At 70.1% G+C, this 57,010-nt stretch carries 51 protein-coding genes, 5 tRNA genes and 1 pseudogene (2 of these 57 cut by a window edge); 40 read left to right on the top strand and 17 right to left on the bottom strand.

Annotated elements, in window-relative coordinates; all coding sequences use genetic code 11:
* From ACIQD6_RS30485 to ACIQD6_RS30505, 5 genes are all read right to left on the bottom strand, one after another.
* A protein-coding gene (locus ACIQD6_RS30485) for a nitrate- and nitrite sensing domain-containing protein (RefSeq protein ID WP_401888633.1) crosses the window boundary here: on the bottom strand, positions 1 to 696 show its beginning. 2,730 nt of this gene lie to the left of the window's left edge; the window shows 696 of its 3,426 coding nt (coding positions 1-696); the start codon lies at positions 694 to 696; its stop codon lies off the left edge, out of view.
* Positions 697 to 1,037: 341 nt separating this feature from the next.
* Positions 1,038 to 1,619 carry an ATP/GTP-binding protein gene (locus tag ACIQD6_RS30490; protein WP_189282429.1) on the bottom strand — a complete coding sequence of 194 codons (582 nt, stop codon included), beginning with the start codon at positions 1,617 to 1,619 and terminating at the stop codon, positions 1,038 to 1,040.
* Positions 1,600 to 2,007, bottom strand: coding sequence for a DUF742 domain-containing protein (locus ACIQD6_RS30495; RefSeq protein WP_401888636.1), 408 nt, complete (start codon positions 2,005 to 2,007; stop codon positions 1,600 to 1,602). The genes ACIQD6_RS30490 and ACIQD6_RS30495 overlap by 20 nt, the downstream gene beginning before the upstream one ends.
* Before the next feature lie 109 nt (positions 2,008 to 2,116).
* Positions 2,117 to 2,530, bottom strand: coding sequence for a roadblock/LC7 domain-containing protein (locus tag ACIQD6_RS30500; RefSeq protein WP_030351794.1), 414 nt, complete (start codon positions 2,528 to 2,530; stop codon positions 2,117 to 2,119).
* Between the two features lie 9 nt (positions 2,531 to 2,539).
* Complete coding sequence (locus ACIQD6_RS30505) at positions 2,540 to 6,613, bottom strand: nitrate- and nitrite sensing domain-containing protein (protein WP_401888639.1); 4,074 nt, start codon at positions 6,611 to 6,613, stop codon at positions 2,540 to 2,542.
* Positions 6,614 to 7,192: 579 nt separating this feature from the next.
* On the opposite strand from ACIQD6_RS30505, the gene ACIQD6_RS30510 reads away from it, so the two are divergent.
* The 11 genes from ACIQD6_RS30510 (at position 7,193) to ACIQD6_RS30560 (ending at position 12,170) form a co-directional block, all read left to right on the top strand.
* Positions 7,193 to 7,369, top strand: a complete 177-nt coding sequence (locus ACIQD6_RS30510) for a hypothetical protein (RefSeq protein WP_401888642.1) — start codon at positions 7,193 to 7,195, stop codon at positions 7,367 to 7,369.
* Positions 7,370 to 7,717: 348 nt separating this feature from the next.
* Positions 7,718 to 8,503, top strand: coding sequence for a fumarylacetoacetate hydrolase family protein (locus ACIQD6_RS30515; RefSeq protein ID WP_401888644.1), 786 nt, complete (start codon positions 7,718 to 7,720; stop codon positions 8,501 to 8,503).
* A complete protein-coding gene (gene gltX / locus ACIQD6_RS30520; protein ID WP_401888647.1) occupies positions 8,496 to 9,968 on the top strand; it encodes a glutamate--tRNA ligase in 1,473 nt (490 codons plus the stop codon). Before ACIQD6_RS30515 ends, gltX begins: the two co-directional genes overlap by 8 nt.
* A 221-nt stretch (positions 9,969 to 10,189) precedes the next feature.
* On the top strand, positions 10,190 to 10,453 hold the full coding sequence (locus ACIQD6_RS30525) for a hypothetical protein (RefSeq protein ID WP_401888649.1): 264 nt from the start codon (positions 10,190 to 10,192) through the stop codon (positions 10,451 to 10,453).
* Positions 10,450 to 10,821 carry a hypothetical protein gene (locus ACIQD6_RS30530; protein WP_401888652.1) on the top strand — a complete coding sequence of 124 codons (372 nt, stop codon included), beginning with the start codon at positions 10,450 to 10,452 and terminating at the stop codon, positions 10,819 to 10,821. Before ACIQD6_RS30525 ends, ACIQD6_RS30530 begins: the two co-directional genes overlap by 4 nt.
* A gap of 70 nt (positions 10,822 to 10,891) precedes the next feature.
* Complete coding sequence (locus ACIQD6_RS30535) at positions 10,892 to 11,611, top strand: HAD family hydrolase (protein ID WP_401888654.1); 720 nt, start codon at positions 10,892 to 10,894, stop codon at positions 11,609 to 11,611.
* 87 nt (positions 11,612 to 11,698) lie between these two features.
* Positions 11,699 to 11,770, top strand: a tRNA-Gln gene (locus ACIQD6_RS30540).
* An 18-nt stretch (positions 11,771 to 11,788) separates the two neighbouring features.
* Positions 11,789 to 11,861 (top strand) — tRNA-Glu (locus tag ACIQD6_RS30545).
* 61 nt (positions 11,862 to 11,922) lie between these two features.
* Positions 11,923 to 11,995: transfer RNA gene (locus ACIQD6_RS30550), tRNA-Glu, on the top strand.
* A 13-nt stretch (positions 11,996 to 12,008) separates the two neighbouring features.
* A tRNA-Gln gene (locus tag ACIQD6_RS30555) sits at positions 12,009 to 12,080 on the top strand.
* A gap of 17 nt (positions 12,081 to 12,097) precedes the next feature.
* A tRNA-Glu gene (locus ACIQD6_RS30560) sits at positions 12,098 to 12,170 on the top strand.
* Positions 12,171 to 12,271: 101 nt separating this feature from the next.
* On the opposite strand, the gene ACIQD6_RS30565 is transcribed toward ACIQD6_RS30560, so the two are convergent.
* Positions 12,272 to 12,925 (bottom strand): MerR family transcriptional regulator, encoded by a 654-nt coding sequence (locus tag ACIQD6_RS30565; protein WP_401888657.1) that lies wholly within the window; start codon positions 12,923 to 12,925, stop codon positions 12,272 to 12,274.
* A gap of 96 nt (positions 12,926 to 13,021) precedes the next feature.
* Between ACIQD6_RS30565 and ACIQD6_RS30570 the strand changes: the two genes are divergently transcribed.
* Entirely contained in the window at positions 13,022 to 13,504 is a 483-nt protein-coding gene (locus ACIQD6_RS30570) for a DUF4188 domain-containing protein (RefSeq protein ID WP_401888660.1), read from the top strand.
* 156 nt (positions 13,505 to 13,660) lie between these two features.
* Here the strand turns inward: ACIQD6_RS30570 and ndgR are convergent, their stop codons facing one another.
* On the bottom strand, positions 13,661 to 14,377 hold the full coding sequence (gene ndgR / locus ACIQD6_RS30575) for an IclR family transcriptional regulator NdgR (RefSeq protein ID WP_006383662.1): 717 nt from the start codon (positions 14,375 to 14,377) through the stop codon (positions 13,661 to 13,663).
* 182 nt (positions 14,378 to 14,559) lie between these two features.
* Between ndgR and leuC the strand changes: the two genes are divergently transcribed.
* The 4 genes from leuC to ACIQD6_RS30595 all read left to right on the top strand — a co-directional run bounded on the left by leuC (position 14,560) and on the right by ACIQD6_RS30595 (position 17,739).
* Complete coding sequence (gene leuC, locus ACIQD6_RS30580; RefSeq protein WP_401888663.1) at positions 14,560 to 15,999, top strand: 3-isopropylmalate dehydratase large subunit; 1,440 nt, start codon at positions 14,560 to 14,562, stop codon at positions 15,997 to 15,999.
* 2 nt (positions 16,000 to 16,001) lie between these two features.
* Complete coding sequence (leuD, locus tag ACIQD6_RS30585; RefSeq protein WP_401888665.1) at positions 16,002 to 16,610, top strand: 3-isopropylmalate dehydratase small subunit; 609 nt, start codon at positions 16,002 to 16,004, stop codon at positions 16,608 to 16,610.
* A 104-nt stretch (positions 16,611 to 16,714) separates the two neighbouring features.
* Complete coding sequence (locus ACIQD6_RS30590; RefSeq protein ID WP_401888668.1) at positions 16,715 to 16,942, top strand: hypothetical protein; 228 nt, start codon at positions 16,715 to 16,717, stop codon at positions 16,940 to 16,942.
* A gap of 143 nt (positions 16,943 to 17,085) precedes the next feature.
* Positions 17,086 to 17,739 carry an HU family DNA-binding protein gene (locus ACIQD6_RS30595; protein WP_401888671.1) on the top strand — a complete coding sequence of 218 codons (654 nt, stop codon included), beginning with the start codon at positions 17,086 to 17,088 and terminating at the stop codon, positions 17,737 to 17,739.
* A gap of 136 nt (positions 17,740 to 17,875) precedes the next feature.
* On the opposite strand, the gene ACIQD6_RS30600 is transcribed toward ACIQD6_RS30595, so the two are convergent.
* A complete protein-coding gene (locus ACIQD6_RS30600) occupies positions 17,876 to 18,079 on the bottom strand; it encodes a hypothetical protein (RefSeq protein WP_401888673.1) in 204 nt (67 codons plus the stop codon).
* A gap of 226 nt (positions 18,080 to 18,305) precedes the next feature.
* Positions 18,306 to 19,031, bottom strand: coding sequence for a 2-phospho-L-lactate guanylyltransferase (gene cofC / locus ACIQD6_RS30605; RefSeq protein ID WP_401888675.1), 726 nt, complete (start codon positions 19,029 to 19,031; stop codon positions 18,306 to 18,308).
* Between the two features lie 159 nt (positions 19,032 to 19,190).
* Between cofC and ACIQD6_RS30610 the strand changes: the two genes are divergently transcribed.
* Genes ACIQD6_RS30610 through ACIQD6_RS30620 form a run of 3 tightly spaced genes read left to right on the top strand, consistent with a single transcriptional unit; the run spans position 19,191 to position 22,151 of the window.
* Positions 19,191 to 19,937 (top strand): lysophospholipid acyltransferase family protein, encoded by a 747-nt coding sequence (locus tag ACIQD6_RS30610; RefSeq protein WP_401888676.1) that lies wholly within the window; start codon positions 19,191 to 19,193, stop codon positions 19,935 to 19,937.
* Entirely contained in the window at positions 19,934 to 20,935 is a 1,002-nt protein-coding gene (locus ACIQD6_RS30615) for an NAD(P)H-dependent glycerol-3-phosphate dehydrogenase (protein WP_401888679.1), read from the top strand. The genes ACIQD6_RS30610 and ACIQD6_RS30615 overlap by 4 nt, the downstream gene beginning before the upstream one ends.
* Positions 20,936 to 20,969: 34 nt before the next feature.
* Positions 20,970 to 22,151, top strand: coding sequence for a D-alanine--D-alanine ligase family protein (locus ACIQD6_RS30620; RefSeq protein WP_401888681.1), 1,182 nt, complete (start codon positions 20,970 to 20,972; stop codon positions 22,149 to 22,151).
* 45 nt (positions 22,152 to 22,196) lie between these two features.
* On the opposite strand, the gene ACIQD6_RS30625 is transcribed toward ACIQD6_RS30620, so the two are convergent.
* The gene (locus ACIQD6_RS30625; protein WP_401888862.1) at positions 22,197 to 22,679 is read right to left on the bottom strand and encodes a DUF3515 domain-containing protein; all 483 of its coding nucleotides are present in this window, start codon (positions 22,677 to 22,679) and stop codon (positions 22,197 to 22,199) included.
* A 225-nt stretch (positions 22,680 to 22,904) separates the two neighbouring features.
* A complete protein-coding gene (locus ACIQD6_RS30630; RefSeq protein ID WP_401888682.1) occupies positions 22,905 to 23,138 on the bottom strand; it encodes an Lrp/AsnC family transcriptional regulator in 234 nt (77 codons plus the stop codon).
* Between the two features lie 206 nt (positions 23,139 to 23,344).
* Here ACIQD6_RS30630 and ACIQD6_RS30635 point away from each other — a divergent pair, with 206 nt between their 5' ends.
* Together ACIQD6_RS30635 and thiD are read left to right on the top strand one after the other, a co-directional pair.
* The gene (locus tag ACIQD6_RS30635) at positions 23,345 to 24,316 is read left to right on the top strand and encodes a thiamine-phosphate kinase (protein ID WP_401888685.1); all 972 of its coding nucleotides are present in this window, start codon (positions 23,345 to 23,347) and stop codon (positions 24,314 to 24,316) included.
* Between the two features lie 120 nt (positions 24,317 to 24,436).
* Positions 24,437 to 25,255, top strand: a complete 819-nt coding sequence (gene thiD, locus ACIQD6_RS30640; RefSeq protein ID WP_401888688.1) for a bifunctional hydroxymethylpyrimidine kinase/phosphomethylpyrimidine kinase — start codon at positions 24,437 to 24,439, stop codon at positions 25,253 to 25,255.
* Positions 25,256 to 25,377: 122 nt separating this feature from the next.
* On the opposite strand, the gene rpmB is transcribed toward thiD, so the two are convergent.
* Positions 25,378 to 25,563, bottom strand: a complete 186-nt coding sequence (gene rpmB / locus ACIQD6_RS30645) for a 50S ribosomal protein L28 (protein ID WP_003957616.1) — start codon at positions 25,561 to 25,563, stop codon at positions 25,378 to 25,380.
* A gap of 189 nt (positions 25,564 to 25,752) precedes the next feature.
* Between rpmB and ACIQD6_RS30650 the strand changes: the two genes are divergently transcribed.
* The 9 genes from ACIQD6_RS30650 to mutM all read left to right on the top strand — a co-directional run bounded on the left by ACIQD6_RS30650 (position 25,753) and on the right by mutM (position 35,251).
* Positions 25,753 to 27,390: a DAK2 domain-containing protein gene (locus ACIQD6_RS30650; protein ID WP_401888690.1), complete on the top strand. Its 1,638-nt coding sequence runs from the start codon at positions 25,753 to 25,755 to the stop codon at positions 27,388 to 27,390.
* 82 nt (positions 27,391 to 27,472) lie between these two features.
* Positions 27,473 to 29,692 (top strand): ATP-dependent DNA helicase RecG, encoded by a 2,220-nt coding sequence (recG, locus tag ACIQD6_RS30655; protein ID WP_401888864.1) that lies wholly within the window; start codon positions 27,473 to 27,475, stop codon positions 29,690 to 29,692.
* 112 nt (positions 29,693 to 29,804) lie between these two features.
* Positions 29,805 to 30,386 carry a 16S rRNA (guanine(966)-N(2))-methyltransferase RsmD gene (rsmD, locus tag ACIQD6_RS30660; RefSeq protein WP_401888693.1) on the top strand — a complete coding sequence of 194 codons (582 nt, stop codon included), beginning with the start codon at positions 29,805 to 29,807 and terminating at the stop codon, positions 30,384 to 30,386.
* A 29-nt stretch (positions 30,387 to 30,415) separates the two neighbouring features.
* Complete coding sequence (coaD, locus tag ACIQD6_RS30665; RefSeq protein ID WP_401888867.1) at positions 30,416 to 30,895, top strand: pantetheine-phosphate adenylyltransferase; 480 nt, start codon at positions 30,416 to 30,418, stop codon at positions 30,893 to 30,895.
* Positions 30,896 to 30,993: 98 nt separating this feature from the next.
* Positions 30,994 to 32,250, top strand: coding sequence for an ATP synthase F0 subunit B (locus ACIQD6_RS30670; RefSeq protein WP_401888696.1), 1,257 nt, complete (start codon positions 30,994 to 30,996; stop codon positions 32,248 to 32,250).
* Positions 32,251 to 32,429: 179 nt separating this feature from the next.
* Complete coding sequence (locus tag ACIQD6_RS30675) at positions 32,430 to 33,068, top strand: YceD family protein (protein WP_401888870.1); 639 nt, start codon at positions 32,430 to 32,432, stop codon at positions 33,066 to 33,068.
* A gap of 2 nt (positions 33,069 to 33,070) precedes the next feature.
* Positions 33,071 to 33,244 (top strand): 50S ribosomal protein L32, encoded by a 174-nt coding sequence (rpmF, locus tag ACIQD6_RS30680; protein ID WP_003965982.1) that lies wholly within the window; start codon positions 33,071 to 33,073, stop codon positions 33,242 to 33,244.
* A 19-nt stretch (positions 33,245 to 33,263) separates the two neighbouring features.
* Positions 33,264 to 34,127, top strand: coding sequence for a ribonuclease III (gene rnc / locus ACIQD6_RS30685; RefSeq protein WP_401888698.1), 864 nt, complete (start codon positions 33,264 to 33,266; stop codon positions 34,125 to 34,127).
* A 155-nt stretch (positions 34,128 to 34,282) separates the two neighbouring features.
* A complete protein-coding gene (gene mutM / locus ACIQD6_RS30690) occupies positions 34,283 to 35,251 on the top strand; it encodes a bifunctional DNA-formamidopyrimidine glycosylase/DNA-(apurinic or apyrimidinic site) lyase (RefSeq protein ID WP_401888701.1) in 969 nt (322 codons plus the stop codon).
* Here the strand turns inward: mutM and ACIQD6_RS30695 are convergent.
* Together ACIQD6_RS30695 and ACIQD6_RS30700 are read right to left on the bottom strand one after the other, a co-directional pair.
* Positions 35,230 to 35,649: pseudogene (locus ACIQD6_RS30695) on the bottom strand (winged helix-turn-helix transcriptional regulator); the annotation flags it as partial. The gene mutM and the pseudogene ACIQD6_RS30695 overlap by 22 nt on opposite strands.
* A gap of 64 nt (positions 35,650 to 35,713) precedes the next feature.
* Entirely contained in the window at positions 35,714 to 36,649 is a 936-nt protein-coding gene (locus tag ACIQD6_RS30700) for a CAP domain-containing protein (RefSeq protein ID WP_401888702.1), read from the bottom strand.
* 135 nt (positions 36,650 to 36,784) lie between these two features.
* On the opposite strand from ACIQD6_RS30700, the gene ACIQD6_RS30705 reads away from it, so the two are divergent.
* The 4 genes from ACIQD6_RS30705 to ACIQD6_RS30720 all read left to right on the top strand — a co-directional run bounded on the left by ACIQD6_RS30705 (position 36,785) and on the right by ACIQD6_RS30720 (position 43,348).
* Positions 36,785 to 37,066, top strand: coding sequence for an acylphosphatase (locus ACIQD6_RS30705; protein ID WP_401888704.1), 282 nt, complete (start codon positions 36,785 to 36,787; stop codon positions 37,064 to 37,066).
* Between the two features lie 392 nt (positions 37,067 to 37,458).
* Complete coding sequence (locus ACIQD6_RS30710; protein ID WP_401888707.1) at positions 37,459 to 37,677, top strand: hypothetical protein; 219 nt, start codon at positions 37,459 to 37,461, stop codon at positions 37,675 to 37,677.
* A 215-nt stretch (positions 37,678 to 37,892) separates the two neighbouring features.
* Positions 37,893 to 41,699, top strand: coding sequence for an AAA family ATPase (locus ACIQD6_RS30715; RefSeq protein ID WP_401888709.1), 3,807 nt, complete (start codon positions 37,893 to 37,895; stop codon positions 41,697 to 41,699).
* 233 nt (positions 41,700 to 41,932) lie between these two features.
* Positions 41,933 to 43,348 carry a sugar porter family MFS transporter gene (locus ACIQD6_RS30720; RefSeq protein ID WP_401888712.1) on the top strand — a complete coding sequence of 472 codons (1,416 nt, stop codon included), beginning with the start codon at positions 41,933 to 41,935 and terminating at the stop codon, positions 43,346 to 43,348.
* 70 nt (positions 43,349 to 43,418) lie between these two features.
* Here the strand turns inward: ACIQD6_RS30720 and ACIQD6_RS30725 are convergent, their stop codons facing one another.
* Entirely contained in the window at positions 43,419 to 44,897 is a 1,479-nt protein-coding gene (locus tag ACIQD6_RS30725) for a cytosine permease (protein ID WP_401888714.1), read from the bottom strand.
* Positions 44,898 to 45,069: 172 nt separating this feature from the next.
* Between ACIQD6_RS30725 and ftsY the strand changes: the two genes are divergently transcribed.
* On the top strand, positions 45,070 to 46,293 hold the full coding sequence (gene ftsY, locus ACIQD6_RS30730; protein ID WP_401888717.1) for a signal recognition particle-docking protein FtsY: 1,224 nt from the start codon (positions 45,070 to 45,072) through the stop codon (positions 46,291 to 46,293).
* 484 nt (positions 46,294 to 46,777) lie between these two features.
* On the opposite strand, the gene ACIQD6_RS30735 is transcribed toward ftsY, so the two are convergent.
* Positions 46,778 to 47,425 carry a bifunctional DNA primase/polymerase gene (locus ACIQD6_RS30735; protein WP_401888719.1) on the bottom strand — a complete coding sequence of 216 codons (648 nt, stop codon included), beginning with the start codon at positions 47,423 to 47,425 and terminating at the stop codon, positions 46,778 to 46,780.
* 425 nt (positions 47,426 to 47,850) lie between these two features.
* Between ACIQD6_RS30735 and ACIQD6_RS30740 the strand changes: the two genes are divergently transcribed.
* The 5 genes from ACIQD6_RS30740 (at position 47,851) to ffh (ending at position 55,802) form a co-directional block, all read left to right on the top strand.
* Positions 47,851 to 49,329 carry a hypothetical protein gene (locus ACIQD6_RS30740; RefSeq protein WP_401888722.1) on the top strand — a complete coding sequence of 493 codons (1,479 nt, stop codon included), beginning with the start codon at positions 47,851 to 47,853 and terminating at the stop codon, positions 49,327 to 49,329.
* A 349-nt stretch (positions 49,330 to 49,678) separates the two neighbouring features.
* Positions 49,679 to 50,965 carry an ammonium transporter gene (locus ACIQD6_RS30745; RefSeq protein ID WP_401888725.1) on the top strand — a complete coding sequence of 429 codons (1,287 nt, stop codon included), beginning with the start codon at positions 49,679 to 49,681 and terminating at the stop codon, positions 50,963 to 50,965.
* Positions 50,962 to 51,300 (top strand): P-II family nitrogen regulator, encoded by a 339-nt coding sequence (locus ACIQD6_RS30750; RefSeq protein WP_401888728.1) that lies wholly within the window; start codon positions 50,962 to 50,964, stop codon positions 51,298 to 51,300. Before ACIQD6_RS30745 ends, ACIQD6_RS30750 begins: the two co-directional genes overlap by 4 nt.
* Before the next feature lie 236 nt (positions 51,301 to 51,536).
* Positions 51,537 to 54,068 carry a [protein-PII] uridylyltransferase gene (locus ACIQD6_RS30755; protein ID WP_401888730.1) on the top strand — a complete coding sequence of 844 codons (2,532 nt, stop codon included), beginning with the start codon at positions 51,537 to 51,539 and terminating at the stop codon, positions 54,066 to 54,068.
* A 177-nt stretch (positions 54,069 to 54,245) separates the two neighbouring features.
* Positions 54,246 to 55,802, top strand: coding sequence for a signal recognition particle protein (gene ffh / locus ACIQD6_RS30760; protein ID WP_401888732.1), 1,557 nt, complete (start codon positions 54,246 to 54,248; stop codon positions 55,800 to 55,802).
* Between the two features lie 512 nt (positions 55,803 to 56,314).
* Here the strand turns inward: ffh and ACIQD6_RS30765 are convergent.
* Positions 56,315 to 57,010, bottom strand: the 3' portion of a protein-coding gene (locus tag ACIQD6_RS30765; protein ID WP_401888735.1) for an alanine racemase. Its footprint extends 498 nt past the window's final position; 696 of the gene's 1,194 nt are visible here — the last part of the coding sequence; its start codon lies off the right edge, out of view; the stop codon is at positions 56,315 to 56,317.

A 57,010-nucleotide genomic window follows, 5' to 3' on the forward strand; every position in this document is an offset into this window, starting at 1 on the left:
GGCCTTGGCCAGCTGGATCGCGTAGACCGTACGGCCGTAGCTGGTGATGTTGCCGACGCCCAGGCTCAGTTCGTTGGCGAATTCCATGAGGGAGTGCTGGATCAGCACATAGCCCTCCTCGGTCGCCACCGGACCGCCGTTGCCGTTCGTCTTGTCGGGGGTCTCGACGCCCGCGGTGTACGCGGTCTTCCGGATGTCCGCCAGCTTGGGCTCTTCGCTCCGGAACAGGCTGAGGCGCCGCTCCAGGCCCTGCTTCGGCGGCATGCCCTGAACGGCGACGTCGAACTTCTTCTTCGCCTCGTCGGTGGTCGCGCGGGCCTGGGCGACGACCGGTGCGTCGCGCTTGTTGGTCAGCAGCGACTGAGCGGTGAGGTCACGCTCGTTCAGTACGGCCTGGGCGTACTCCGAGGCGGCTCGTACGACGAGCGCCGTTCCCTCGGCGTCCTGGGCCTCCTGCCAGGTGTCGAGGGATGCCTTGACCTGAAAGCCGCCCATCACCAGGCCGACGATCGCGGGTATCAGAAGAATGGCGTTGAGCCTGGTGGGTACCCGCCAGTTGCGCGGCGAGAACCGGCTGGCGCTACCGGTCTTCGCGGGTGAGCCCGCCTCGGGCGCATGAGGCACCGCCGCGCGCTGGGGCGGGGTGAAGTTGCCCCGCGCCTGTTGCTCCGCGGAGCTGTTCTTGCTTCGCCTCACTCGACCAACAACCTCTCGGCGTCGGCACCTACGCTGTGCCGTGTTTTTTTCTCTCAGGGCCGTGCTACTCGGGGTTGTCGAATTCCAGCACGGGGAAGCGTCCCGGTCCAAACAGCTGGAACAAGCCATTCCGAGTGGTACAGGCCTCGCGTAAAACGGGCATAAAGAGCGAGCCCCGCCAAAAGGCGGGGCCGGTATGAGCGCAGCGGCACCGAACGAGTGCGTCGTGTGTCCGGAGACGGTGAATTCTCTGTCGAAATGTTATGAACACGGAGGCGGGCTGTGTCAAAGGACATAGCCCACCTCCAGCCTCGGCTACGGCAACTTCCGTAGGCGTACGACTACTTGAGTCGTGCCATGAGTGCGTGTTCGACGAGGGTGATGAGTCCGCTTTTGGCGTCGGCGCGGTGGCGGGCGTCGGTGGTGATGATGGGGGTGTCGGGGCCGATCTGGAGTGCTTCGCGTACTTCGTCGGGGGTGTAGGGCTGGTGTCCGTCGAAGCCGTTGAGGGCGATGACGAAGGGGAGTCCTGAGTTTTCGAAGTAGTCGACGGCGGGGAAGCAGTCGGCGAGGCGGCGGGTGTCGACGAGGACGACGGCGCCGATGGCGCCGCGGACGAGGTCGTCCCACATGAACCAGAAGCGGTCCTGTCCGGGGGTGCCGAACAGGTAGAGGATGAGGTCTTGGTCGAGGGTGATGCGGCCGAAGTCCATGGCCACGGTGGTGGTGGTCTTGTCTCCGGTGTGGGTGAGGTCGTCGATGCCGGCGGATGCGCTGGTCATGACGGCTTCGGTACGCAGCGGGTTGATCTCCGAGACGGCGCCGACGAACGTGGTCTTGCCCACGCCGAAGCCGCCCGCCACCACGATCTTCGCGCTGGTGGTTGAGCGGGCCGCACCGCCGCTAGAGCTTGCGAAGTCCACTGAGCACCCTTTCGAGCAGTGTCACATCCGGCGTGCCGCCGGCATCTCCGTTGCCGGGCTGGTGAATGGCCACCATGCCGGCCTCCGCCAGGTCCGCCACCAGAATGCGCGCGACGCCGAGCGGCATGGTCAGCAGTGCCGACACCTCTGCCACCGATTTCACTTCACGGCACAGGTGGCAGATGCGCTGGTGCTCGGGGAGCAGGGTGGCGAGATGGGCCGGATCCGCTGTCGTACTGACCAGCGCCTCGATGGCGAGCTGGTACCGCGGCCGGGTCCGGCCGCCGGTCATGGCGTACGGGCGTACCAGCGGCTGATCGCCTTCAGGGCCGTAGGACGCGTCTATTGAGGCGCCGTACGGATCGTGAGAGGCGGGTGGCGGGGTCATGAATCCTCCGGGCGTGACAGCAAGATGTCTGCGTGCCGTCTGACTTGGCCGGTGGGGGGCCGGTTGGGCGGCCTGACGGTTGTTGAGCTGGGATTGATCCTGGGAATCCTCAGTGCAGCAGACTTCCCTGGAGCTCGGCGCGCAGGTCCGGAGTGAGGACCGTGCCCGCGCGGTCGACCAGAAGGGCCATTTCGTACCCCACCAGGCCGATGTCGCACTCGGGGTGGGCGAGTACGGCCAGGGACGAACCGTCGGAGACGGACATCAGGAAGAGGAAGCCACGCTCCATCTCCACCACGGTCTGGTTGACCGGGCCGCCTTCGAAAATCCGGGATGCCCCTGCGGTCAGCGAGGTCAGCCCGGACGCCACGGCCGCGAGCTGATCGGCGCGGTCGCGGGGGAAGCCCTCGGACATGGCCAGCAGAAGTCCGTCTGCGGAGACCACCACCGTGTGGGACACCCCAGGGGTGTTGTCCACGAAGTTGGTGATCAACCAGTTCAGATTCTGCGCAGCCTGACTCATCGGACTCAACTAACGCTCCTGCTGGTGAGAGTTGCCGAGGTTGAATCCACTGTTCGCCGGGCCGGTGTTGCCCGCCTGACGACCCTGCTGGATACCCCGACGGAGATTGGTCAGCCGCCCGCGTACGTCCGCGGGCGCACGCGAGACCTGCGGACCGGTCTGGTTGCTCTGCTCCTGCGCGGTACCGGGCACCAGATTGGCACGCGGTACTCGGCGGGGCAGACCGGAGGTGGTGATACCGCCCGCCTGGGGCTTCTTCGCCCGCTCGGCCTGGCGCACCAGCTCGTCGTTGGGCGAGGTGCGCCAAGAGGACGAGACGCCGATGCCGTTCGTGTCCGGAGTGCTGTCGAAGACGCCGAAACCCGAACCGCCCGAACCGCCCGAGCCGTTGGCACCGGAGCCACGGGCGCCGGAACCGTTGGTGGGCTCGCGCCGCGGCATCGGAGGACGCTGGGGCGGCTGGGACAGACCCTGCCGCCCCGACGAGTCCGACATGCCCAGCGGGTCCGGCGAACCCAGGGGGTCCGAGGAACCGAAGGGGGTCTGTGAGCCCAACGGGTCCGGCTCCTGCGGCCGCCGGCCGTTGTCCAGCGCGCTGTCCTGCGGCGCGCCGCCCTGCTGCGGGCCGTCCTGCTGCGGGCCGTGGAACCAGTTGGTCTCCAGGTTGTCGTACAGCGGGGTACGGCCGTCACCGGGACCCGAGGCCGGAGGCAGCGCCTCGGGCTGCGGCTGCGGCGGCAGGCTCGGCGGCTGGTAGCCGCCCTCGGAGCCGGGCACCGGAGCCGGCGCCGGCGGCCGGGGGGCGTTGAAGTTCTGCTGGGCGCTGTAGTTCTGCTGGGAGTCGTAGTCCGACGGCGGGCGGAAGTCGGACTGACCCGGACGGGCGTCGGACTGCCCCGGACTGAAGTCGGACTGGCCGCCGCGGTCCTGCCCGCTGTCCCGTTCCTGCCGGCCGTCGCGGTCCGGTGAGTAACCTCCGGGAGCCGCCGGGGCGCTGAAGTCCGGCCGGGGGAACTGCGCCGTGGCCGCGGGGTCCTGAGCGCCGCTGCCCTGCGGGGGCCCCGCGGCGGGCCGGGGCATGCTGAAGTCCGGGCGCTGGAACTCCGCCGTGGAACCGGGCCCCTGCCGCTCGCCCGTCTGCCGGGGGAACTGGCCGGTGGACTCGTGCTCCTCGTGGCCGCGCGGGGCGTCCAACGAGGGGCGCGGCGGCGGGGACTGCTGGCCGCTGCCCCAGGTGGTGTTCTGGGGGCGCCGCGGCTGCGGGTTGCCGCCGGGCAGTTCGGCGCGCGGTCCGCCGGGCGGCGGGAGCTGCCGGCCGCGGTCGGGGGCGCCACCCTGCTGGAAGGCGTTCTGGGCCTGGCCGCTGAAGCCGTTCTGGCCGCCGCCCTGGTCGGACCTGGCGCCCTGTCGGCCACCGGCCATGCCGTCCGGCGCCGCGGGGGTGCCGGGACGGTCCGTACGGCCTTGGCCCTGACCCGGAGCGCCCTGACCCGGAGCGCCCTGGCCGGGACCGCCCTGACCCGGAGCGCCCTGGCCCTGGCCGCCGCGGCCCTTGTTCTGGGAGGAGGAGCCGAAGGCGTTCTGGCTGAAGATGCTGGGCTGCCCGGAACTCTGGCCCTGGCCCTGGCGTTGCGCGTCGGCCGAGCCGCCCTGGGACCCGTCACGGGAGGGCAGCGCGGCACGCGGCCCCGCACCCGCACCGACCTGGCCGCGCGGCGCACCCGCGCCGAGCAGACCGCCGGGAGCCGGCGAGCCGCCGGGGCCGCCACCGGGACGGCCGCCTCCGGCCGCACCGGGACCACCGGTCAGCTGACCGCCCGTACCGCCAGGACCCTGACCGGGACCGCCCTGGCCGCCGGGCCTGCCCGGCGGAACCTTCTTGCCGCCGTGGGCGACATCGACCGGCAGCATGACCAGCGCGGTCGTACCACCGGAGTCGGAGGGGCGCAGCTGGATCCGGATGCCGTGACGCAGGGACAGCCGGCCGACCACGAACAGACCCATGCGGCGCGACACCGAGACATCCACGGTGGGCGGCGAGGCGAGCCGCTCGTTGATCGCCGCGAGGTCCTCGGGGGAGAGGCCGATACCGGTGTCGTGGATCTCGACGAGCACCCGCCCGTCGGGCAGCGCGTGACCGGTGACCCGGACCTTGGTCTGCGGCGAGGAGAACGACGTCGCGTTCTCCAGCAGCTCGGCGAGGAGGTGCACGAGGTCGTTGACGACGCGGCCGGCGACCTCGGTCGTGGGCACCGAGGACAGTTCGATGCGCTCGTACTGCTCCACCTCGGAGGCGGCGGCACGGAGCACGTCGACCAGCGGTACGGGCCGGGTCCAGCGGCGGCCCGGCTCCTCGCCCGCGAGGACGAGGAGGTTCTCGCCGTTACGGCGCATACGGGTCGCGAGGTGGTCGAGCTTGAAGAGGGAGGACAGCTGGTCCGGGTCGGCCTCGCGCGACTCCAGTTCGGAGATGAGCGACAGCTGGCGCTGGATGAGGCCCTGGCTGCGGCGCGAGAGGTTGGTGAACATCGCGTTGACGTTGCCTCGCAGCAGTGCCTGCTCGGCGGCGAGGCGGACGGCCTCGCGGTGCACGTCGTCGAAGGCCGTGGCGACCTGTCCGATCTCGTCCCGGGAGTGCACACCGACCGACTCGACGGACGTGTCGACATCCTGCGGGTCCGACTCGGAGAGCTGCTTGACCAGTTCGGGCAGCCGGTCCTGGGCCACCTTGGTCGCCGTGTCCTGGAGCCGGCGCAGCGAGCGGATCATGGAGCGGGCGACCACGAAGGCGCCGACGAGCGAGACACCGAGGACGACGACGATCAGCGCGGCGTTGATGAGCGCGTCCTGCTCCGACTCGTCGCGCAGCTCGCGGGCCTTGGCCTCCATCTCGCCCAGCAGCGTGAACTCGATGGTCTTCATCGCGTTGATCCGCGTAGATGCCTGGTCGGTCCAGTCCAGATACGAGCGTTCGGGCTGGCTCTGCAGGCCGTCGGTCCGGTCGAGCACCCGGTCCGCGTACTTCTCGGACGCCTGGATCTCCGGGTTGCCCTGGCCGTTGAGCGGGGCCATCAGCTCTTCGGCGTCGCCGCCCATCGACTCGTACAGCGAGGTGAAGGAGGCGAGGGCGTTCTTCTCCTTGTTCGCCGCGGCCAGACCGTAGAGGCGGTCGTTCTCGCTGAGCCGGCCCGCGGTCCTCGCGTCGGCGGGCAGCGCGGCGGCGATGATCGCCCGCTGGATGGAGGCGTACTCCTTGGCGGACGAGAAGGCGGCCAGCGCACGGGTCCGCTTGATCATGTCCGGGTTGCTGGTGGCCTGGGCCATGTCCTGCGAGAGGCTCAGCAGCGAGTCGATCAGTCCGCTGTACGCGTCGACCGTGAGCGAGTTCGCTTCCTCGCTCGACTCCGAGCGGGACGTGTAGGCGTCCTTGCGGATCTCGTTGATCTTGTTGACCTGGGTGGCGATCTGCTTGACGTTGGAGCGGATGCTCTCCAGCGCGTCGTCGTTCTCGGCGTTCCCGATGTCCACGGTGGCATCGATGAACGTCTTCTTCGCCCGGTCGGTCTTCGTACGGCGGTCCTGGACCTTGAAGTCCCTGGGGTTCGCGCCGTTGGTGAGGGGACCGGCCGACTCGTCACGCTCGGCCTGGAGCGCGGCGGCGAGGTTGGTCGCCTCTTTGGTCATCTTGGTGAGCAGCTGCATGTGCTCCAGCTGCTGCTGGTCGTTGAGCGACTCGTTGATACGCAGTCCGCCCAGCGAGGTGGCCGCGACCACCGGCAGGGTCAGCAGCGCCACCAGACGGGTGCTGATGCGCCAGTTGCGCAGAGCCATGCGCGAGCCCGAGTCGCCCGCCCCGGTGACCTGAGGCACCGGCGCCGGAGTGGACTTGGGCGCGGCCGACGGTTTCCCCGACGGCTTGGCTCCACCCGGAGCCGTACCGAGATTCCCACCACGGCCGCCGCTCTCGCCCGAGGGTGCTGAACCCTGGTTCTGGGTGTGCTGGGCCGAGGAGCCGCGGTCGGTTCCGCCGCGGTGCTCCTGCTCCGCCGCAGCACTGCTATCCCTCTTGAAACGTCCCTGCACTAGCGTCGCAACCTCTGGACCAGGCGTCCCTCCGCGCAACGGCGGGACGGTGTCGGCTTCGTGGGGCGCGGAAAAGCTCCCCATGGTGGTCGTGAGTGACCGGCGCTGCTTCCCTTCCCCGCCGTCAACTCGGCGCTGCGTTGCGCCTCTGCGCGCCGGCAATTCAAACCCGCGGCGGTGGGGGGAATTCCAGCACAGTGCAGGATCTCCAACAAGGGCCACCGGGTGACCTGTGACCCGTATGACACGGCGTGAGCACCACGTCACAAGCCGTAGAAAGGCTTGGCGGAGGAAATGGGACTTTTATTGACGAGCCACTTACGGGCGGGGGGTGTCCCAGTCCTGATGATCAACAGCGGAATGTAACGTTCAGTAATGCAATGTCCGTTTCGATGGGTGTGCACACCTGTCCGGTATGAGCGAAATGACCATCGATTCGTGAGCAAACTCACAGGGTGATCGTCGATCTGTCCCCGCCGTGCCGGGGAATTGGATGTTTAGCCTGACGCTTTACAGGGACGGCCCATCCGACAAGCGGCGCCCCGGCGCCCGTTCACCTGACAAGGTCTGAAAACACAGATGAAGACGACGACGATGTTCCGCAACACCGCCAACCCCCGGCGCACCACGCTGGCGCACCTCAAGGACGCCGAGGAGCTGGCCCCCACGGAACAGCCGGAGCACCCCGTCACCCTGCCGAACCGGACCGCCAATCCCCGCCGTACGACACTGATGGACGCGCCTGTGGCGCAGTAAGTTCCCGGACCCGCCGGGTCCGCCGACGCGCCGCTTCCCCGGCCCGCGCCCCGCTCCACTCCGGTCCGTGTCCCGCTCCACCCGGCTCCGCCTCCGCCCCGCTCCGCCGGATCCGTCTCCGTGATCCGCTCGCGACCGCCCGCGCTTCTATACGTGAGGCGGTCGCTTCGCGTTCACGCGGGGTGCGCCGGCAGCCTTCCTCGCGGTCGCCCGGCGGCTCCCCGTGGCGCCCGGCGGCGCTCAGCGGTGTTCACGGCCGGCAAACCACGCGCCGGGCTGTCCTCACCGCGCGTTAGCCTGGAGCGTCAGTCTCCAGACCAGCCAGCAAGTGAGGGGCGACAGCATCCCGTGCGCATCGCCAGATTCTCCATCGACGGCAATGTCGCCTTCGGCGCGGTCGAGGGCGAAGGCACCGGCGACCCCGCCGGCCTCGTCCTCGACATCATCAAGGGCATTCCGTACTCCGACTTCGAGCTCTCCGGCACCAAGGTCCCGCTGAGCAAGGTCCGGCTGCTCCCGCCCGTGCTCCCCAACAAGGTCGTGGGCATCGGCCGCAACTACGCGGAACACGCGGCGGAACTGGGCAACGCGGTCCCCGAGGTCCCGGTGGCCTTCTTCAAGCCCACCACCTCGGTGATCGGCTCCGGCGACGCGATCGAGTACCCCTCCTTCTCGGACGAGGTCCATTACGAGGCCGAACTGGCCGTCGTCATCGGCCGGATGTGCCGCGAGGTCCCGCGCGAGCGCGTCAAGGACGTCATCTTCGGCTACACCTGTGCCAACGACGTCACCGCCCGCGACGTCCAGAAGCGCGAGAAGCAGTGGGCCCGCGCCAAGGGCTTCGACACCTCGTGTCCGCTGGGCCCCTGGGTGGAGACCGAACTCGACCCCTCCGACGTCACCATCCAGTGCACGGTCAACGGCCAACAGCGCCAACTCGGCCGTACGAGCGAGATGGTCCGCTCCATCGAGGATCTGGTCGTCCACATCACCGAGGCCATGACGCTGCTCCCGGGCGACGTCATCCTCACGGGCACCCCCGCCGGGGTCGGCCCCCTCAGTGCCGGCGACGAGGTCGCCGTCACCATCGAAGGCATCGGCACTCTCACCAACAAGGTGATCAAGCGTGGCTAACGCACCTGTGCGTGTACGTTTCTGTCCCTCGCCGACCGGCAACCCCCATGTGGGACTGGTCCGCACCGCCCTGTTCAACTGGGCGTTCGCCCGCCACACCGGCGGCTCCCTGGTCCTGCGGATCGAGGACACCGACGCGGCGCGTGACTCCGAGGAGTCGTACGAGCAGCTGCTCGACTCGCTGCGCTGGCTGGGGCTCGACTGGGACGAGGGCCCCGAAGTGGGCGGCCCGCACGCGCCGTACCGTCAGTCGCAGCGGATGGACCTCTACCGCGACATCGCCGAGAAGCTGCTCGCCGCCTCGTACGCGTACCACTGCTACTGCACCACCGAGGAGCTGGACGCCCGCCGCGAGGCGGCCCGCGCGGCGGGCAGGCCCTCCGGGTACGACGGCCACTGCCGCGACCTGACGGCGGACGAGAAGGCGGCGTACGAGGCCGAGGGCCGCAGCGCCATCGTCCGCTTCCGGATGCCCGACGGGCCGATCACCTTCACGGACCTGGTCCGCGGCGAGCTGACCTTCACCCCGGAGAACGTCCCGGACTACGGCATCGTCCGCGCCAACGGGGCCCCGCTCTACACGCTCGTCAACCCGGTCGACGACGCGCTGATGGGGATCACGCATGTCCTGCGCGGTGAGGACCTGCTCTCCTCCACTCCCCGCCAGGTCGCCCTCTACAAGGCGCTGATCGAGCTGGGCATCGCGAAGGACGTCCCGTCGTTCGGGCACCTTCCGTACGTCATGGGCGAGGGCAACAAGAAGCTCTCCAAGCGCGACCCGCAGGCGTCCCTCAACCTCTACCGCGAGCGCGGCTTCCTGCCCGAGGGGCTGCTCAACTACCTCTCGCTGCTGGGCTGGTCCCTCTCCGCCGACCGCGACATCTTCTCCATGGCGGAGATGGTCGAGGCGTTCGACATCGCGGACGTCAACGCCAACCCGGCCCGCTTCGACCTGAAGAAGGCCGAGGCGATCAACGCCGACCACATCCGCCTGCTGGACGTGAAGACGTTCATCGAGGCCTGCGGCCCCTGGCTGAAGGCCCCGCACGCCCCCTGGGCGCCGGAGTCCTTCGACGCCGCCGCCTTCGAGGCGCTGGCCCCGCTGGCCCAGACCCGGGTCACGGTGCTCTCCGACATCACCGCCAATGTCGACTTCCTCTTCCTCGACGAGCCGGTGGCGGACGAGGCGTCCTGGTCGAAGGCGATGAAGCCGGGCGCGGACGCCCTGCTGGCCACCGCCCGTACGAAGATCGCCGAGGCGGACTGGGACGCGGAGTCCCTGAAGAACGCGGTCCTCGCGGCGGGCGAGGAGCACGGCCTCAAACTCGGCAAGGCCCAGGCCCCGGTCCGCGTGGCGGTCACGGGCCGCACGGTGGGCCTGCCGCTCTTCGAGTCCCTGGAACTCCTGGGCCGCGAGCGCACGCTGTCCCGGATCGACGCGACGCTGGCCAAGCTGACGGCCTGAGCGGGGCTTACGCGTAGGGGAAGGGGCCCGGAGACCGTCACGGTCTCCGGGCCCTTTCGCCTGCCCGCCTCGGGCTGTTCCCGTACCGAAAACTGCGTAAGGCGGGAATTTCGGTACAGGAGGCCGCCCAGGGGTGCCACCCCACGCCGGCCAACGCGGAGTTCCGGCCGGGCCTCTCAGTCGCACCCGCACCCCCCGGTATTCAGAAGTATTCTGTCGCCATGGCGGATACGACGATAAAGATCACCGATGAAGCGCGGGACCGGCTGCGGCAGCTTGCCGAGGAGCGGGGCGTCAGCACCCGCGCCTACGTCGAGCGGCTGATCGCCGCGACGCCTACCGAGGCCGAGCGGGCCGAGCACACCGCCCGTGCGGTGTCCTATGTGCGGAGCAATCTGCGGCCGGACCTCAGTGACGACGATGTGCGTGAGGCCGCGCTGTGGCGAGCCGCCATCACCACGGGCCAGGTCGGGGGCCGCAGGTGATCATCCTCGATCACACGGCGGTGCTCGCCCTGTGCCGTGGCCACCGGCTGTTGTCCGGCATCGCCGTCGTCGAGGTCGACGATCCGGCGCAGCGAGCGCATGTCCCCGCGCTCTGCCTGGTCGCGGCGAGTCTTGAGCTCCCGGGAGTCGCCGTCCACGTCGGCGCGTTGCCCGGCCTGGAGTTCCTGCCACTCGATTTCACCGCGTCGGCGGTGGTTGAGGAGATCACGGCGGCAGGCGCCGACTGGCGTTCCGCGCATGCGGTGTTCGCCGCGGTTTCGGGTGCGTTCGAGGGGCAGGTGCTGACGGCGGCCCCGGACGCCTATGACGGCACGGGAGTGTGGGCGGTCGATATCGGCAAACCGTGAACGTATCGGCAAGCCGTGAGCGTCGCCGGACTCGAGCGATGTCGCCGGAGCCGCGCGATACCGTCGGCGTATGCCGATCCGCGCCGTGCTCTGGGACATCGACGACACCCTCTTCGATCACACCGGCGCGGACCGCGCCGGCATGCGGAGGCATCTCGCCGGTGTGGGACTGCCCGGCGCGTTCAGCTCGGTCGATCAAGCCCTCGGCCGCTGGCGCGAGCTCGCCGATCTGCACTGGGCGCGGTTCGTCGCCGGGGAGACGGACTTTCCGGGGCAGCGGCGCGACCGGGTCCGGGACTTTCTCGGGCTGGCGCTCGGTGATGCCGAGGCGGAGGCCTGGTTCGAGCAGCACGTTGTTCACTACGAGGCCGCCTGGAAGCTGTTTCCCGACAGTCTTGCCGTGCTGGACTTGCTGGCCACCGACTACCGGCAGGCCGTTCTGTCGAATGCGAGCATCCTGAACCAGGACCGCAAGCTGCGCGTCCTGGGCGTACGCGATCATTTCGAAGCCGTCCTGTGCTCCGCCGAGCTGGGGGTGGCCAAGCCTGACGCCGCCGCCTTCCGGGCCGCCTGTGACGCGCTGGCCCTGGCCCCGGGGGAGGTGGCGTACGTGGGCAATGAACCGGACATCGACGCAGGTGGCGCCGTGGCCGCCGGGCTCGCCGGGATCTGGCTGGACCGGGGCGGGCTCGGTGGCCGTCCGGAGCTGGTGCGGATCACCGGTCTCGGGCAGCTTCCCGGCCTGCTGCGTGGGGATACTCGTTTTGGAGCGCTGTCCGCGATCGGGTAATGTTCTTCCTGCGCCGCCCAAACAGGCCCGAAAGGTCCGGCGGGAAGCGCAAGCCAAGCAAACCCCCTTACGGGGGTTGAGTTTTGGTGGGCTATGGTGTAATTGGCAGCACGACGGTTTCTGGTTCCGTTAGTCTAGGTTCGAGTCCTGGTAGCCCAGCGCAGATTTTTCTGCAACGCCCCCGTTGTGTAGCGGCCTAGCACGCTGCCCTCTCACGGCAGTAGCGCCGGTTCGAATCCGGTCGGGGGTACAGATCCTTCTCTCCGACGTCTTCGGGTCGCACCTGGACGCGTCGATGCAGGATCGCTAGGGCCCCCGTTGTGTAGCGGCCTAGCACGCCGCCCTCTCAAGGCGGTAGCGCCGGTTCGAATCCGGTCGGGGGTACTGATCAATACCATGGGCTATGGTGTAATTGGCAACACGGCGGTTTCTGGTTCCGTTGTTCTAGGTTCGAGTCCTGGTAGCCCAGCGCAGGTTCACTGCAAGGCCCCCGTTGTGTAGCGGCCTAGCACGCTGCCCTCTCACGGCAGTAGCGCCGGTTCGAATCCGGTCGGGGGTACATACGAGAAGTGGGGGGGGGGGGGGGGGGGGGGGGGGGGGGGTTATTCCTCCGCGAGGGGGCCCCCCCCGCCCCCCCCCCCCACTTCTCTTTTTCCGGGCTCAATCCGCGCTGCCGAAGCGCCTGTTGGACTCCTCGGTCTCCGCCAGCCGACGCAGGCTGAGCAGCACCGGTTCGTACAGCACGGTCAATGCCACCGCCGCCTCGACCTGTTCACTCCCCGGCTCGTACCGCTCCACCATGTCCAGGTCCACGACGCCGAGTTCGGCGGCGGGGCGTGCGTACGCCAGCAGATCCTCGACGGTGCACGGATAGCCGGTCACCGACAGGCCGGCGACGGCGCGGACGAGCATGCGGTACGCGGGGGAGTCGTCCCTCGTTTCGTGTGCGAAGGTCCAGCCGAGCCGCTCCAGCAGGTCGTCCACGCGGAGTTGGGCCGCCTCGTGCGCGGCATCGGCGTCCGGTCCGCCCGCACCCGGACCTTCCGGCAGCGCCCAGATCGCCGTGCCCAGACGCGAATGGCGGTCGAGCGACTCGTCCTCCACCGCCACGAGCACCTCCCGCGCGGTCGCCACCGGCATTCGGCCCACCTGGATCAGCGCCCGGACCAGCCGCAGCCGGCGCAGATGCTCCTCGTCGTACTCGGCCTGGGTGGCGCTGATCCGGCGGCCGGGCCGGAGGAGCCCCTCACGCAGGTAGTACTTGATCGTGGCGGTGGTGATCCCGCTGCGTTCGCTGAGCTCCGCCATGCGCATTCCGGTTGCACCTTCCCTTGGAGAGTGTCACTATCCAAGCATGGATAGTGACGCTATCCAGTATGTGGGGGCCTTGGCCCGAGAGGAGCGACCGTCATGAGTGCGAAGCCGATCGAGGGGCGGATGACCGCGCGCGCCGACGGGGAGACGACCGTCTTCCTGATAGGGATGCGCATCAACAACTTCCGTGCGCTGCGCAGCTGGTGGCCCGTGGCGCGGGCGATGCCGCGGATGCTGAAAGAGCTGTCGCGGGACAAGGACAGCGGGCTGATGGGGGCCCGGATCCTGCTGGGCGGGCCGCGGCTGGTGTACCTCGTCCAGTACTGGAGCTCGAAGGAGAAGCTCCTGGCCTACGCGTCCGCCCCGGATCAGGAGCACCGCCCCGCCTGGGCGGCCTTCAACCGCCGGCTGCGGGCCGGCCGGGGCAAGGTGGGGTTCTGGCACGAGACGTATGTCGTCCCGGCGGGCTCGTACGAGAGCGTGTACATCAACATGCCGGAGTTCGGCCTCGGGGAGGCCACCGGGGTCGCGCCGGTGGGCAGTCGCGGGGAGCGTGCGGCGGACCGGCTGGCGTCATAGCGCGGGATCCCGGTACCGGTGTGGCCGCTGCGGCGTTGAAGCGGCCTACCGGTACTGACGGGCAGGTGGGTCAGATGAGAAAAGGCCAGGTGGGGAAGGTGGAGCCAAGAGGGAGAACCGTGGTCGCAGGCGGGAGGAGCGGTGATCGTGGAGGAGTCAGCCGGTGCGGCGCAGGGCCTCGCTCAGCCGCCCGGCCGCGTCGATCACCGCCTGCGCGTGCATACGGCCCGGGTGCCGCGTGAGCCGCTCGATCGGTCCGGATACCGAGACGGCCGCGACCACGCGGTTCGAGGGCCCCCGTACCGGCGCCGAGACCGAGGCGACGCCCGGCTCCCGCTCGCCGATCGACTGGGCCCAGCCCCTGCGCCGTACGCCCGAGAGCGCCGTCGCCGTGAACCGCGCCCCCTGAAGACCGCGGTGCAGCCGCTCCGGCTCCTCCCAGGCCATCAGGATCTGGGCGGAGGAGCCCGCCTTCATGGTCAGGGTGGAGCCGACCGGGACTGTGTCCCGCAGGCCCGAGAGCCGCTCCGCCGCCGCTACACATATCCGCATGTCACCCTGGCGGCGGTAGAGCTGCGCGCTCTCGCCGGTCAGGTCCCGGAGATGGGTGAGTACGGGTCCGGCCGTGGCCAGCAGGCGGTCCTCACCGGCCGCGGCGGCCAGCTCGGCCAGCCGCGGGCCGAGGATGAACCGGCCCTGCATGTCCCTCGCCACCATCCGGTGGTGTTCCAGTGCCACGGCCAGTCGATGGGCCGTGGGCCGTGCGAGCCCGGTCGCCGCGACCAGCCCGGCGAGGGTGGCCGGACCGGACTCCAGGGCGCTCAATACCAGAGCAGCCTTGTCGAGAACGCCGACGCCGCTAGAGTTGTCCATGAAACGATACTCGCGTCTCACTCTGTGAAACGCAAGTTCAATTTCCCAGGGAACTTGCAAACCTGTATGTACGGGCCCGAGGACCAACGGGTCCCCAGCCGTCGTCCGGCACGTGGGGAACGGGCGTGGCCCACATATCTCTAGGAGCGCCGGCCCGCACAAGGCCGGTCGGAGGGAAAGCGATGGGTAGGACACTCGCGGAGAAGGTCTGGGACGACCATGTCGTCCGGCGCGCAGAGGGCGAGCCCGACCTCCTCTTCATCGATCTGCACCTGCTGCACGAGGTGACCAGTCCCCAGGCCTTCGACGGCCTCCGTAAGAGCGACCGGCCGGTCCGGCGGCTCGACCTCACCATCGCTACCGAGGACCACAACACCCCGACCCTCGACATCGACAAGCCCATCGCGGACCCGGTCTCCCGTGTCCAGTTGGAGACGCTGCGCAAGAACTGCGCCGATTTCGGCGTGCGTCTGCACCCGCTGGGCGATGTCGAGCAGGGTGTCGTCCATGTCGTGGGCCCGCAGTTGGGACTGACCCAGCCCGGCACCACCGTGGTCTGCGGCGACAGCCACACCTCCACCCACGGCGCTTTCGGCGCCCTGGCGTTCGGTATCGGCACCAGCCAGGTCGAGCACGTGCTGGCCACCCAGACGCTGCCGCTGTCCCGCCCCAAGACCATGGCCATCACGGTCGAGGGCGACCTGGCCGACGACGTCACCGCCAAGGACCTGATCCTCGCCGTCATCGCCCGGATCGGCACCGGCGGCGGTCAGGGCTACATCCTCGAATACCGGGGCTCCGCCATCGAGAAACTCTCGATGGAAGCCCGGATGACCATCTGCAACATGTCCATCGAGGCCGGCGCCAGGGCGGGCATGATCGCCCCGGACGCGACCACCTTCGCCTACCTCCAGGGCCGCGACCACGCCCCGGCGGCCGAGGACTGGGACGCGGCGGTCGCGTACTGGAAGACGCTGCGCACCGACGACGACGCGGTCTTCGACGCCGAGGTCTTCATCGACGCCGCGGAACTGGCCCCGTTCGTCACCTGGGGCACCAACCCCGGCCAGGGCGCCCCGCTCTCCGCGAACGTCCCCGACCCGGCTTCGTACGAGGACGCTTCGGAGCGCTACGCCGCCGAAAAGGCCCTGGAATACATGGGGTTGACCGCCGGGCAGCCGCTGCGCGACATCAACGTCGACACCGTCTTCGTAGGCTCCTGCACCAACGGCCGTATCGAGGACCTGCGCTCGGCCGCCTCGATCCTGGACGGCCGCAAAGTCGCCGACGGCGTACGGATGCTGGTCGTTCCCGGTTCGGTACGGGTCTCGCTCCAGGCCGTCGCGGAGGGCCTGGACAAGGTCTTCACCGGCGCGGGCGCCGAATGGCGGCACGCGGGCTGCTCGATGTGCCTGGGCATGAACCCCGACCAACTCGCGCCCGGTGAGCGCTCCGCGTCCACCTCCAACCGCAACTTCGAGGGCAGGCAGGGCAAGGGCGGCCGTACCCACCTGGTCTCTCCCCAGGTCGCCGCCGCCACCGCCGTGCTGGGTCATCTGGCCTCGCCCGCCGATCTGTCCGACGCCGATGCCGGCGCCCGTACGCCCGCTGGAGCGCGATAACCATGGAAGCCTTCACCACCCACACCGGCCGTGCGGTACCGCTGCGCCGCAGCAACGTCGACACGGACCAGATCATCCCGGCCCACTGGCTCAAGAAGGTCACCCGCGACGGCTTCGAGGACGGCCTGTTCGAGGCCTGGCGCAAGGACCCGGCGTTCGTCCTCAACCAGCCCGAGTACACGGGCGCCACGGTGCTCGTCGCCGGTCCCGACTTCGGCACCGGATCCTCCCGTGAACACGCCGTCTGGGCCCTGCAGAACTTCGGTTTCAAGGCCGTCATCTCCTCCCGGTTCGCCGACATCTTCCGCGGCAACTCGCTCAAGAACGGTCTGCTGACCGTGGTTCTGGAGCAGCCGGTCGTGGACACCCTCTGGAAGATCGCGGAGAGTGACCCCACGGCCGAGATCACCGTGGACCTGGAGCAGCGCCAGGTCCGGGCGACCGCCCCCGACGGAGCAGTGCTTACGGCTGATTTCGAACTTGACGAGAACGCCCGCTGGCGGTTGCTGAACGGGCTCGACGACATCAGCCTCACCCTTCAGAACGAAGCCGACATCGCCGCCTACGAGGCCTCCCGGCCGGCCTTCAAACCGCGCACAATTACCGCCTGATCAGCGCTTTTACCCAACTGCACCCCCTGCCTCCGGGCAGGGGGTGCAGTTGCTTGTTGAGACCCCGTCGGGCGACAACTCGCCCCAGATGGCACAATCGGTGCATGGAACGCGACAGCCAACTCAAGCTCTACGGCTTAGTCGCCGAACAACTGAAAGAAGCGCACACACGAGTGCGTGGACTGCAAGTCCCGGAGGGCGTACGCATGGCGCTCTCCAGGAAGCTGCTGGTCATCACGGCTGCGGCGAAGCACGATCTGCCCGATGCGGCAAGGCGACTGGACCGCTTGATGAAGGACCTGGACGAGGGTCGTTTTCCAGAAGGCGACTGACCAGGGCGGTTCTCAGCCAGGTCGACTTCGTTGCGGCACTAGGGTGATTAGCCCGTTTCGTGTTTGATTTGCGGTATATATCTGCCTAACGTGCGAAAAAGCTTGAACACTTTCGTTCTGGCAATGTCTCCGAAGGGGAAGACGTGAACAAGGCGCAGCTCGTAGAAGCGATTGCCGACAAGGTCGGCGGCCGACAGCAGGCCGCGGACGCGGTCGACGCGGTACTCGACGCGATCGTCCGTGCAGTGGTCGCCGGTGACCGGGTCTCGGTCACCGGCTTCGGCTCGTTCGAGAAGGTTGACCGCCCGGCCCGTTACGCCCGCAACCCGCAGACGGGTGAGCGCGTACGGGTCAAGAAGACCTCGGTGCCGCGCTTCCGCGCGGGCCAGGGTTTCAAGGACCTGGTCAGCGGCTCGAAGAAGCTCCCCAAGAACGACGTGGCCGTCAAGAAGGCCCCCAAGGGCAGCCTCTCGGGCGGATCTTCCACCCGTACGACGGCCAAGGCCGCGGCCAAGAAGGCCACCGCCAAGAAGGCCACCACCGCCAGGAAGGTGGCGGCGAAGAAGACCACGGCCGCGAAGAAGACCGCGGTCAAGAAGACCACGGCCGCCAAGAAGACCACGGCCAAGAAGACAGGGGCGGCGAAGAAGACCGCCAAGAAGGCCACCGGCACGGCCAAGAAGGCCACCGCCAAGAAGACCGCGCCGGCCAAGAAGGCCACCGCCAAGAAGGCGCCGGCGAGGAAGGCGACCGCGCGCACCACCACCGCGAAGAAGACTGTCGCCAGGAAGAAGTAGGACAGAGCGGCACAGGGCCACACGCGTCGGGCCGGGCCTCCCCTCGGGGAGCCCGGCCCGCGGCGTTGTACGGGCGTACAGGGTACGGGCGTACGGGGTACGGGCGTACAGGGTACGGGCATACGCCGCCCGGGGCTCAGAACGTCTGGAGCGTCACCAGCGTGATGCGCAGGGACGCGCCCTCGCCCTCCGTCTCGATCCGCACGCGCTGCCCCACCCTGAGCATCCGCAGCCCGCCGGCGTCGAAGGCCGCACGGTCGAACTCCACCGGGGTGCCGTCGTCCAGCAGCACACTCCCGCCGCGGGTCCCGGAATCGTATGTGTACGAGGTCGCGTGCATAGCCGCAGCGTATCGGTCTCGGAGCCCGGCCCCGTGCCCGCCCCGGAGCCGGCCCAATGCCCGTTCCCAGCACGGCCGAAAGCCCGTTCCCAGCACGGTCGAAAGCCCGCCCCGAGCCCGGCCCAATGCCTGCCTCAATGGCTGCCCCGGGCCAGGCCGAAAGCCCGCCCAGAGGCCCCCTCAATGCCCTTCCCCGGGCCGGAGCGATGTCCGGTCCACGCTCGGCTCAAAGGCCCGCGCAATCCCCGTTCAGAGGCTCGGACGAGAGGCCCGGACGAGAGGCCCGGAGATCTTCGTGTCCCGCGTACCGCAGAGCCGTGTGCGTTCCCAGTCCCAGCGCCGCCGCCACCAGGAGATCGTCGCCGGTATCGACGTCCCGCCGTACGGAATCCACCCCGGTCAGCGCGATTTCCACCGCCCCCGAGGACAAATGCCGGAGCCTGGACGGACCGCCGAAATCCGGATTCAATTCCGTACCCGGCGCGGCCGTCAGCAATGTCGTACCGATTCCGGCCGCGTCGGCGAGAAATGCGCGCGGAAAAGGATCAGCGGCCTCCAGAACACGGGCCAGCTCACCGGGCCGCAGGGCCGGCAGATCCGCGTTGAGCACGGCTACGGCGGCCCGTGGCCGGACCGTCCTGACGGTCCGCGCGCCATGCGCCAGCGCCGCGTTGAGACCGCCCGCCGGAGCGTCCGGCACGACACGCGCCCCCAGCGCGGTGAGTTCCACCGTTGCCTTCGGATCGTCCGTGACGACCACCACGTCCCGCACGACATGGCAGGCCAGCGCCGCCGCGACGGTGTCCTGGGCGAACGCGAGGGCCAGCCGCGGACGCAGCGCGTCGTCCGCTGCTCCGGCGAGCCTGCTCTTCGCGAGCCGGAGCGGTTTGAGCGGGATGACCAAGGACCAGCGAATGGTCGGGTCGGTGTCCGTGGCGAACTCTCCGTTCATGTGTATCGGCCCTCTATTGTGGCCCGGCATCGTCCCTGCCCACAGGGTCGGCCCCGCAAGCGAGGCGTACGGTGTTCTCGACAGAGCGGGGGCCCGGGGCGAGACTTGGGCCTCGGCAGCCGGGCGGTGAGCCCAGGCGAGGAAGAGGAAGGTGTCCGAGTGTCCCGCCGCAGAATCGGCTTCTGGTACCGCCTGGCGGCAGTCATCGCCAAACCGCCGCTGATCGTTCTGATCAAGCGGGACTGGCAGGGAGGGGAGTACATTCCGGCCGACGGCGGATTCATCACCGCGGTGAACCACAATTCGCACATCGACCCGTTCGCGTACGCCCACTTCCAGTACAACACCGGCCGCGTTCCACGCTTCCTCGCCAAGCACGGCCTATTCACCAAGGGATTCATCGGGGCCGTCATGCGCGGCACGGGTCAGATTCCCGTCTACCGCGAGACCAGCGACGCGCTGAGCGCCTTCCGGGCCGCCATCGACGCCGTCGAGCGCGGCGAGTGCGTGGCCTTCTATCCCGAAGGCACCCTCACCCGCGACCCCGACCTGTGGCCCATGACCGCGAAGACCGGCGTCGCCCGGGTCGCCCTCCAGACCAAGTGCCCGGTGATTCCGGTCGCGCAGTGGGGCGCCAACCACGTACTGCCGCCGTACGCCCGGCGACTCGACCTCTTCCCGCGCAAGACGCACCACGTGCTCTGCGGGCCGGCCGTGGACCTGTCGCGGTTCTACGACCAGGAAATGAACCCGGAATTGCTGCGCGAGGCGACCGAGGTCATCATGGCCGCCATCACGGAGCTGCTCTCCGAGCTACGGGGAGAGCCGGTGCCCACGGCCCTGTACGACCATCGTCAGGCCAGGGCGGAACAGCGGCGCAAAGCCGCGGAAGAGGGGTCGAAGTGACGCGGGTCGCCGTCTTCGGAGCGGGTTCGTGGGGGACGGCGTTCGCCATGGTCCTCGCCGACGCGGGGTGCGAGGTGACAATCTGGGGCCGCCGCGCGGAGATCGCCGACTCCATCAACGCCACCCGTACCAACCCCGACTACCTGCCGGGCTTCGAACTGCCCGTCGGCGTACGGGCCACGACCGACCCGGAGGAGGCCGCGCGCGGCGCCGAGTTCACCGTACTCACGGTGCCCTCCCAGACGCTGCGCGGCAACTTGGCCGAGTGGGCGCCCGTACTGCCCGCCGACACCGTGCTCGTCTCGCTGATGAAGGGCGTCGAACTCGGCACCGCCAAGCGGATGAGCGAGGTGATCGAGGAGGTCGCCAAGGTGACGGCCGACCGCGTCGCCGTGGTCACCGGACCCAACCTCGCCAAGGAGATCGCGGGCCGGATGCCGGCCGCGGCCGTCGTCGCCTGCCGGGACGAATCGGTCGCCCAGCGGCTCCAGTCCGCCTGCCACACCCCGTACTTCCGCCCGTACACCAACACCGATGTCGTCGGCTGCGAACTCGGCGGAGCGGTCAAGAACGTGATCGGGCTCGCCGTCGGTATCGCCGACGGCATGGGCCTCGGCGACAACACCAAGGCCTCCCTGATGACCCGCGGACTCGCCGAGACCACCCGGCTCGGACTGGCCATGGGCGCCGACCCGCACACCTTCTCCGGCCTCGCCGGCATGGGCGATCTGATCGCGACCTGCTCCTCGCCGCTCTCCCGCAACCACACCTTCGGCACCAACCTCGGCCGCGGGATGACCCTCCAGGAGACCATCGCGGTCACCAAGCAGACCGCGGAAGGCGTCAAGTCCTGTGAGTCCGTGCTGGATCTGGCCCGGCGCCACGCCGTCGACATGCCCATCACGGAAACGGTCGTGGACATCGTCCACAACGGGAAGCCGCCGCTCGTCGCGCTCAAGGAGCTGATGTCACGCAGCGCCAAGCCCGAGCGCCGCTGACTCGACGGCTACCAACAGGTACGCTCATCGCGATATGAGCAGCGAGAACTCCTCCCAGAGCCCTGAGCAGCAGCTCCGCAAGCCGCGCGTGGCCGTCGTCTTCGGCGGCCGGAGCTCCGAACACGCCATTTCGGTGGTCACGGCGGGTGCCGTCCTGCGGTCCATCGACCGTACGAAGTACGACGTCCTGCCCATCGGTATCACCACCGACGGCCGCTGGGCGCTCACCGCCGACGATCCGGACCGGATGGCCATCGCCGACCGGACCCTGCCGAGCGTCGAGCAGATCGCCGAGTCCACGGACGGCGGCGTCGTCCTCTCCGTGGATCCGGGCAACCGCGAGGTCGTCTACAGCGAGCCGGGCTCCGTGCCCAAGGCGCTGGGCGAGGTCGATGTCGTCTTCCCCGTACTGCACGGCCCGTACGGCGAGGACGGCACCCTCCAGGGCCTGCTGGAGCTCGCCGGTGTCCCGTACGTCGGCGCGGGCGTCCTCGCCTCGGCCGTCGGGCAGGACAAGGAGTACATGAAGCGGGTGTTCACCTCCTTCGGGCTGCCCGTCGGCCCGTATCTGGTGATCAGGCCCCGCGAATGGGAGCAGGTCTCCGACGACGGCGCCGCCGGCAAGGGCGCGGCCGCCCGTAAGAAGATCGTGGACTTCGCCGCCGAGCACGGCTGGCCGCTCTTCGTGAAGCCCGCCCGCGCGGGCTCGTCCATGGGCATCACCAAGGTCGACGACCTCTCGGGACTGGACGAGGCGGTCGCCGAGGCGCAGCGCCACGACCCCAAGATTCTGGTGGAGTCGCTGCTGCGCGGCCGCGAGATCGAGTGCGGGGTGCTGGAGTTCGAGGACGGGCCGCGGGCCAGCCTGCCGGCCGAGATCCCGCCCGTCACCTCGCACGACTTCTACGACTTCGAGGCCAAGTACATCGACTCGGCCACCGGACTGGTGCCCGCGCCGCTCACCGACGAACAGACGGCGGAGGTACGGCGGCTCGCGGTCGAGGCGTTCGAGGCGACGTCCTGCGAGGGACTGGTCCGCGCGGACTTCTTCCTCACGGAGGACGGCGAGTTCGTCATCAACGAGATCAACACGATGCCGGGCTTCACTCCGATCTCCATGTACCCGCGGATGTGGCAGGAGACGGGCGTCGGTTACGCGGAGTTGGTGGATCTGCTGATCCAGGCGGCGCTGCGGCGTTCGACCGGTCTGCGCTGAGACCCGCGCTCCGCGACCGTACGGCGCGTGCCACGGACCGCCGTGCTACAGGCTGGACGGGACCGTCTTCCTGACCGGCCCGGCCAGTTCCGCGAGCGGAGTGGAGTCGTGGTTGAACCGCGAGCTCATCGTGACCTCCACATAGGTCTTGCGGTACGTGGTGGTGAAGCGTGGGCCGGAGTCCCGTTCCTCCAGCATCCAGTTGACGCCGTCGGCCTCCACCGCGTCCGACTGGGCGTCGCTCATCTTCCCGGGCCGGGGGACACCGCAGCGCAGCACGATCGCGGCGTCCCCCCACCCGGCGGTCAGTTCGGAACGCGGTTCGGGATCATTCCTGTCGAGGTCCGCGACGGTCTTCGGCAGTTCCTTGTGGAGCGCGCGGCAGAGCGCGGCCTCCTCGGTGGACGGGCTGGGAACAGCGGCCGACGCCTTCGCGTCGTTCGAGGAACAGCCCGTCACCGCTGCCAGCAGGGCAACCGCGGGCAGCCAGAGGAGCGTACGGCCGGATAGCCTGCGACGGGACGGCAGGCGGCGGGAAATGGTCACCGGCCAAGCGTAGACGGGAGCTCGGATCCGCCCGCACGTGGCGGGCGGGAGAACGAACGGGCCGGGGTACGCGCACCGCGAGGCGGAGAATCGAGGCAGGGCGCCATGGTGAGTGACGACAACGCGCTGGGGTGCGTACCCCGGCCCCGTGACGTCACCCGCCGCATACGGGCAGATCGTGACGCCACCAGCCATCCGCGGACCGCCCTAGAGATGCACGACCGGGCAGGTCAGGGTGCGGGTGATGCCTTCCACTTGCTGGACTTTGGCGACGACCATGCGTCCCAGTTCATCGACCGTGTCGGACTGCGCACGCACGATCACGTCGTAAGGGCCTGTGACGTCCTCGGCCTGGATCACTCCCGGAATCTTGGCGATGGTCTCGGCGACGGTCGTCGCCTTTCCCACCTCGGTCTGAATAAGGATGTACGCCTGTACCACGGAACCTCCAGGGCGGCCACGAGGATCATGTGGGGAGAAGAGACGCCACGGTATCGCGTCGCCACACGCCACGGGGAGACCTGCGCGCCCGGTGGCGCTCGCGGTGCGGTGTACAGAAGACAGAAGTTGACGTGTGCCATGACGGTACCTACGGCAGTGACGGTCCGCGACCGCAGGCGCGGCCCGGCGAAGAGAGGGGAGACTCGGTGAAGGGAACCGTGGGGGAGTTGGGGGAGTTCGGGCTCATCAGGGAGCTCACGTCCCGGCTCACCACCACCCCGGCGGTGCGGCTCGGGCCGGGCGACGACGCCGCGGTCGTGGCCGCGCCGGACCGACGGGTCGTGGCGAGTACGGACCTGCTGCTGGAGGGACGGCACTTCCGCCGTGACTGGTCCACGGCGTACGACGTCGGCCGTAAGGCGGCCGCGCAGAATCTGGCGGACATCGCGGCGATGGGCGCGGTGCCCACCGCGCTGCTGCTCGGCCTGGTCGTACCGGCCGAACTCCCGGTCACCTGGCCGACCGAGCTGATGGACGGCATCCGTGACGAGTGCCAGGTCGCGGGCGCGGCCGTGGTCGGCGGGGACGTCGTGCGCGGTGACACGATCACCATCGCGATCACGGCACTCGGCGATCTGCGCAACCACGAACCGGTGACCCGGTCCGGCGCGCAGCCGGGCGATGTCATCGCCTACACCGGCTGGTTGGGCTGGTCGGCGGCCGGGCACGCGGTGCTCTCGCGCGGCTTCCGTTCGCCCCGCGCCTTCGTCGAGGCACACCGCAGGCCGGAGCCGCCGTACCACGCGGGCCCGGCGGCGGCCGGCCTCGGCGCCACGGCCATGACCGACATCAGTGACGGACTCGTCGCCGACCTCGGGCACATCGCGGAGGCCAGCAAGGTCCGTATCGATCTGCGCTCCGGCCTGATCGACATCCCCACGCAGATGAACGACATCGGGCAGGCGGTCGGTATCGATCCGATCCAGTGGGTGCTGACCGGGGGCGAGGACCACGCGATCGTCGCCACGTTCCCGCCGGACGTGAAGCTGCCGGCCCGCTGGAAGGTGATCGGTGAGGTCCTCAACCCCTCGGCGCTGCCTCAGGTGACGGTCGACGGGGCGCCGTGGACGATGAAGGGCGGCTGGGACCACTTCGGGGACATCGAGGACGCCCCGTAACCGGCGGGGCCGTGGGCGTCACGGCCGTCGGCGGTCGTTGGCGGTGCCACGGCCGTACACCGGCGCGGCCGTTCGTGCCCGGCGGATCCGCGTCCGTTCGCGCCCGGTAGATTCGGGTCCATGCCGATATCCGAACGAGTCTCTCCGCCGCGCGTACCTCCCCGTGTCCTCACCGTCGCCGGATCGGATTCCGGTGGCGGTGCGGGCATTCAGGCCGACCTGAAGACCATGCTGGCATTCGGCGTGCACGGGATGAGCGTGCTCACGGCGGTCACGGCGCAGAACTCCGTGGGTGTCCAGGGCGCCTGGGAGATGCCCGTGGAGGCGGTACGGGCGCAGTACCGCAGCGTTGTCGATGACATCGGCGTTCAGGCGGTGAAGACCGGAATGCTCTCCTCCGCCGAACTGGTCGGCACCGTCGCCGAACTGCTCGCCGAGACCGACGCCCCCGTGGTCGTCGACCCGGTCGGGGTCTCCAAGCACGGTGATCCGCTGCTGGCCGCCTCGGCCCTGGACGGCGTACGGAAACTGCTGCTGCCGACCGCGACCGTCGCCACCCCCAACCTGGACGAGGTGGCCCAGCTCACCGGCGTACGGGTGGAGGACGAGGCGGGGCTGCGGCGCGCGGCGGACGCGCTGCTCGCCCTCGGGCCCCGCTGGGCGCTGATCAAGGGCGGGCATCTGCCGGGAGACGCGGTGGATCTGCTGACGGATGGTGACGAGGAACACTGGCTGCGGGCGCCGCGCCACGACAACCGGCATACGCACGGGACGGGCTGCACCCTCGCGTCGGCGATCGCCGCGGGGCTGGGCGGCGGGCAGGGTGTGGTGGAAGCCGTGCTGGCCGCCAAGGACTATGTGACGGGCGCGATCCTGAACGGTTTCCCGCTGGGGGCGGGCATCGGTCCGGTGGACCACGGGTGGCGAGCCCGCGCCTGATCGTCGATCCGGCCGGGGGCCTGGGCCTGGGCAGATCCGGCCCTGGACACGGCAAAAAGCCGGCCCACCGAGGTGGACCGGCTTCTCAAGGCAACCGCAGGGGCTGCGCTACGACGCAGGCGTCAGCGCGAGACCTTGCCGGCCTTGATGCACGATGTGCAGACGTTGAGCCGCTTCGGCGTCCGACCGACCACGGCACGCACGCGCTGGATGTTCGGGTTCCAGCGACGGGACGTACGGCGGTGCGAGTGCGAAATGTTGTTGCCGAAGCCCGGCCCCTTGCCGCAGACGTCGCAGTTGGCAGCCACGGGTCACTCCAAAGACTTCAGATGCTCGTACAGAGAAACCGGCGTGGCTGATCAGTTCCTGATGTCGCGTTGCCGGGGATTGGCCCGACTTTCATCGGGCAACCGCAGCAGCATACAACGACTGCCTCGGTACGAGAAAACTATACCCTTCTCGCATCACAGCTCAGCCGCCCAAGGAGGACCCCGCAGGTGCCGCAGACCCTCGACGCCGCAGCGGTGCGGAGCTGGTGCTCGCTGGCGCTGGAGGCCCTCGGCCGGGAGCGCGAGGAGATCGACGCGATCAACGTCTATCCGGTCGCGGACGGTGACACCGGTACCAATCTCTATCTGACCGTGGAGTCCGCCGCCGGGGCGGTCGAGGCGGTCTTCGCCGCGCACGAGACCCGCGCCTCCGTGCCCGCTCCGGCCGATGCCGTACGGGCCATGGCGCACGGCGCGCTGATCGGAGCCAGGGGGAACTCGGGGACGATCCTGGCGCAGCTCCTGCGCGGTATGGCGGAGGTGCTGGCGGACCCGGCGGCCGGGGACGAGGACAGGAACCGGCTGGCCCACGCGCTGCGGCGGGCCGCCGAGCTGGCCCGTGAGGCCGTCGCACACCCCGTCGAGGGCACGATCCTCAGCGTGGCGTCCGCGGCGGCGGACGCGGCGACCGCCGCGGACCGTACGGCGCGGGACGGCGGACCGGCGGGTGACGCGGCGGCCGTACGGGCGGCGTACGCGGGCGCGTGCGCCGCGCTCGACGCCACCCCGGGCCAACTGGCCGTGCTCGGGCGCGCGGGCGTCGTGGACGCGGGCGGAAGGGGCCTGCTGGCCGTCCTGGGCGCGCTGGCGCACACCCTCACGGGCGAGGCACCGGCCGTCTTCCCGACGAGCCACCGGCGGTACGAGACGCCCGCGGCGAGCGAGCCCCGCGCCACCGGTGACGGGCCCGCCTTCGAGGTGATCTACCTCCTGGAGGCGGACGACCGCGCCGTGGCCCGGCTGCGGGAGCGGCTCGACGGGCTCGGCGACTCCCTGGTCGTCGTCGGCGGCGACGGGCTGTGGAACGTCCACGTACACGTCGACGACGCGGGCGCCGCCGTGGAGGCCGGGGTCGAGGCGGGCCGCCCGTACCGCATCCGGATCAGCCACTTCGACGCCGCGGCCGAGCCGCCGAAGGAGCAGGCCCAGCGGGCCGTCGTCGCGGTCGTCCCCGGCGAAGGGCTCGCGGGACTGTGCGCCGAGGCCGGCGCGACGACCGTTCTCGCGCGCCCCGGGGAGCCGGCCGCCAGCGGCGAGCTCGTCGAGGCGATCCGGCGCGCCCACGCGCGCGAGGTGGTGCTGCTGCCGAACGACGCGGCCCTGCGGCACACCGCGGCCGCCGCCGCCGAACAGGCCCGTACCGAAGGGGTACGGGTCGCCCTCATCCCGACCCGGGCCGCCGTCCAGGGCATCGCGGCGCTCGCCGTCCATCAGCCGGACCGCCACTTCGACGAGGACGTCGTCGCGATGACCAGCGCGGCCGGAGCCACGCGCTACGCCGAACTGGCCGTCGCCGAACGGCAGTCCTGGACCTCGGTGGGGATCTGCCAGGCCGGGGACGTCCTCGGCCTGATCGACGGAGACGTGGCGGTGATCGGCGCCGACCTCGCCGCGACCGCCGAGGCGGTCCTCTCCCGGATGCTGGCGGCCGGCGGCGAACTGGTCACGCTCGTGCTCGGCGAGGACCTGCCGGACACCCTCGCCGACCGCCTGGAGCGGTACGTACGCGACGGGTACCTGGCCGTCGACACCGTCGTCTACCGGGGCGGCCGGCAGTCCGTACCGCTGCTCGTCGGGGTGGAGTAGAGCGGCCCGCCACATCCGGTGGCACGGCTTCGACCTGCGGAAATCCACGGGTGCGCGACGACTGTCGGTGCCGTGGTGTGCAATAGATCGCGTGTCCGCGCTGGATGAACCTCTCAAGAAGACGCTCGGCCCCGCCACCGCGAAGGTGATGGCCGAACACCTCGACCTGCACACGGTCGGCGATCTGCTGCACCACTACCCACGGCGGTACGAGGAGCGCGGCCAGTTGACCACGCTCTCCGACCTGCCGCTGGACGAGGACGTCACCGTGGTCGCCCAGGTCGCCGACTCCCGGGTGCACACCTTCAACCACGGCCGGGGCCAGCGTCTGGAGATCACCCTCACCGACGGCACGGGCCGCCTCCAACTGGTCTTCTTCGGCCGGGGGATCCACAAGCCGCACAAGGAGCTGCCGCCGGGCAGCCGGGGGATGTTCGCGGGCAAGGTGTCCGTCTTCAACCGCAAGCTCCAGCTCGCGCATCCCACCTATGTGCCGCTGGGCCGATCCACCGGAGAGGCGGCGGAGGACGACGACGCGACGGACGGGGTCGACGGGTTCGCGGGGAAGCTGATCCCGATCTACCCGGCGTGCAAAGGCCTGGAGTCCTGGAAGATCACCAAAGCGGTCGACGCGGTCCTGCCCCGGGCCGTCGAAGCCGTCGATCCGCTGCCACAAGCGCTGCGCGAGGGACGCGGGTTCGTGTCGCTGCCGGAAGCGCTGCTCAAGGTCCACCGGCCCGAGACCAAGGCCGACATCGAGGACGCCAGGCAGCGGCTGAAGTGGGACGAGGCGTTCGTACTCCAGGTCGCCCTCGCCCGGCGGCGGTACGCGGACGCCCAACTCCCCGCCGTGGCACGCCGACCCGTGGCCGGCGGCGTGCTCGACGCGTTCGACGCCAAGCTGCCGTTCACCCTCACCGACGGCCAGCTCAAGGTCACCGCCGAGATCTTCGCGGACCTCGCCACCGAACACCCCATGCACCGGCTGCTCCAGGGCGAGGTCGGCTCGGGCAAGACCCTGGTCGCGCTGCGGGCGATGCTCAACGTCGTCGACGCGGGCGGGCAGGCCGCGATGCTGGCGCCCACCGAGGTCCTCGCCCAGCAGCACCACCGTTCCATCACGGAGATGATGGGCGAGCTGGCCCAGGGCGGGATGCTCGGCGGAGCCGAAGACGCCACGAAGGTCGTGCTGCTCACCGGTTCCATGGGCGCGGCGGCCCGGCGCCAGGCACTGCTCGACCTGGTCACCGGCGAGGCCGGGATCGTGATCGGTACGCACGCCCTGATCGAGGACAAGGTGCGGTTCCACGACCTCGGTCTGGTCGTCGTGGACGAGCAGCACCGCTTCGGGGTGGAGCAGCGCGACGCGCTCCGCTCCAAGGGCAAGCAGCCCCCGCATCTGCTGGTCATGACGGCCACGCCCATTCCCCGTACGGTCGCGATGACCGTCTTCGGCGATCTGGAGACCTCCGTCCTGGACCAACTCCCGGCCGGGCGCTCGCCGATCGCCAGCCATGTGGTACCGGCCCAGGACAAGCCGCACTTCCTCGCGCGTGCCTGGGAGCGGGTGCGCGAGGAGGTCGGGAAGGGGCACCAGGCGTACGTCGTCTGCCCGCGCATCGGTGACGACGAGGACGAGAAGGCCAAGAAGAAGGCCAAGTCGGCCCCGGAGGACGACGCGGAGAAGCGGCCGCCGCTCGCGGTCCTGGAGGTCGCCGAGCAGCTCACCGAGGGGCCGCTGGCCGGTCTGCGGATCGAGGTCCTGCACGGGCGGATGCAGCCCGACGACAAGGACGCCACGATGCGCCGCTTCGCGGCCGGCGAGGTGGACGTCCTCGTCGCGACCACGGTCATCGAGGTCGGGGTGAACGTCCCGAACGCCACGGCGATGGTGATCATGGACGCGGACCGGTTCGGCGTCTCCCAGCTGCACCAGTTGCGCGGCCGGGTGGGCCGTGGCTCGGCCCCCGGTCTCTGCCTGCTGGTGACCGACATGCCGGAGGCGAGCCCCGCCCGGGCCCGGCTCGGCGCGGTCGCCGCCACGCTCGACGGCTTCGAGCTGTCCCGTATCGACCTCGAACAGCGCCGTGAGGGCGATGTCCTCGGCCAGGCGCAGTCCGGAGTGCGCTCCTCGCTGCGGATGCTGGCGGTCATCGAGGACGAGGAGGTCATCGCCGCCGCCCGCGAGGAGGCCGTCACGGTGGTCGCCGGGGACCCGGAGCTGGCGGGACACCCGGAGCTCCTGACGGCGCTGGACGCGCTCCTGGACACGGAACGGGAGCAGTACCTCGACAAGGGGTGAGAGACGAGAGATGGGACAGGGGCTCGCGCACCGGCCGGGCCCCGCTCGGGGCGTACGCCATATCGTGGGGGAGTACGCGTCGCCCCACCCACGAACCGAGGACCCGACACCCATGACCCGCGTGATCGCCGGTGCGGCCGGCGGACGCCGCCTCGCCGTCCCGCCCGGCAACGGCACCCGCCCCACCTCCGACCGTGCGCGCGAGGGCCTCTTCTCCAGCTGGGAATCGCTCCTCGGCACCCTCGAAGGCATCCGGATCGCCGACCTGTACGCGGGCTCCGGTGCCGTGGGCCTGGAGGCTCTTTCGCGCGGCGCCGCGCACGCCCTGCTCGTCGAGGCCGACGTCCGCGCCGCCCGCACCGTCCGCGAGAACGTGACGACGCTCGGCCTGCCCGGCGCCGAGGTCCGCACCGGCAAGGCCGAACAGGTGGTCCAGGGGCCGCCGCCGGCCGACCCGTACGACCTGGTGTTCCTCGATCCGCCGTACGCCGTCACCGACGACGATCTTCGGGAGATCCTGCTCACACTCCGCACCAAAAGCTGGCTCAGCGGTGATGCCGTCGCCACTGTGGAACGCAGCACGAGGGGCGGGGAATTCGGCTGGCCCGAGGGATTCGACGCACTTCGGTCCCGCCGCTACGGCGAGGGAACGCTTTGGTACGGTCGCGCCGCCTCTACGTGTGAAGACGCATGATGACCGGACCGGAGAGCGAGGGAATTCAGTTGCGCCGCGCCGTCTGTCCGGGGTCCTTCGACCCCATCACCAATGGACATCTCGACATCATCTCCCGCGCCTCCAAGCTGTACGACGTCGTACACGTGGCGGTAATGATCAACCAGTCGAAAAAGGGACTGTTCACGGTCGACGAACGGATCGCCCTGATCCGCGAGGTCACCGCCGAATTCGGCAATGTCGAGGTCGAGGCGTTCCACGGCCTGCTCGTCGACTTCTGCAAGCAGCGCGACATCCCGGCCATCGTCAAGGGCCTGCGTGCCGTCAGCGACTTCGACTACGAACTCCAGATGGCCCAGATGAACAACGGGCTCTCGGGAGTCGAGACGCTGTTCGTCCCCACCAACCCCACCTACAGCTTCCTCTCCTCCTCCCTGGTCAAAGAGGTCGCGACCTGGGGCGGAGACGTCTCCCACCTGCTGCCCCCGGCCGTCCACGCGGCGCTGACGGAGCGGCTCGGCCAGCGGTGACGAGCTGACGGCCCGTCAGTCGGTGTCGGAGGGGCTCCTCCTGGCCGTACAGTCGTTGCGTCCGTCTCCAAACCAGCTGAGAGAGTGGCGAGCACACGGTGGACGTGCAGAAGAAGCTCGACGAGATCGTCGACACGGTGGGGAACGCCCGCTCCATGCCCATGTCGGCGTCGTGCGTGGTGAACCGCGCCGAGCTGCTCGCGATGCTCGAAGAGGTACGGGACGCGCTCCCGGGCTCGCTGGCCCAGGCCCAGGAGCTGATCGGCGGCCGTGAGCAGCTCGCCGAGCAGGCCCGCCGGGAGGCCGACCGCATCATCGAGGCGGCGCACGCCCAGCGCTCCACGCTCCTCGCCGACACCGCGGTCGCCCGCCAGTCCCAGGAGGAGGCCGACCGTATCCTCGCCGAGGCCCGCAGGGAGGCCGAGGAGGTCCGCGCGGAGGCGGACGACTACGTCGACTCGAAGCTCGCCAACTTCGAGGTCGTCCTCACCAAGACCATCGGCTCCGTCGACCGCGGCCGCGAGAAGCTGCTCGGCCGCTCTCCCGGCGGCGACGGGGCGGGATTCGACAGCCCCGAGGACGACGACGCCCCCGAGTACAGCGCGGACCCCGGCACCCTGATCCAGCGGGCCGACGAGTACGTCGACGCCAAGATCGGCGCCTTCGAGGCCGTCCTGTCCAAGACGCTCGAAGCGGTCGGGCGCGGCCGGCAGAAGCTCCACGGCCGTATCGACTCGGACGACCTCGGGGCGCACATGGCGGCCCAGGACGCGGCGGGCCCGCAGGGGCGCACCAGCGACGCGGACTACCTGGCCGGCCTCGCGGACACGCCCCAGGGCTTCGCCCGGCCCCAGGCCCCGGCGCAGCAGCCCCTCGTCCCGGCGCAGCAGATGCCCCCGGTCCCGGCGGCGCCCCCGGTGCCTCCGGCCGTGCCCGACCAGCAGCCGTACGCCGACCCCGCCTACGCGCAGAACGACCCCGCCTACGCGCAGACCGGCACCGGCTATCAGGAGACCGCCGCCGGTTATCCGGGAGGCGGGGCGGGCGCCGGCTACCAGGACCCCGGGTACGCCGAGGCCGGCTACGCGGGCTATCAGCAGCAGGACCCGTCGTACGGCTACCAGCAGGACCCGTACACGTACCAGCAGCAGGGCTACGACCAGGGGCAGGCGCAGGCCCAGGGCACGTACGACCCGAACTACGGCTGGCAGCAGCCCGAGGCCCAGCCCCAGCAGGCCCAGCAGCAGGCGCTGCCGCCGGGCTCCGGGCAGCAGGGCGCCCTCGACGAGACCAGCCTCTTCGACACCAGCATGATCGACCTCGACCAGCTGCGCAGGTACGAGCAGGGACGCTGAGGGCCTCCGGAAGCCTCCGAGAGGTCTCGCGCGGTCGTCGGCCCGCAACCGGATTGGGCCTACGGCGGCTGGTCCAGTACCCTGGCTCTTCGGCCGCGTGTATGTCCGCGGCTCCGGCTGCCCGCTTCGTTTCCGCGACGGTGGCGGCCCACCCCCACGATCCGAAAGCGGGAAAAACCCTGAACGCGCGCCTCGACCATCGCAACCCCCTCGTGTTCGACACACACGAGCTGGGGCGGCGTCCTGGTGCGCTCCAGAAGCTGACCCGCTCGGTGCCCGCGCCCAAGGACCTCGGTATCGCGGGCGTCATCGGAGCGCCCGAGGGCGCGCCCGTGGAGCTGAACCTCCGACTCGAATCGGTCATGGAAGGGGTGCTCGTCACGGGCACCGCCCGTGCGTCGGCCGAGGGGGAGTGCGTAAGGTGTCTGGAGCCGCTGCGCCACGAGGTGGCAGCGGACTTCCAGGAGATGTTCTCGTACCACGACGCCGATGACCGGGGCCGCACCCGTGCGGAGCCCGACGACGACGCCGAGGACGACGAGGACAGGCTCTTCATCGAGGACGGACTGTTCGACCTCGAACCAGTGCTGCGTGATGCGGTGGTGCTCGCACTGCCGATGCAGCCGGTGTGCCGGGAGACCTGTGCCGGCCTGTGTTCCGAATGCGGGATCAGGCTGGACGAGAACCCGGACCACCACCATGACGCCGTCGACATCCGTTGGGCGGCGCTGCAGGGACTCGCCGAGACCGTCAAGGACGGCGAGAAGGACAACATGGGCGGCGCCGAAGCGGGCGTCGACGAGAAGCAGGAGAAGTAGCCGTGGCTGTTCCGAAGCGGAAGATGTCGCGCAGCAACACGCGCCACCGCCGGTCGCAGTGGAAGGCTGCGGTCCCCACCCTGGTTTCGTGCGAGCGTTGCCAGGAGCCGAAGCTGCAGCACATCGCGTGCCCGAGCTGCGGCACCTATAACAAGCGCCAGGTCCTCGAGGTCTGAGCGGCTGGTGAGAGGCTCGATGTCTGAACTGTCCCCTGCCAAGAAGCAGACAGACAATGTCAGTACAGCCTCGTCCCACACGCTTCTGGAAGGGCGGCTCGGGTATCAGCTCGAGACCGCCCTTCTGGTGCGTGCACTGACCCACCGTTCGTTCGCGTACGAGAACGGCGGTCTGCCCACCAACGAGCGGCTCGAATTCCTCGGGGATTCGGTGCTCGGCCTGGTGGTCACGGACACGCTGTACCGCACCCACCCCGATCTGCCTGAAGGCCAGCTGGCCAAATTGCGGGCCGCGGTGGTCAACTCACGTGCGCTGGCGGAAGTGGGCCGCGGCCTCGAACTCGGCTCCTTCATCCGGCTCGGCCGGGGCGAAGAGGGCACGGGTGGCCGGGACAAGGCATCCATTCTCGCCGACACCCTTGAAGCGGTGATCGGCGCCGTCTATATCGACCAGGGCCTCGAAGTGGCGTCCGAGCTGGTGCACCGGCTCTTCGACCCGCTGATCGAGAAGTCCTCGAATCTCGGGGCCGGCCTGGACTGGAAGACCAGTCTCCAGGAGCTGACCGCGGCGGAGAGTCTCGGAGTACCCGAGTATCTCGTCTCGGAGACAGGCCCGGACCACGAGAAGACCTTCACTGCTGCCGCCCGCGTCGGTGGTGTCTCGTACGGCACCGGCACCGGCCGCAGCAAGAAGGAAGCGGAGCAGCAGGCCGCGGAGTCCGCCTGGCGGTCCATCCAGGCCGCCGCGGACGAACGGGTAGCGGCGGGGAAGACCGCCGACGACGCCGACGTTGAACAAGACGTCGACGCCGACGCCGAAGGGGCCGCCGACACCCCTTCGACCCCGCCGGAGCAGGCACCCGCGGACCCGGCCAACGCCTGACGGTCCGTGCTCTCCTTCCTGGTGCACCCCTCGCGTCGTCGTACGACGACGCGAGGGGCGTTCACCGTTCCGGCGCCCGCGCCGACCCGTTCCAGCCCGTCTTCCCCCGGGTTCTGTGCGATCGGACAGAACTCCGGGCTTCCCGAGGAGTCCCCGTGCCCGAGCTGCCCGAGGTCGAAGTCGTCCGGCGCGGGCTCGAACGCTGGGTCAGCGGCCGTACGGTCGCCGAGACCGAGGTACTGCATCCGCGCGCGGTACGGCGGCATCCCGCCGGTGGCGTCGATTTCGCGGCCCGCCTTCAGGGGCACACCATCGGCACGGCCCGCCGGCGCGGCAAATACCTCTGGCTGCCCCTCGCCGACACGGACGCCTCGATCCTCGGCCACCTCGGGATGAGCGGCCAGCTCCTCGTCCAGCCCGAGACCGCTCCCGACGAGAAGCATCTGCGGATCAGGATCCGCTTCGCCGACGACCTGGGCACCGAGCTGCGCTTCGTCGACCAGCGCACCTTCGGCGGGCTCTCGGTCCACGACAACTCCCCGGACGGACTGCCGGACGTCATCGCGCACATCGCCCGCGACCCGCTCGACCCGGACTTCGACGACGACGCCTTCCACACCGCGCTGCGGCTGCGCCGTACGACGGTCAAGCGCGCGCTGCTCGACCAGTCCCTCATCAGCGGCGTCGGCAACATCTACGCGGACGAGGCGCTCTGGCGCAGCAAGCTCCACTACGAGCGTCCCACCGCGGCGCTCACCCGGCCGCGCTCCGTCGAACTGCTCGGCCACGTACGGGACGTGATGAACGAGGCGCTCGCCGTCGGCGGCACCAGCTTCGACAGTCTGTACGTCAATGTGAACGGCGAGTCCGGGTACTTCGACCGGTCGCTGGACGCGTACGGACGCGAGGACGAGCCGTGCCGCCGCTGTGGCACGCCCATGCGGCGGCGGCCCTGGATGAATCGCTCCAGCTACTTCTGCCCGCGCTGTCAGCGACCGCCGCGAGTCGTGACGGCGTCGCGCGCCGTCTCCTCGCCCGGTGCGGTCTCTTCGACGCGTGCCGCCTCTTCGCCCCGTGCCGTCCCGTCGCCGGGCGCGGTTTCGCCGGTCCGCGACGAGTCGTAACGCTCCCGGGCCCGCAGCACCTCGGGCATCCGTCCCTCCAGCAGCTGGATGAGACCGGACAGCCGCTCCGCGACGTCCCGTCCCAGCGCGGTCAGTTCGTAGTCGACGCGCGGCGGATTGACCGGATGCGCGTGGCGGTGCACCAGACCGTCCCGTTCCAGCGCGTGCAGGGTCTGGGAGAGCATCTTCTCGCTCACCCCGTCGACGCGTCGCCGCAGTTCGTTGAAGCGGCAGCCGTTTTCGTACAGGGCGCCGAGCGTCAGACTGCCCCAGCGGCCCGTCACATGCTCCAGCGTGGAGCGCGAGGGGCACTGCCGGGAGAAGACGTCGAAGACGAGACCGTCATCGGGAGAAGTGCCGTCGGGAGAGGTGCCGTCGGCAGGAGGAAGACCGTCCATATCGACACCTTACAACCGGAAAGCGCCACCCGATGGATGGCGCTTTCCAAAAGTGAGCAGCGGCTCAGAAGCCGAAGTCCTGCGTCCACCACGGGCCGCCGGAGCCGGTGTGGACACCGACGCCGAGCCGCGTGTAGTCGCAGTTCAGGATGTTCGCGCGGTGGCCCTCACTGTTCATCCAGGAGTCCATCACCGCCTTCGCGGTGGCCTGACCGCGGGCTATGTTCTCGCCGCCGAGTCCGGTGACGCCCGCCTTGTCGGCCCGGTCCCAGGGGGTGTTGCCGTCAGGGTCGGTGTGGCTGAAGAAGCCGCGCGCGGCCATGTCGTCGCTGAAGTCCTGCGCCAGCTTGTCCAGGGAGGCATCGGCGCGCAGGGGGCTGCAGCCCACCTTGTCCCGCTCCTGGTTGACGAGCGAGAGCACCTCGGTCGCCATCGAGCTGGTGCTGTCGTCGGCGCTGGGCGCCGCGGTCGAGGGTGTCGACTCCGTCTTCGTGGGCACCGGGTCCTTGGTGGGCGTCGACGGCGCCGAGCTCTTGTCGGTCTCCCGCGTCTTCGCCGGGGCGGCGGCGGACTTCGACCTCGTCGGCTCCTTCGATTCCTTCGAAGGAGTGGCGGACGGCTTCGTCGTCGTGGCCGACGCCGACTTCGTCGGCCCCTTCGCCCTCGCCGAGCTACGGCTGGGGCTCTCGGAGGTCTCGCGGGACCGGTCGGCGGAGGCACCGCCCTGCGTGTGGAGCTCGGGCGCGGAGTCGGCCCGGACCGGTCCGCCGTTGCCGCTGTCGCCGAGGGTGTACTGGCCGCCACCGGGCAGCAGGCCCGAGGCGACGGCCACGGCCCCTACGGCCATGGCCGCGGATGCGCCGAGCAGTCCCGTACGTACAGGCTTGGCTATTCGTCTCTTCCGGCCGGCACCTTCGGGGTGCGAGCCGCCCGTACCGCCCGTACCGCCCACGGAATGATCAGCGGGTGGTACGGCGGCGGAGCGTCGATGTCGTCCCATCTGCTGTGCCTTCCTCATGCGCTCGACGGCAGGGTGACTCACCCGATCGGGTGAACCTCAATGCGACCGGACTGTACGGCATGAGGTGTGGGGGCGCCGGGACTAGCGGGCAATCGGCCGGTTAGTTTGCGGGGCATGAATGACGACGCACGGCTTACCGCCTGGGTGCGCGGCCGAGTACAAGGAGTGGGCTTCCGCTGGTTCACCAGGGCGAACGCTCTGGAGATCGGCGGCCTCACCGGATTCGCCCTCAATCTGGACGACGGCAGGGTCCAGGTGGTCGCCGAGGGGCCACGTGAGAATTGCCACCGGCTGCTGGAGTGGCTGCGGTCCTCCGACACACCCGGGCGTGTAGACGGAGTCACTGAGATCTGGGACACCCCGCGCGGCGGCTACGAGAGCTTCGCGATCCGGTGACACGTGCCCCCTCGACGGGGCCCGCGGGACAGGAGGAGTGCCCGTGGCACATGCGCAGGTCGGCGATGACCTGGTAGTTGCCAAGACCGGCCAGTCGTGCCAGGCTGCCGGACTAACAATGATCTCCACGCCCCCAGGGCCCCGAGAGAGAGCCGGCGTCGCGCCCTCGCGACCCTGTGCCCCCGGGCTGCCCGTCGGCCCCGGCTGTGATCGTGTTGACCGTCAAACTTTTTGGTGAGACTCTGGAATCCCCGCGCACCTTAGCTGTTTGGCAGTAAGAACCGCAGTAGGAACAGCAGTGATGAACAAGCGCTGCCAGGCACCGCGGGTGCGATTTCCCTCACGACCCAACCGCATTCGGTCGGTCACTCATTTGTGGAGGACCATCCATCATGGCAAAGGCGCTTCTCGGTTATGTCGGCGGCTCCGACCCGCGACTCCTCGCCGAGATGCGACGGCTTCAGCAGCGTGTCCAGGACCTTGAATCCGAGCTTGTACGGATCCAGTCCGAGAATGACTCGCTGAACGCTGCCGTCGCACAGCACCCCGGAGACTCGCTGCTCGACGGCATCGACATTGATGTCCCCCAGGCGGAGCCCGCGCTCACCTGACGACAACCCCGTTCGGGGTCAGGTGAGAGACACTCTCGCAAGATATGCAAGGGACGCTTCGGCGTCCCTTCTTTCTTTTTGTCTTCCGTTGTATGAACTTCCGTTGTACGGAGCATTGTTGGCGCGGCGGCGGGCTTTCTTAACGTCTGATGTGCCCTGCGCGTTCAGTGGTGAAACCGCCGGGGGACGATCGTGGCCGGGTAGAGTCCGACGGCGTGCACCTCAAGGCCATGACCCTGCGCGGGTTCAAATCCTTCGCCTCCGCCACGACGCTGCGCTTCGAGCCCGGTATCACCTGCGTCGTGGGCCCGAACGGTTCCGGTAAGTCCAATGTGGTGGACGCGCTCACCTGGGTCATGGGAGAGCAGGGCGCCAAATCACTGCGCGGCGGCAAGATGGAAGACGTGATCTTCGCCGGGACGACCGGGCGGCCGGCGCTCGGCCGCGCGGAAGTCTCTCTCACCATCGACAACTCCGACGGTGCGCTGCCGATCGACTACGCGGAAGTCACCATTACGCGGATCATGTTCCGCAACGGCGGCAGCGAATACCAGCTCAACGGGGATACCTGCCGCCTTCTCGATATCCAGGAGCTGCTCTCCGACTCCGGTATCGGCCGCGAGATGCACGTGATCGTCGGACAGGGCCAGCTCGACTCCGTACTGCACGCCGATCCGATGGGCCGCCGGGCGTTCATCGAGGAGGCCGCCGGAGTCCTGAAGCACCGCAAGCGGAAAGAGAAGGCGCTGCGGAAACTGGACGCGATGCGGGCGAACCTCGCCCGCGTCCAGGACCTCACCGACGAACTGCGCCGCCAGCTCAAGCCGCTCGGACGGCAGGCCGCGGTCGCCCGCAGAGCCGCCGTCATCCAGGCCGATCTGCGGGACGCGCGGCTGCGGCTGCTCGCCGATGATCTGGTGAGCCTGCGCGAGGCACTCCGTACGGAGATCGCCGACGAAGCCGAGCTCAAGCAGCGCAAGGAGGCCGCGGAGAACCGGCTCAAGGCCGCGCTGGCACGGGAGGCGGAGCTGGAGGACGAGGTGCGTCGGCTGGCACCTCGGCTCCAGCGGGCCCAGCAGACCTGGTACGAACTGTCCCAGCTGGCCGAGCGGGTACGCGGCACGATCTCGCTGGCCGACGCGCGGGTGAAGAGCGCCACCGAGGCCCCCACGGAGGAGCGCCGGGGCCGCGACCCCGAGGACATGGAACGCGAGGCCGCGCGGATCCGCGAGCAGGAGGCGGAGCTGGAAGCCGCGCTGGAGGCGGCCGAGCACGCCCGCGAGGACACCGTCGCGCACCGCGCCGAGCTGGAGCGTGAACTGGCCGCCGAGGAACGCCGGCTCAAGGACGCCGCCCGGGCGATCGCCGACCGCCGCGAAGGGCTCGCCCGGCTGCACGGCCAGGTCAACGCGGCCCGGAGCCGGGCCGCCTCCGCCCAGGCGGAGATCGGCCGCCTCGCCGCCGCCCGCGACGAGGCCGGGGAGCGCGCGGCAGCCGCGCGGGAGGAGTACGAACAGCTCAAGGCCGAAGTGGACGGCCTGGACGCCGAGGACCACGAACTGGCCGAGCGGTACGAGACGGCCCGGCGCGGACTCTCGGACGCGGAGGCCGCCCTGTCGGCGGCCCGGGACGCCGCCACCACGGCGGAACGCGAACGCGCGGCCCTCGCCGCCCGTCACGAGACGCTCGCGCTCGGCCTGCGCCGCAAGGACGGCACGGGCGCCCTGCTCGAAGCCCGGGACCGCCTCTCGGGCCTCCTCGGCCCGGCCGCCGAACTGCTCACCGTCACCCCCGGTTACGAGATCCCCGTGGCAGCGGCGCTGGGCGCCGCCGCCGACGCGATCGCGGTCGACGGGCCGACGGCGGCTGCGGAGGCGATCCGCCTCCTGCGCCACCAGGACGCGGGCCGGGCCGCGCTGCTCCTGGGCACGGGGGCGGGAGCAGGGTCGGGCGAGACGCCGGGCCCCGGCCCGGAGGGCATCGTGCCCGGCCAAGGAACCGACGGGGCGCGGGGCGCGCCCGGTCCCGGCCGGACCGGTGGAGTCCCCGGCCAGAGCACCGACGGGCCGCACGGCGACCATGCCGGGACGGGCCGGGACGCAGACCCGACGCCGACCGCCACCGGTCCGGCCGGCGCTTCCGGTGCTGCCGGCGTGCTGCCTGCCCAGGCCGCCACGGGCGACGACGGCGCGGCCGTCCGCACCGCCGTCGACGCGCACTCCCCGCCGTACGCCGGGGATCTCGTGCGCGGGCCCGGCGCACTGCTGACGGCCGTACGGCATCTCATGCGGGACATCGTCGTGGTCGGCACGCTGGAGGACGCCGAGGCCCTGGTCGCCGCGCGGCCCTCGCTCACCGCCGTGACCGCCGAAGGCGATGTGCTCGGGGCGTACTTCGCCCAGGGAGGGTCCGCCGGAGCGCCGAGCCTGCTGGAGGTCCAGGCATCCGTCGACGAGGCCGCCGCCGGGCTGGCGGAGCTGGCCGTACGGTGCGAGGAACTGGACGACGAGCAGCGCCGAGCCACCGGGCAGCGGGCCGAATCCGCCGCGCTCGTCGAGGAGTTGGGGGAGCGGCGCCGGGCCGCTGACCGGGAGAAGTCCGCCGTCTCCGGGCAGCTGGGGCGGCTCTCCGGACAGGCACGCGGAGCCGAGGGCGAGGCCGAGCGGACGAGCACGGCCGCCGCCAGGGCCCAGGAGGCGCTGGAGCGTGCCACAGCCGAGGCGGAGGAGCTCGCGGAACGGCTGCTGGTCGCGCAGGAAGCGCCGGTGGAGGAGGAACCGGACACCTCCGTACGGGACCGGCTCGCCGCCGACGGGGCCAACGCCCGGCAGACCGAGATGGAGGCGCGGCTCCAGGTCCGTACCCACGAGGAGCGGGTGAAGGGGCTCGCGGGCCGGGCCGACTCACTCGACCGGGGGGCGCGCGCCGAGCGCGACGCGCGGGCGCGCGCGGAGCAGCGGCGGGCGCGCCTGCGCCACGAGGCCCAGGTCGCCGGCGCCGTCGCGGCCGGCGCGCGGCAACTGCTGGCGCATGTGGAGGTGTCGGTCGTACGGGCCGAGGCCGAGCGCGTCGCGGCCGAGGCGGCCAAGGGGGAACGCGAGCGGGAACTGGTCGCCGAGCGCAACCAGGGCCGTGACATCAAGGATGAACTCGACAAGCTCACCGACTCCGTCCACCGGGGCGAGGTGCTCGGCGCGGAGAAGCGGCTGCGGATCGAGCAGTTGGAGGCGAAGGCCCTGGAGGAACTGGGCGTGGAGCCGGCCGGACTGATCGCCGACTACGGCCCCGACCAGCTCGTACCACCGTCCCCGCCCGCCGACGGGGAGCCGCTGCCGGACGACCCGGAACACCCGGGCCACCGCCCGGTGCCGTACGTACGGGCCGAGCAGGAGAAGCGGCTCAGGTCGGCCGAACGGGCGTATCAGCAGCTCGGGAAGGTGAATCCGCTCGCCCTGGAGGAGTTCGCGGCGCTGGAGGAGCGGCACAAATTCCTCTCCGAGCAGCTCGAAGACCTGAAGAAGACCCGGGCCGATCTGCTCGTGGTGGTGAAGGAGGTCGACGAACGGGTCGAGCAGGTCTTCACCGAGGCGTTCCGGGACACGGCCGCGCAGTTCGAGGGCGTCTTCTCGCGGCTCTTCCCGGGCGGTGAGGGACGGCTGATCCTGACCGACCCCGAGCACATGCTGACCACCGGAGTGGACGTCGAGGCCAGGCCCCCGGGCAAGAAGGTCAAACGGCTGTCGCTGCTCTCGGGCGGTGAACGCTCGCTGACCGCCGTGGCCCTGCTGGTGTCGATCTTCAAGGCCAGGCCGAGCCCGTTCTATGTGATGGACGAGGTCGAGGCGGCGCTGGACGACACCAACCTCCAGCGGCTGATCCGCATCATGCAGGAGCTCCAGGAGAGCTCCCAGCTCATCGTGATCACGCATCAGAAACGGACGATGGAGGTCGCGGACGCGCTGTACGGGGTCTCCATGCAGGGCGACGGCGTGTCCAAGGTCATCAGTCAGCGGCTCCGCTGATACCCAGCTGATGCCCCGTATCAACTTCAGGACTTGAAGTAATCGTGATCAAGGGGCGAACTAAGGCGGGATGAAGAGTGGACCAACCCCCGGGGTTTCCTTAGAAACTTGGAGGCATACTCTCGATCGCGTTGCTTTTGCCTTCAAGTGGTGGCTGGCGGCAAGTTATGCCCCACTTGAAGGGCTCGCCCACCAACGCCCGGCAACGCAGCCGGGCGGTCCCAGGAGTACACGTGACCACCACAGATCAGGTGCCACCGCCCGGAGGTCGAGCGGCCCACCCCGAACACCTCGGCCATGTCATCTTCATCACGGCCTCCGCCGCGATGGGCGGTTTCCTCTTCGGCTACGACAGTTCGGTGATCAACGGCGCCGTCGAAGGCATCCGCGGCAAGTACGACATCGGTTCCGCGGCCCTCGCCCAAGTCATCGCCATCGCGCTGATCGGCTGTGCGATCGGGGCCGCCACGGCCGGCCGGATCGCCGACAGGATCGGCCGGATCCGCTGCATGCAGATCGCCGCGGCCCTCTTCACCATCAGCGCGGTCGGCTCCGCGCTGCCCTTCGACATCTACGACCTCGCGGTCTGGCGCATCATCGGCGGCTTCGCGATCGGCATGGCGTCCGTGATCGGCCCGGCCTACATCGCCGAGGTCTCACCGGCCGCCTACCGCGGCCGGCTCGGCTCCTTCCAGCAGGCCGCCATCGTCGTCGGTATCGCCATCTCCCAACTGGTGAACTACGGCATCCTCCAGCTCGCCGACGGAGACCAGCGCGGCAAGCTCCTGGGCCTGGAGGCCTGGCAGTGGATGCTCGGTGTGATGGTCGTCCCGGCGGTGCTGTACGGGCTGCTCTCCTTCGCGATCCCCGAGTCGCCGCGATTCCTGATCTCGGTGGGCAAGAAGGACCGCGCCAAGGAGGTGCTCGCCGAGGTCGAGAGCGAGGGCGTCGACCTGGACGCCCGGATCGCCGAGATCGAACACGCGATGCACCGCGAGCACAAGTCGAGCTTCAAGGACCTGCTGGGCCGCTTCTCCTTCCTGCCCATCGTGTGGGTGGGCATCGGACTCTCGGTCTTCCAGCAACTGGTAGGCATCAACGTCGCCTTCTACTACTCGGCGACCCTCTGGCAGTCGGTCGGCATCGACCCGTCCAGCTCGTTCTTCTATTCGTTCACGACGTCGATCGTCAACATCATCGGCACCGTGATCGCGATGGTCCTGGTGGACCGGGTCGGCCGCAAGCCGCTCGCGCTCGTCGGCTCCGCCGGAATGGCGATCGCGCTCGCCTTCGAGGCCTGGGCGTTCTCCGCGGACCTCGTCGACGGCAAACTGCCGACCACGCAGGGCACGGTCGCCCTGATCGCGGCCCATGTGTTCGTGCTCTTCTTCGCGCTGTCCTGGGGCGTCGTCGTCTGGGTCTTCCTCGGCGAGATGTTCCCGAACAGGATCCGCGCCGCCGCGCTCGGCGTCGCGGCCTCGGCACAGTGGATCGCCAACTGGGCCATCACCGCGAGCTTCCCGAGCCTGGCCGACTGGAACCTCTCGGCGACGTACGTCATTTACACCTGCTTCGCCGTGCTCTCCATCCCCTTCGTGCTGCTGTTCGTGAAGGAGACGAAGGGCAAGACACTGGAGGAGATGGGGTAAGGGCCCCTGGACGGGCCCTCGGGCGTCGCTTTCATCGGGGGCTTGATGTGAGGGGGCTTCATGTGAGCCTTCATATCGGCAGGGCCTCGGGCTCTTCCTCGCCGTCCTCCTGAGCTCCGGCTCCGGTCCCGGTCCTCGTGTCGGCGGCCGGGGCCGGAGTCCGTTCACGCGGCAGCACCGCGTACAGCGTCGCCGCCACGACGGTCGTGACCACCCAGCCCAGACCGTTCGCCCCGATCCAGGTGCCGGAGAGCGGGCCGGAGAACCAGTCCACCTCCGTGAACAGCAGCCCCACCACCAGCGCCGTACCCCAGGCCACCATCGCCGACAGCGCGAAGCCGCCCCGGTACCAGTAGGCGCTGGTGCGCGTGGTGTCCATCAGCGCCGCGCCGTCATACGTACGCCGCCGCGTCATGTCCACCCCGAAGACGCCGATCCACGCCGAGAACGCCACCGCGAGCAGCGTCAGGAAGGAGATGAACGAGCCGAGGAAACTGGTGGCCACCACCATCAGCAGAAAGCCGAACACGAGGCTGATCACGGCGTTCACACTGACGGCCCAGGCGCGCGGCAGCCTGATGCCCAGGGTCTGCGCGGTGAAGCCCGCCGAATACATCGACATCGAGTTGATCAGGACCATGCCGACCAGCGCGATCAGCAGGTACGGCACCGAGATCCAGGTGGGCAGCAGCTTGCCGATGAACGACACCGGGTCCCGCGCGTCGGCCAGGTCCGGCGTACCGACCGCCATCACCGCGCCCATCAGCACCATCGGAAGCACCACGATCCCCGCGCCGCCGATGGTCGAACCGACCATGGCCCGGCCGGAGGCGGTACGCGGCAGATAGCGGGTGAAGTCGGGGCCCGAGGGCACCCAGCTGATGCCACCCGCCGCGATGGTGCCGATGCCCGCGATCATCATCGCCGTCGAACCGGCCGGCTTGCCGAAGACAGCCGACCAGTCGGTGTTGGCGACGAGATACACCAGCACCAGCACGCTGAAGGCACCGAAGAGATAGGCCGACCAAGTGCTGCACACCCGCAGGGCGTTGATACCCAGCCCCGAGACCAGGAACGTGCCCGCCACGAAGAGCACCAGCGTCAGCACGATCAGCGGAGTACCGCTCTTGACCCCGAACAGCAGGTCCAGAACCGTCAGTACGGCATAGGCACCCGTCACCGCGTTGATGGTCTCCCAGCCCCAGCGCGCGATCCAGATCAGTGTTCCCGGGAAAAGGTTCCCGCGCTGGCCGAACACCGCCCGGGAGAGCGCCATACCGGGCGAACCGCCGCGCTTGCCCGCGATCGAGATCAGTCCGACGATGCCGTACGAGACGACAGGCGCGGCGACGGCGACCACCAGCACCTGCCAGAAGTTCAAGCCGTTGAAGACGATCAGGCCTGCGCCCATCGTGAGCAGCAGCACACTGATGTTGGCGGCGACCCAGGTGGGGAAGAGTTCCCGGACACGGCCGGTCCGTTCACCGTCGGGGACGGGTTCGAGGCCACGGGTCTCGATCGCGCCTTCGGATGCGGAGGCGTGGGGCATGGAGAGGCTCCGTACAACAGAGGTGGGGGCTCCAGGGGGAGCGGAGTCCGGGCGAACCCAGAACCCCCAGCATCGTATGTTCGGAACAAAAGGTCCAAATCGAGACCTGGATGCTTGTGCGATCCTCTGACGCGAGGGCCGGTCTCGGCCGTGGCTGATACTGGGGAGCGTTATGGACATTGTCATCCTTGTTGTAGTTATCGCCCTGGTCGCGGTCGGCGCGATCAGCGGGCTCGTGGTCGGCAGCCGCAAGAAGAAGCGGCTGCCGCCGTCGGCACCGTCGAGTACGCCGACCGTCACGGCCCCGCCCGCCGAACCGCATGTCGGAGACGAGGCGGAGACGCCGCGCGACGAAGCGCGCCGCACGATCGAGGAGGTCGGCCTCCCGGACGCCGCCGAGGCCACCGGGACACCGGTCGCCGTCGAGGATCCGGTCGTCGCCGAGCCGCCCGCGCCGGCCATCGAGATCCCGGAACCCTCGGCAGGCCGCCTGATCCGGCTGCGCGCCCGGCTCGCCCGCTCGCAGAACTCTCTCGGCAAGGGCCTGCTCACGCTGCTCTCTCGCGAGCACCTCGACGAGGAGACGTGGGAGGAGATCGAGGACACCCTCCTCACCGCGGACGTCGGGGTCGCACCGACCCAGGAACTGGTCGAGCGGCTGCGCGAGCGGGTACGGGTCCTCGGCACACGCACGCCCGAGGAACTGCGCGCGCTGCTGCGCGAGGAACTGGTGAAGCTCCTCGCCCCGGACTTCGACCGCGCAGTCAAGACCGAGAGCGGCCTGGACACCCCGGCCGTCGTGATGGTCGTCGGCGTCAACGGCACCGGCAAGACCACGACGACCGGCAAACTGGCGCGCGTACTCGTCGCCGACGGCCGCTCCGTCGTGCTCGGCGCGGCGGACACGTTCCGCGCCGCCGCCGCGGACCAGCTCCAGACCTGGGGCGAACGGGTCGGCGCGCGTACGGTACGCGGCCCCGAGGGCGGCGACCCGGCGTCGGTCGCCTTCGACGCGGTCAAGGAAGGCATCGTGGAGGGCGCGGACGTCGTCCTCATCGACACGGCGGGCCGGCTGCACACCAAGACCGGCCTGATGGACGAACTGGGCAAGGTCAAGCGGGTCGTGGAGAAGCACGGTCCGCTGGACGAGGTGCTGCTGGTCCTGGACGCCACGACCGGGCAGAACGGGCTGGTGCAGGCACGGGTGTTCGCGGAGGTCGTGGACATCACGGGCATCGTGCTGACGAAGCTGGACGGCACGGCGAAGGGCGGGATCGTGATCGCGGTCCAGCGTGAGCTGGGGGTGCCGGTGAAGCTGGTCGGGCTGGGCGAAGGGGCGGACGATCTGGCTCCGTTCGAGCCGGAGGCGTTCGTGGACGCGCTGATCGGGGAGTAGCCACCTCCCGGTGGGGGGCCGTGGTCGCGGGTGCGGGGCGCCGTCCGGCGGGGGCGGGGTGCGGGTGCGGTGTGTGGTGGGGGCGGGGGCCGGGGCCTCCGGAGGCGCATGTCCGGACTGCATGATTTACGCCGCGGTGCGGGTCTCGTCGTCGGGTGCGGGTTTGTGAGCGGCACAAATCACGCTCTACGTCCGGACACGTCACCTCCTGCGACCCCGACCCCCTCCCGCCGGATCCCCGTCTGCCGCCCGGTGGGGGTGGTCTGTGGCGGGCGGTGAAGGGGGTCGCGCAGGGGTCGTGTCCGGAACGTAAAGCGTGATGTGTGGCGCACACCGGCCTGTCAGCCGAAGAACGAGCCGCAGGCGCCGTAAATCATGCAGTGCAGGACATGACCCCGGAGCGGCACCCGGCAACAACCCGCACACGAACCACCAGCCCGAGCCAACAACGCACCCCGAACCACGGCCCCCCGGCCGGGAGGCGCTACGTTCGGTGGCTGATGTATGCCAGCGTGCCTAAGAGCAGCCGGGCCTGTGGTGGGGCCGCCGCCGTGTCCAAGGACGGTGGCCGCAGCCAGCGGACCGGGCCCAGGCCCGCCATCTCCGAGGGCGGGGCCGTCACGTACGTGCCGGACCCCAGGGCGTGCAGGTCCAGGTCGGCGTCGTCCCAGCCCATCCGGTAGAGCAGATCGGGTAATTCGGCCGCGCCGCCCGGTGCGACGAAGAAGTGGGCGCGGCCCGTCGGGGTCGCCGTCACCGGGCCCACCGGGAGGCCCATCCGTTCGAGCCGGACCAGTGCGCGGCTGCCCGCCTGTTCCGCGACGTCGATGATGTCGAAGCCGCGGCCCACCGGCAGCAGCACCGCGGCGCCCGGTACGTCCGACCATGCCTTGGCGACGTCGTCGAGTGTGGCGCCGGCCGGGATCTCCGGGCTGAATTCGAGAGGGTGGTCGCCCGGTGAGGCGCACCCCGTGTCGCCGCAGGAGCACTGGCCGTTCCCGGCTCGCGCGCCGGGAGCGACGTCCCAGCCCCAGAGTCCCGTGTACTCCGCCACCGCGGTGCACTCCGATGTGCGGCCGCGGCGGCGTGAGCCGGACCGCAGCTCGCGGATGCCGCCGATCGTGAAGCCCATGCCCCCTCCAACGGGTCGAACTCGCCGGTGGTTACGAGTCGCAGTGTGCCGGTGACGCTCCGTCGCTGCCGGGGCGGTCCCGGCGGCGTGTAGAAGCATTCAGAGTGGTGTGGGCCGAAACATGCGCTCCGGCGCACAACACTTCCCTCACCTCGTGTTGTCGCGTGTCAAGTGAATCGTGCCTGGCCGCAAGGGAGTTCATTCGAAGGGGTGGCGAATGGTGGCGATTGTGCAATCGCCCTCGCTGGACGGGTGATCGTAGGATTACTTTGAGTGCGTGAATCCCGGGGTAGGACACTCCCGTGGGTATGCCAAGGGCAACTCGGTTTCCTGTTCGAAGGAGTGCGACCTTCGGACGGGCGGCCGCCCGGCACGGCATTCTGGTAGCGGTTCGCGACAGGGCATCGGCGAATGGGGGCGTTCCAGTGGGTGGCAGCGGCGCAGGCGGTACGGATACCGGCAAGCGCCCGAACGGGCAACTCGATTCGTGGTTTTTACGCAGTGGCTGGTCGAAGGGCGAATTGGCGCGTCAGGTCAACCGCAGGGCGCGTCAGATGGGCGCGCATCACATCAGCACGGACACCTCACGCGTGCGCCGCTGGCTCGACGGAGAGAATCCGCGTGAACCGATTCCGCGGATTCTCTCCGAGCTGTTCTCCGAGCGCTTCGGCTCCGTCGTCGCCATCGAGGATCTCGGACTGCGTACCGCCCATCAGTCACCCTCGGTGTCCGGCGTCGACCTGCCCTGGGCCGGCCCCCAGACCGTTGCCCTCATCAGCGAGTTCTCCCGCAGCGACCTGATGCTGGGGCGGCGCGGCTTCCTCGGCTCCTCGCTGGCGCTGGCCGCCGGGCCCGCGCTCGTCGAACCCATGCAGCGCTGGCTGGTGCCCGCTCCATCGGGCGACCAGGGCCGGTCCGACTCGGAGGCGGTCTCCTCGCACCGCCCCTCGCGGCTCTCGAAGCCGGAGCTGGAGCTGCTGGAGTCGACCACAGCGATGTTCCGGCAGTGGGACGCGCAGTGCGGTGGCGGACTGCGCCGCAAGGCGGTCGTCGGGCAGCTGCACGAGGTGACCGACCTGCTCCAGGAACCGCAGCCCGAGGCCACCTCCCGGCGGCTCTTCCGGTGCGCCGCCGAGCTGGCCGAGCTGGCCGGCTGGATGAGCTACGACGTCGGCCTCCAGCCCAACGCCCAGAAGTACTTCGTCCTCGCCCTGCACGCCGCCAAGGAGGCCGGGGACAAGCCGCTCGGCTCGTACGTCCTGTCCTCCATGAGCCGCCAGATGATTCACCTGGGACGGCCCGACGACGCGCTGGAGCTGATCCATCTCGCGCAGTACGGAAGCCGGGACTGCGCCACCCCCCGGACCCAGGCCATGCTGTATGCGATGGAGGCTCGCGCTTACGCCAATATGGGACAGCCGAGCAAGTGCAAGCGGGCCGTCCGGATGGCCGAGGACACCTTCTCCGACGCCGGACTCGACGGCGAGCCGGAGCCCGACTGGATCCGCTTCTTCTCCGAGGCCGAGCTCAACGGGGAGAACGCCCACTCGTACCGCGACCTCGCCTACGTCGCGGGTCGCAGCCCCACCTACGCCTCGCTCGCCGAGCCGGTCATGCGGCGGGCCGTCGAGCTGTTCGGCGCGGACGAGGAGCACCAGCGGTCGTATGCGCTGAACCTGATCGGCATGGCCACGGTCCACCTCCTCAAGAGAGAGCCGGAGCAGTCCACGGAGCTGGCCCAGAAGGCCCTGAAGGTGGCGCGGCGGGTGCGTTCGGAACGGGTGAACACCCGGCTCCGCAAGACCGTCGACACCGCTGCCAGGGACTTCGCCGACGTCTCCGAGATCGCCGACCTCACCGATCTGCTCACCGCTCAGCTGCCCGAGTCCGCGGAGGCCGTCTGAGTCCGCGGCGGCCGTCCGGACGCCCGGCGCACGCCCCCGCCGTCCAGCCCCCGCCCCGCCGAAGCTCCGGCCGTGGCCCTCACCCCGTACAGCCCGACACGGCTCCCCCGCCGCCAGGACAGCAGGGTGACGGCCGCGGCCGGTTTCCGATGCCCGCAGAGGGTATCCGGGCCCGCCGCCGCGATCCGGCGGTTCATCGCCCCGTAACACAGGAGACGTCTTCGTCACTGGCGTGAAACATCGAGCTGCACTGGCCGAAACCGCGTTGCGTCAATGTCCTCAGCACAGTCGGCCCACATTTAGCTTGAGCATCCGCACGGGCCGTTCCGACCACGAGGAGACGCTGGCCTTGAATGGCGCAGATACCGCATTCGTACTGATCAGTGCCGCGCTCGTCATGCTGATGACGCCCGGCCTGGCATTCTTCTACGGCGGCATGGTGCGGGTGAAGAGTGCCCTCAACATGCTCATGATGTCCTTGATCTCGCTCGGCATCGTCAGCGTGCTGTGGGTGCTCTACGGGTACTCGCTGACCTTCGGCGACGACATCGGCGGCGGTCTGCTGGGCAACTTCGACCACGTCGGCTTCCAGGGCATCTCGGTCGACACCCTGACCGGAGGCAAGGAAGGCATCCCCGTCTTCGCCTTCGCCCTCTTCCAGCTGATGTTCGCCGTCCTCACCCCCGCGCTGATGAGCGGTGCGCTCGCCGACCGGGTGAAGTTCAGCGCCTGGGCGCTGTTCATCACCCTCTGGGTCAGCGTCGTGTACTTCCCGGTCGCGCACTGGGTCTGGCAGTCGGACGGCTGGCTCTTCAAACTCGGCGTGATCGACTTCGCCGGTGGTACGGCCGTGCACATCAACGCCGGTGTCGGAGCGCTCGCCGCGGTCCTCGTCGTCGGCAAGCGGATCGGATTCAAGAAGGACCCGATGCGGCCGCACAGCCTGCCGCTCGTCGTCCTCGGCATGGCCCTCCTGTGGTTCGGCTGGTTCGGCTTCAACGCCGGCTCCGCGCTCGCCGCCAACGGCACCGCCGCGATCATGGCCTTCAACACCCAGATCGCCACCGGCGCCGCGATGCTCGGCTGGCTGATCTACGAGCGGATCCGGCACGGCGCGTTCACCACGCTGGGCGCCGCCTCCGGCGCCATCGCGGGCCTCGTCGCGATCACCCCGTCCGGTGCCGCCGTCAGCCCCTTCGGCGCCCTGCTCATCGGTGTCGTCGCCGGTGCCCTCTGCTCCTGGGCCGTCAGCCTCAAGTACAAGCTCGGCTACGACGACTCGCTCGACGTGGTCGGCGTCCACCTCGTCGGCGGTGTCATCGGCACCCTGCTCGTCGGTGTCCTCGCGGTCGACGGCGTCGGCGGTGCCTCGCAGCTCGGCAAGCAGGCCGTCGGCGCCTTCTCGGTGATGGGGTACTCCTTCGTCGTCTCCTGGATCCTCGCCAAGATCGTCGATGCCACCATCGGCTTCCGGGCCTCCGAGGACGACGAGACCAGCGGCGTCGACATGGCCTACCACGCGGAATCCGCCTACGACTACAGCGCGGTCGGGGGCTCGCCGTCGGGACGTAGTAGCGTCGCCGCCTCGAACCAGACTCCCCCCGCCTCCGCGGCGAACAAGAAGGTGGACGCATGAAGCTCATCACCGCAGTCGTGAAGCCCCACCGGCTGGACGAGATCAAGGAGGCCCTCCAGGCCTTCGGCGTCCACGGGCTCACGGTCACGGAGGCCAGCGGATACGGCCGCCAGCGCGGCCACACCGAGGTCTACCGAGGTGCGGAGTACACCGTCGATCTCGTACCGAAGATCCGTATCGAGGTACTGACCGACGACGCGGACGCCGAAGAACTCATCGACGTGGTGGTCAAGGCCGCCCGCACCGGCAAGATCGGTGACGGGAAGGTATGGAGCGTTCCGGTCGACACGGCGGTCCGCGTCCGGACCGGCGAACGCGGCCCGGACGCCCTCTGATGCCCCTCCCGGCAACGTTTGCCCCGTCGCGACGCCCGGCACGCGCGCTCGCGGCGTTGGCCAAAAGCCCAGGTAGCCCTGCTACCAGGACTTCCGGCCGCCTTGCGATCACGCTCGGCGTCCGAAGGTGAATCAGATGGCCGAGACGGAGCGAGCGAAGCGAGTGCAGTGCACCGGCCGCCGCTCCTCGACGGGCAAACATTGCCGGTCGCGGCACTAGAGAACGGAACGACTGGGTGACGAGCCTCGAAGAGACAACCGACCAGAAGGACTCGGGACCCAGCGGCTATGCGGCGGCCCGGCTGCGTCTTCTCCAGGAGAAGACGCGGTCAGGGCCGCCGCGCCGTGCCGCCCTGGCCAAGCTGACCGACGACTGGCTGAACGCGCTGTTCACCACCGCCGCCCGGGAATCCGGCGTACGCGGCGCGGCGCTCGTCGCCGTCGGCGGCTACGGCCGGGGAGAGCTGTCCCCACGCAGCGACCTCGACCTGCTCCTCCTGCACGACGGCAGCGCCGGCCCGGACGCCATCGCCGCCCTCGCCGACCGCGTCTGGTACCCGGTCTGGGACCTCGGGCTGGCCCTCGACCACTCCGTCCGTACCCCCGCCGAGGCGCGCAAGACCGCGTCCGAGGACCTCAAGGCGCAGCTCGGCCTGCTCGACGCGCGGCACGTCGCCGGCGACCTGGGCCTCGTCGCGGGCGTCCGCACCGCCATCCTCGCCGACTGGCGCAACACCGCGCCCAAGCGGCTGCCCGCCCTGCACGAACTCTGCCAGGACCGCGCCGAGCGCCAGGGCGAGCTGCAATTCCTGCTCGAACCCGACCTCAAGGAAGCCCGCGGCGGACTGCGTGACGCCACCGCGCTGCGCGCCGTCGCCGCGTCCTGGCTCGCGGACGCGCCCCGCGAAGGTCTCTCCGAGGCCCGCCGCGCCCTCCTCGACGTACGGGACGCCCTGCACCTGACCACCGGCCGGGCCACCGACCGGCTCGCCCTCCAGGAACAGGACCCGGTCGCCGCCGAACTCGGCCTGCTGGACGCCGACGTCCTGCTGCGGCAGGTGTACGAGGCCGCGCGCACCGTCTCGTACGCCTCCGACGTCACCTGGCGCGAGGTCAACCGAGTACTGCGCTCCCGGTCCGTCCGGCCCCGGCTGCGGGCCATGCTCGGCAGTAAACCCGCCCCGGAACGCTCCCCGCTCGCCGAAGGCGTCGTCGAGCAGGACGGCGAGGTCGTCCTCGCCCGCACGGCCCGCGCCGAACGCGACCCCGTCCTGCCCCTGCGGGCCGCGGCCGCCGCCGCCCAGGCCGGCCTGCCGATCTCGCTGCACGCCGTCCGGCGCCTCGCGGCCGCCGCCAAGCCGCTGCCGGTGCCCTGGCCCGCCGAGGCCCGCGACGAACTCATCACCCTGCTCGGCGCGGGCGAGTCGACCGTCGACGTCTGGGAAGCCCTCGAAGCCGAGGGCCTGATCACCCAGTTCCTGCCCGACTGGGAGCGGGTCCGCTGCCGGCCCCAGCGCAACGCCGTCCACACCTGGACCGTCGACCGCCACCTCGTGGAGACCGCCGTCCAGGCCTCGTCGCTGACCCGCCGCGTGAGCCGCCCCGACCTGCTGCTGATCAGCGCCCTGCTGCACGACATCGGCAAGGGCTGGCCCGGCGACCACTCCGTGGCCGGCGAGGTCATCGCCCGCGACGTGGCCTCACGGATCGGCTTCGACCGTGACGACATGGACGTCATCGCCACCCTCGTACGCCACCACCTGCTGCTCATCGACACCGCCACCCGGCGTGACCTGGACGACCCGGCGACCGTCAACTCCGTCGCCACCCGGGTCCGCTCGCTCGGCACCCTGGAGCTGCTGCACGCCCTCACCGAGGCCGACGCCCTCGCCACCGGCCCCGCGGCCTGGTCGTCCTGGCGCGCCTCGCTCGTCGGTGACCTCGTCGCCCGGGTCGCGGCCGTCCTCGCCGGCGACGACTCCGCCGAGCCCGAGCCCACCGCACCCAGCGCGGAGCAGGAACGGCTGGCCGTCGAGGCGCTGCGTACCGGCGGCCCGGTCCTGGCGCTGCATGCCCAGACCGAGACACCCCAGGACGGCGTGCAGGACGACGCACCGGAACCCGTCGGTGTCGAACTGCTCATCGCCCTGCCCGACCAGCCGGGCGTGCTGCCCGCCGCCGCGGGCGTCCTCGCCCTGCACCGGCTCACCGTACGGGCGGCCGATCTGCGCGCGTTCCAGCTGCCCGCGGAGCTGGACGAGGCACCCGAGCCGGGGAAGACCCGCGCGCCGGGGAAGTCCCCCGCGCCGGGGGCGAACTCCGCGCCCGGGAAGAACTCCGAAGTCCTGCTGCTGAGCTGGCGCGTGGCCGCCGAATACGGCTCACTGCCGCAGGCCGCCCGCCTCCGCGCCGATCTCGTACGGGCCCTGGACGGCTCGCTGGACATCGCGTCCAAGCTCGCCGAACGCGAGGCCGCGTACCCCCGCCGCCGTGGCGTGAAGGCGCCGCCACCCCGGGTGACGGCCGCGCCGACGACCGCCTCGCACCACGCGACGGTGATCGAGGTCCGCGCTCAGGACGCCCCAGGGCTGCTGCACCGCATCGGCCGCGCGCTGGAGGACGCGGCGGTACAGGTACGCAGCGCGCACGTGTCCACGCTGGGCGCGAACGCGGTGGACACCGTCTACGTCACGCGCGACGACGGTTCGCCGCTGCCCGAGGCGGACGCGGTGGCCCTCGCGAAGGCGCTGGAGAGCGCGCTCGGGTAACGGCCTGGCGCACGATCCGGGTGGCCGGGGAACGGGGCGCGAGGCCCTTCCCGTACGGCCCGGCCACCCGCAGGGCAGACCACACCGCACGGGGACGGATACCCTGGGGGACGGTCTGCCCTTCACCGCGCAGGACAGCCCCCTCATCCGCTCCCGACCTGAGGATTCGCGACCGCCGTGTTCGACACTCTCTCCGACCGCCTCGCAGCCACGTTCAAGAGCCTCCGGGGCAAAGGGCGCCTCAGCCCGGAGGACATCGACGCCACGGCCCGCGAGATCCGTATCGCCCTCCTCGAAGCCGACGTGGCGCTGCCCGTCGTCCGCGCCTTCATCGCCAAGGTCAAGGAGCGCGCCGCCGGCGCCGAGGTCTCCCAGGCGCTGAACCCGGCCCAGCAGGTCGTCAAGATCGTCAACGAGGAGCTCGTCGGCATCCTCGGCGGCGAGACCCGCGTCCTGCGCTTCGCCAAGCAGCCGCCGACCGTGATCATGCTCGCGGGTCTCCAGGGCGCCGGTAAGACCACCCTGGCCGGAAAGCTCGGTCTCTGGCTCAAGGGCCAGGGCCACACTCCGCTGCTCGTCGCCTGTGACCTCCAGCGCCCCAACGCCGTCAACCAGCTCTCCGTCGTCGCCGACCGCGCGGGCGTCGCGGTGTACGCGCCGGAGCCGGGCAACGGCGTCGGCGACCCGGTCAAGGTCGCCAAGGACTCCATCGAGTACGCGAGGACCAAGCAGCACGACATCGTCGTGGTCGACACCGCGGGCCGCCTCGGTATCGACCAGGAGCTGATGAAGCAGGCCTCGGACATCCGCGACGCGGTCAGCCCGGACGAGGTCCTCTTCGTCGTCGACGCGATGATCGGCCAGGACGCCGTCAACACCGCGGAGGCCTTCCGCGACGGCGTCGGCTTCGACGGCGTCGTGCTCTCCAAGCTCGACGGCGACGCGCGTGGCGGTGCGGCGCTCTCCATCGCGCATGTCACCGGCAAGCAGATCATGTTCGCCTCCAACGGCGAGAAGCTGGACGAGTTCGACGCGTTCCACCCGGACCGCATGGCTTCCCGCATCCTCGACATGGGTGACCTGCTCACCCTCATCGAGCAGGCGGAGAAGACGTTCGACCAGGCCGAGGCCGAGAAGATGGCCTCCAAGCTGGCGAGCAGCAAGGGCGGCAAGGACTTCACGCTCGACGACTTCCTGGCGCAGATGGAACAGGTCAGGAAGATGGGCAGCATCAGCAAGCTGCTCGGCATGCTGCCCGGCATGGGGCAGATCAAGGACCAGATCAACAACATCGACGAGAAGGACGTGGACCGTACGGCCGCGATCATCAAGTCGATGACCCCGGGCGAGCGCACCGACCCACTCATCATCAACGGCTCGCGCCGAGCCCGTATCGCACGGGGTTCCGGCGTCGAGGTCAGCGCCGTGAAGAACCTGGTGGAGCGGTTCTTCGAGGCCCGCAAGATGATGTCCAAGATGGCGCAGGGCGGCGGGATGCCGGGGATGCCGGGCGTTCCGGGGATGGGCGGCGGGGCCGGCCGTACGAAGAAGAAGCAGAAGCAGGCCAAGGGCAAGCAGCGGTCGGGCAACCCGATGAAGCGGAAGGCCGAGGAGCAGGCGGCTGCGGCGCGGCGGGAAGAGGCGGCGCAGCCGGGCGGCGCGTTCGGCCTGCCGGCCGGGGAGCAGGACAAGAACTTCGAGCTGCCGGACGAGTTCAAGAAGTTCATGGGCTAGTGGGGCCGCCGTCGGGCGGGTGCGGTGTCGCCGTCCGGCGGGGGTGCGGGTGTGGGCGCCGGTGTGTGGGCGGTGCGGGTGCCGGGGCCTCCGGAGGCGCATGTCCGGACTGCATGATTTACGGCGTGTGCGGGCCGGTGGGCAGCGGTGCGGGTTGTCGTACGCCACAAATCACGCTCTACGTCCGGACACGTCACCTCCTGCGCCCCCGTCCCCCTCCCGCCGGTTCCCCGTCTGCCGGTCCGTGGGGCATCTCCGTCCGCTTGCCTGCACGGTGGGGTACACGCCCCGGCTGCGCGGGTGGTCTGTGGCGGGCGGTGAAGGGGGTCGCGCAGGGGGCGTGTCCGGAACGTAAAGCGTGATGTGTGCCGCTCACAAGCCGTCACACGAAGAACTCAGCCGCACGCGGCGTACATCATGCAGTGCAGGACATGACCCCGGAGTGGCACCCGGCAACAACCCGCACCCGAGGACCGACCCGCATCACGGCGGCGCACGCCCACGCCCCCGTCTTACAGGGCCCGGCCCCGCGCGTCGTACAGGCCCGTCAGCCAGGGGTTCCCGGTGGAGAGGCCGGAGACGACCGCGACCGTCGAGCGGGTCACGAAGATCTGCGTACGGAAGGCGAGTACGGCGGTGTCACCGACCCGGACGGCACCGGACACACCGGACCCGTCGGACGCGGACCCGTCGGACGCGGGCGCGTCCAGCAGCCGGTAGTAGTCGATGTTCTCTGCGGGCGCCGCCTGCACGGGAAGGCGCACGCCGGAGCGTGGCAGCAGCGCGTCGCGGATACCGGCGCGGGCGTAGAAGCCGCCTCCGTACAGCGCGGGCCGTCCGTCCGCGAGGAGGTGGGAGACCTCGCTGACGTACACGTAGGCGGGCTGTTCCGGCTGGTGCGGATCGGCCGCGTGCAGGGGCGTCGTGCCCGTGAGGGAGTGGCCCGGCTCGCCGTGCGTGGCGCCCAGTTCGGCCAGCAGCGGCAGGGTCGCCAGGGAAGTGGCGCCGGGCGCGCTGAGTTTCAGGGCATGGTGACCGCGCGCGCTCAGCAGTTCCCTTGCCTGGACGGCGAGTTCGAATGTGGCGGTCGGGGCGGGCAGGCCCGTGGCCGGATCGCAGAGGACGCAGGGGAAGGCGGTGACACCCGCGATGTGGACAGACGGCAGCTGTTCGGCCGCGGCGGCGAAGTCGTCCAGCGCGTCCAGTGG

It is taken from the genome of Streptomyces sp. NPDC088400 (assembly GCF_044753355.1).
Classification (GTDB): domain Bacteria; phylum Actinomycetota; class Actinomycetes; order Streptomycetales; family Streptomycetaceae; genus Streptomyces.

Excerpts from the sequence above, each read along its gene's own strand:
- ACIQD6_RS30525 (WP_401888649.1), top strand. The coding sequence starts at position 10,190 with ATGGCGGATACGACGATAAAGATCACCGATGAAGCGCGGGACCGGCTG.
- ACIQD6_RS30620 (WP_401888681.1), top strand. The coding sequence starts at position 20,970 with ATGAGCAGCGAGAACTCCTCCCAGAGCCCTGAGCAGCAGCTCCGCAAG.
- ACIQD6_RS30600 (WP_401888673.1), bottom strand. The coding sequence starts at position 18,079 with ATGCACGCGACCTCGTACACATACGATTCCGGGACCCGCGGCGGGAGT.
- rsmD (WP_401888693.1), top strand. The coding sequence starts at position 29,805 with ATGACCCGCGTGATCGCCGGTGCGGCCGGCGGACGCCGCCTCGCCGTC.
- cofC (WP_401888675.1), bottom strand. The coding sequence starts at position 19,031 with ATGAACGGAGAGTTCGCCACGGACACCGACCCGACCATTCGCTGGTCC.
- ACIQD6_RS30510 (WP_401888642.1), top strand. The coding sequence starts at position 7,193 with ATGAAGACGACGACGATGTTCCGCAACACCGCCAACCCCCGGCGCACC.
- ACIQD6_RS30700 (WP_401888702.1), bottom strand. The coding sequence starts at position 36,649 with ATGGGACGACATCGACGCTCCGCCGCCGTACCACCCGCTGATCATTCC.
- rnc (WP_401888698.1), top strand. The coding sequence starts at position 33,264 with ATGTCTGAACTGTCCCCTGCCAAGAAGCAGACAGACAATGTCAGTACA.
- ndgR (WP_006383662.1), bottom strand. The coding sequence starts at position 14,377 with ATGGACAACTCTAGCGGCGTCGGCGTTCTCGACAAGGCTGCTCTGGTA.
- ACIQD6_RS30535 (WP_401888654.1), top strand. The coding sequence starts at position 10,892 with ATGCCGATCCGCGCCGTGCTCTGGGACATCGACGACACCCTCTTCGAT.
- leuD (WP_401888665.1), top strand. The coding sequence starts at position 16,002 with ATGGAAGCCTTCACCACCCACACCGGCCGTGCGGTACCGCTGCGCCGC.
- ACIQD6_RS30590 (WP_401888668.1), top strand. The coding sequence starts at position 16,715 with ATGGAACGCGACAGCCAACTCAAGCTCTACGGCTTAGTCGCCGAACAA.
- ACIQD6_RS30565 (WP_401888657.1), bottom strand. The coding sequence starts at position 12,925 with ATGCGCATGGCGGAGCTCAGCGAACGCAGCGGGATCACCACCGCCACG.
- ACIQD6_RS30750 (WP_401888728.1), top strand. The coding sequence starts at position 50,962 with ATGAAGCTCATCACCGCAGTCGTGAAGCCCCACCGGCTGGACGAGATC.
- ACIQD6_RS30495 (WP_401888636.1), bottom strand. The coding sequence starts at position 2,007 with ATGACCCCGCCACCCGCCTCTCACGATCCGTACGGCGCCTCAATAGAC.
- ACIQD6_RS30705 (WP_401888704.1), top strand. The coding sequence starts at position 36,785 with ATGAATGACGACGCACGGCTTACCGCCTGGGTGCGCGGCCGAGTACAA.
- ACIQD6_RS30735 (WP_401888719.1), bottom strand. The coding sequence starts at position 47,425 with ATGGGCTTCACGATCGGCGGCATCCGCGAGCTGCGGTCCGGCTCACGC.
- ftsY (WP_401888717.1), top strand. The coding sequence starts at position 45,070 with ATGGACATTGTCATCCTTGTTGTAGTTATCGCCCTGGTCGCGGTCGGC.
- ACIQD6_RS30500 (WP_030351794.1), bottom strand. The coding sequence starts at position 2,530 with ATGAGTCAGGCTGCGCAGAATCTGAACTGGTTGATCACCAACTTCGTG.
- thiD (WP_401888688.1), top strand. The coding sequence starts at position 24,437 with ATGCCGATATCCGAACGAGTCTCTCCGCCGCGCGTACCTCCCCGTGTC.
- ACIQD6_RS30725 (WP_401888714.1), bottom strand. The coding sequence starts at position 44,897 with ATGCCCCACGCCTCCGCATCCGAAGGCGCGATCGAGACCCGTGGCCTC.
- leuC (WP_401888663.1), top strand. The coding sequence starts at position 14,560 with ATGGGTAGGACACTCGCGGAGAAGGTCTGGGACGACCATGTCGTCCGG.
- ACIQD6_RS30710 (WP_401888707.1), top strand. The coding sequence starts at position 37,459 with ATGGCAAAGGCGCTTCTCGGTTATGTCGGCGGCTCCGACCCGCGACTC.
- ACIQD6_RS30570 (WP_401888660.1), top strand. The coding sequence starts at position 13,022 with ATGAGTGCGAAGCCGATCGAGGGGCGGATGACCGCGCGCGCCGACGGG.